The sequence below is a fragment of the Asticcacaulis aquihabitans genome (genome assembly GCF_032490435.1).
In the GTDB taxonomy this organism is placed as follows: Bacteria; Pseudomonadota; Alphaproteobacteria; order Caulobacterales; family Caulobacteraceae; genus Asticcacaulis.
This window is the reverse complement of sequence record NZ_JAVGWM010000002.1, coordinates 865072-922742: the sequence shown is the minus strand read 5'-3', so window position 1 is coordinate 922742 and position 57671 is coordinate 865072. Positions and strand designations below refer to the sequence as shown.

At 58.8% G+C, this 57671-nt stretch carries 39 protein-coding genes (2 of these 39 only partly in view); 16 read left to right on the top strand and 23 right to left on the bottom strand.

Going from position 1 to position 57671, the window contains the following annotated elements; translation table 11 throughout:
- The 7 genes in view from RCJ00_RS10550 to RCJ00_RS10520 are tightly spaced (at most 10 nt apart) and all read left to right on the top strand, a layout consistent with a single transcriptional unit that may run on beyond the window.
- Positions 1 to 460: the final stretch of a beta-mannosidase gene (locus RCJ00_RS10550; RefSeq protein WP_316221838.1), read on the top strand. It extends 2177 nt beyond the left edge of the window; only the last 460 of its 2637 coding nucleotides appear in the window; its start codon lies off the left edge, out of view; the stop codon is at positions 458 to 460.
- On the top strand, positions 460 to 3051 hold the full coding sequence (locus RCJ00_RS10545; RefSeq protein WP_316221836.1) for a glycoside hydrolase family 3 C-terminal domain-containing protein: 2592 nt from the start codon (positions 460 to 462) through the stop codon (positions 3049 to 3051). The genes RCJ00_RS10550 and RCJ00_RS10545 overlap by 1 nt, the downstream gene beginning before the upstream one ends.
- A gap of 10 nt (positions 3052 to 3061) precedes the next feature.
- Entirely contained in the window at positions 3062 to 4924 is a 1863-nt protein-coding gene (locus RCJ00_RS10540) for a glycoside hydrolase family 35 protein (RefSeq protein ID WP_316221835.1), read from the top strand.
- Positions 4925 to 4933: 9 nt separating this feature from the next.
- Entirely contained in the window at positions 4934 to 6364 is a 1431-nt protein-coding gene (locus tag RCJ00_RS10535; protein ID WP_316221834.1) for a glycoside hydrolase family 125 protein, read from the top strand.
- A gap of 9 nt (positions 6365 to 6373) precedes the next feature.
- The gene (locus RCJ00_RS10530; RefSeq protein WP_316221832.1) at positions 6374 to 8665 is read left to right on the top strand and encodes a GH92 family glycosyl hydrolase; all 2292 of its coding nucleotides are present in this window, start codon (positions 6374 to 6376) and stop codon (positions 8663 to 8665) included.
- A 10-nt stretch (positions 8666 to 8675) separates the two neighbouring features.
- Entirely contained in the window at positions 8676 to 9689 is a 1014-nt protein-coding gene (locus RCJ00_RS10525; protein ID WP_316221830.1) for a glycosylasparaginase, read from the top strand.
- The gene (locus RCJ00_RS10520; RefSeq protein WP_316221828.1) at positions 9682 to 11946 is read left to right on the top strand and encodes a hypothetical protein; all 2265 of its coding nucleotides are present in this window, start codon (positions 9682 to 9684) and stop codon (positions 11944 to 11946) included. Before RCJ00_RS10525 ends, RCJ00_RS10520 begins: the two co-directional genes overlap by 8 nt.
- 71 nt (positions 11947 to 12017) lie before the next feature.
- Here RCJ00_RS10520 and RCJ00_RS10515 read toward each other — a convergent pair whose 3' ends face one another.
- From RCJ00_RS10515 to RCJ00_RS10480, 8 genes are all read right to left on the bottom strand, one after another.
- Positions 12018 to 13529, bottom strand: coding sequence for a tryptophan halogenase family protein (locus tag RCJ00_RS10515; protein ID WP_316221827.1), 1512 nt, complete (start codon positions 13527 to 13529; stop codon positions 12018 to 12020).
- Positions 13530 to 13554: 25 nt separating this feature from the next.
- Positions 13555 to 15687 (bottom strand): endo-beta-N-acetylglucosaminidase, encoded by a 2133-nt coding sequence (locus RCJ00_RS10510; RefSeq protein WP_316221826.1) that lies wholly within the window; start codon positions 15685 to 15687, stop codon positions 13555 to 13557.
- A 110-nt stretch (positions 15688 to 15797) separates the two neighbouring features.
- Positions 15798 to 17885 carry an alpha-L-fucosidase gene (locus RCJ00_RS10505; RefSeq protein WP_316221825.1) on the bottom strand — a complete coding sequence of 696 codons (2088 nt, stop codon included), beginning with the start codon at positions 17883 to 17885 and terminating at the stop codon, positions 15798 to 15800.
- Between the two features lie 172 nt (positions 17886 to 18057).
- A complete protein-coding gene (locus RCJ00_RS10500) occupies positions 18058 to 18795 on the bottom strand; it encodes a GntR family transcriptional regulator (protein ID WP_316221899.1) in 738 nt (245 codons plus the stop codon).
- A gap of 231 nt (positions 18796 to 19026) precedes the next feature.
- A complete protein-coding gene (locus RCJ00_RS10495; protein WP_316221824.1) occupies positions 19027 to 19812 on the bottom strand; it encodes a GntR family transcriptional regulator in 786 nt (261 codons plus the stop codon).
- 14 nt (positions 19813 to 19826) lie between these two features.
- Positions 19827 to 20600 carry a copper homeostasis protein CutC gene (locus RCJ00_RS10490; RefSeq protein ID WP_316221823.1) on the bottom strand — a complete coding sequence of 258 codons (774 nt, stop codon included), beginning with the start codon at positions 20598 to 20600 and terminating at the stop codon, positions 19827 to 19829.
- Positions 20597 to 21502, bottom strand: coding sequence for a glucosamine kinase nucleotide-binding domain-containing protein (locus RCJ00_RS10485; protein WP_316221822.1), 906 nt, complete (start codon positions 21500 to 21502; stop codon positions 20597 to 20599). Before RCJ00_RS10485 ends, RCJ00_RS10490 begins: the two co-directional genes overlap by 4 nt.
- A gap of 292 nt (positions 21503 to 21794) precedes the next feature.
- Complete coding sequence (locus RCJ00_RS10480; RefSeq protein ID WP_316221821.1) at positions 21795 to 24125, bottom strand: glycoside hydrolase family 95 protein; 2331 nt, start codon at positions 24123 to 24125, stop codon at positions 21795 to 21797.
- A 273-nt stretch (positions 24126 to 24398) separates the two neighbouring features.
- On the opposite strand from RCJ00_RS10480, the gene RCJ00_RS10475 reads away from it, so the two are divergent.
- The gene (locus RCJ00_RS10475; RefSeq protein ID WP_316221820.1) at positions 24399 to 26081 is read left to right on the top strand and encodes an alkaline phosphatase D family protein; all 1683 of its coding nucleotides are present in this window, start codon (positions 24399 to 24401) and stop codon (positions 26079 to 26081) included.
- Between the two features lie 54 nt (positions 26082 to 26135).
- Here the strand turns inward: RCJ00_RS10475 and kdsA are convergent, their stop codons facing one another.
- From kdsA to RCJ00_RS10450, 5 genes are all read right to left on the bottom strand, one after another.
- The gene (gene kdsA, locus RCJ00_RS10470; RefSeq protein WP_316221819.1) at positions 26136 to 26999 is read right to left on the bottom strand and encodes a 3-deoxy-8-phosphooctulonate synthase; all 864 of its coding nucleotides are present in this window, start codon (positions 26997 to 26999) and stop codon (positions 26136 to 26138) included.
- 109 nt (positions 27000 to 27108) lie between these two features.
- Entirely contained in the window at positions 27109 to 27891 is a 783-nt protein-coding gene (locus RCJ00_RS10465; RefSeq protein ID WP_316221818.1) for a 3-deoxy-manno-octulosonate cytidylyltransferase, read from the bottom strand.
- Positions 27888 to 28874: a KpsF/GutQ family sugar-phosphate isomerase gene (locus RCJ00_RS10460; RefSeq protein WP_316221816.1), complete on the bottom strand. Its 987-nt coding sequence runs from the start codon at positions 28872 to 28874 to the stop codon at positions 27888 to 27890. The genes RCJ00_RS10465 and RCJ00_RS10460 overlap by 4 nt, the downstream gene beginning before the upstream one ends.
- Before the next feature lie 155 nt (positions 28875 to 29029).
- Positions 29030 to 29707, bottom strand: coding sequence for a ligase-associated DNA damage response endonuclease PdeM (gene pdeM, locus RCJ00_RS10455; protein ID WP_316221815.1), 678 nt, complete (start codon positions 29705 to 29707; stop codon positions 29030 to 29032).
- Positions 29691 to 32135 (bottom strand): ligase-associated DNA damage response DEXH box helicase, encoded by a 2445-nt coding sequence (locus tag RCJ00_RS10450; RefSeq protein WP_316221814.1) that lies wholly within the window; start codon positions 32133 to 32135, stop codon positions 29691 to 29693. Before RCJ00_RS10450 ends, pdeM begins: the two co-directional genes overlap by 17 nt.
- Positions 32136 to 32180: 45 nt before the next feature.
- On the opposite strand from RCJ00_RS10450, the gene RCJ00_RS10445 reads away from it, so the two are divergent.
- The 4 genes from RCJ00_RS10445 (at position 32181) to RCJ00_RS10430 (ending at position 37370) form a co-directional block, all read left to right on the top strand.
- Positions 32181 to 33188, top strand: a complete 1008-nt coding sequence (locus tag RCJ00_RS10445; protein WP_316221813.1) for a ligase-associated DNA damage response exonuclease — start codon at positions 32181 to 32183, stop codon at positions 33186 to 33188.
- Positions 33189 to 33352: 164 nt separating this feature from the next.
- Entirely contained in the window at positions 33353 to 34966 is a 1614-nt protein-coding gene (locus RCJ00_RS10440; protein ID WP_316221812.1) for a carboxylesterase/lipase family protein, read from the top strand.
- A gap of 119 nt (positions 34967 to 35085) precedes the next feature.
- The gene (locus RCJ00_RS10435; RefSeq protein WP_316221810.1) at positions 35086 to 36672 is read left to right on the top strand and encodes a cisplatin damage response ATP-dependent DNA ligase; all 1587 of its coding nucleotides are present in this window, start codon (positions 35086 to 35088) and stop codon (positions 36670 to 36672) included.
- 68 nt (positions 36673 to 36740) lie between these two features.
- Complete coding sequence (locus tag RCJ00_RS10430) at positions 36741 to 37370, top strand: peptidylprolyl isomerase (RefSeq protein ID WP_316221809.1); 630 nt, start codon at positions 36741 to 36743, stop codon at positions 37368 to 37370.
- Here the strand turns inward: RCJ00_RS10430 and RCJ00_RS10425 are convergent.
- Positions 37367 to 38479 (bottom strand): M14 family metallopeptidase, encoded by a 1113-nt coding sequence (locus tag RCJ00_RS10425; RefSeq protein WP_316221808.1) that lies wholly within the window; start codon positions 38477 to 38479, stop codon positions 37367 to 37369. The two genes, RCJ00_RS10430 and RCJ00_RS10425, sit on opposite strands and share 4 nt — an antisense overlap.
- A 175-nt stretch (positions 38480 to 38654) precedes the next feature.
- Between RCJ00_RS10425 and glpK the strand changes: the two genes are divergently transcribed.
- Positions 38655 to 40145 (top strand): glycerol kinase GlpK, encoded by a 1491-nt coding sequence (glpK, locus tag RCJ00_RS10420; protein ID WP_316221807.1) that lies wholly within the window; start codon positions 38655 to 38657, stop codon positions 40143 to 40145.
- Entirely contained in the window at positions 40142 to 41689 is a 1548-nt protein-coding gene (locus RCJ00_RS10415) for a glycerol-3-phosphate dehydrogenase/oxidase (protein WP_316221806.1), read from the top strand. The genes glpK and RCJ00_RS10415 overlap by 4 nt, the downstream gene beginning before the upstream one ends.
- Here RCJ00_RS10415 and RCJ00_RS10410 read toward each other — a convergent pair.
- From RCJ00_RS10410 to RCJ00_RS10375, 8 genes are all read right to left on the bottom strand, one after another.
- Positions 41655 to 43067: a rhamnogalacturonidase gene (locus RCJ00_RS10410; RefSeq protein ID WP_316221805.1), complete on the bottom strand. Its 1413-nt coding sequence runs from the start codon at positions 43065 to 43067 to the stop codon at positions 41655 to 41657. The genes RCJ00_RS10415 and RCJ00_RS10410 overlap by 35 nt on opposite strands.
- A gap of 8 nt (positions 43068 to 43075) precedes the next feature.
- Entirely contained in the window at positions 43076 to 43834 is a 759-nt protein-coding gene (gene kduD, locus RCJ00_RS10405; protein WP_316221804.1) for a 2-dehydro-3-deoxy-D-gluconate 5-dehydrogenase KduD, read from the bottom strand.
- A 98-nt stretch (positions 43835 to 43932) separates the two neighbouring features.
- A complete protein-coding gene (kduI, locus tag RCJ00_RS10400; protein ID WP_316221803.1) occupies positions 43933 to 44799 on the bottom strand; it encodes a 5-dehydro-4-deoxy-D-glucuronate isomerase in 867 nt (288 codons plus the stop codon).
- Positions 44800 to 45095: 296 nt separating this feature from the next.
- Positions 45096 to 47198, bottom strand: a complete 2103-nt coding sequence (locus tag RCJ00_RS10395) for a TonB-dependent receptor (RefSeq protein WP_316221802.1) — start codon at positions 47196 to 47198, stop codon at positions 45096 to 45098.
- A 215-nt stretch (positions 47199 to 47413) separates the two neighbouring features.
- A complete protein-coding gene (locus RCJ00_RS10390) occupies positions 47414 to 49081 on the bottom strand; it encodes a GH39 family glycosyl hydrolase (RefSeq protein WP_316221801.1) in 1668 nt (555 codons plus the stop codon).
- Positions 49082 to 49098: 17 nt separating this feature from the next.
- Positions 49099 to 50667: an alpha-N-arabinofuranosidase gene (locus RCJ00_RS10385; RefSeq protein ID WP_316221800.1), complete on the bottom strand. Its 1569-nt coding sequence runs from the start codon at positions 50665 to 50667 to the stop codon at positions 49099 to 49101.
- A gap of 7 nt (positions 50668 to 50674) precedes the next feature.
- Positions 50675 to 53011, bottom strand: coding sequence for a beta-L-arabinofuranosidase domain-containing protein (locus RCJ00_RS10380; RefSeq protein WP_316221799.1), 2337 nt, complete (start codon positions 53009 to 53011; stop codon positions 50675 to 50677).
- Between the two features lie 181 nt (positions 53012 to 53192).
- On the bottom strand, positions 53193 to 54980 hold the full coding sequence (locus RCJ00_RS10375; RefSeq protein ID WP_316221798.1) for a glycoside hydrolase family 15 protein: 1788 nt from the start codon (positions 54978 to 54980) through the stop codon (positions 53193 to 53195).
- Between the two features lie 348 nt (positions 54981 to 55328).
- Between RCJ00_RS10375 and otsB the strand changes: the two genes are divergently transcribed.
- Both otsB and otsA read left to right on the top strand, forming a co-directional pair.
- Positions 55329 to 56102 (top strand): trehalose-phosphatase, encoded by a 774-nt coding sequence (otsB, locus tag RCJ00_RS10370; RefSeq protein ID WP_316221797.1) that lies wholly within the window; start codon positions 55329 to 55331, stop codon positions 56100 to 56102.
- Positions 56099 to 57523 (top strand): alpha,alpha-trehalose-phosphate synthase (UDP-forming), encoded by a 1425-nt coding sequence (otsA, locus tag RCJ00_RS10365; protein ID WP_316221796.1) that lies wholly within the window; start codon positions 56099 to 56101, stop codon positions 57521 to 57523. Before otsB ends, otsA begins: the two co-directional genes overlap by 4 nt.
- A gap of 87 nt (positions 57524 to 57610) precedes the next feature.
- Here otsA and RCJ00_RS10360 read toward each other — a convergent pair whose 3' ends face one another.
- Positions 57611 to 57671, bottom strand: partial view of a hypothetical protein gene (locus RCJ00_RS10360; RefSeq protein WP_316221795.1) — the 3' end only. Its footprint extends 134 nt past the window's final position; the window shows 61 of its 195 coding nt (coding positions 135–195); its start codon lies beyond the right edge, outside the window; its stop codon occupies positions 57611 to 57613.

Sequence of the window (57671 nt, the reverse complement as noted above, 5' to 3'; positions counted from 1 at the left end):
TTTCTCCGGCAAGGTATTGAGCGAGAAGACCGGTTCGACGACGGTTAAGCCGCTCTCCAGCCCGCTTGTCGCCACCTACACCGATGCCGAACTTCTGTCTGGCGGCAACGCCACGACTACCCAGGCCGTCTTTGAACTTCTTGATGGCGACAAGGTGGTGGCGAAGGTGTTCGGCTATAGCGGCGCGACCAAGGCGCTCGACTGGAGCGATCCGAAACTAAAGACCGTCATCAGGCCGGCCCGTGGCGGCTTTGACATCTCTGTAACGTCCCAAGCGGCCGCTCGCGGCGTCTGGCTCGATATCGGTGAGCTTAAGGCGGACCTGTCCGACAACAGCTTCGATATGACGGGCGGCGAGACGGTGACGGTTCACGTTACGACATATGCATCCTTGGCAACTTTGAAGAAAACGCTGAAAGTGCGTTCCTACTACGGCGCCGCCGGTCCGGTGGCGAACTAATGCGTTCGCTCTCCATAGCTCTTATGCTGACGGCGGGTATCCCCGCTGTCGTAGCGGCGAAACCGGCGGCCAAGGCTGGCTTACCGCCGGTGGTCGCGCAAATGACGCTAGACGAAAAAATCAGCCAAACTCAAGCGGCCGCGCCGGCTATTCCACGCCTGGGTGTTACGGCCTATAACTGGTGGAACGAGGGGTTGCACGGCGTGGCCCGCGCCGGCGAGGCGACCGTATTCCCGCAGGCCATCGGGCTGGCGGCGACCTGGGACGTCGATCTGCTGCACAATGTTGGCGATGTGGTTTCTACCGAAGCCCGCGCCAAGTTTAATACCGTGGGTGCTGACAAGGACCATGGCCGCTATCTGGGTCTGACCATCTGGTCACCCAATATCAATATCTTCCGCGACCCGCGCTGGGGCCGGGGACAGGAAACCTATGGTGAAGACCCGCACCTGACCGGCGCGCTCGGCACCGCCTTCGTCCAGGGGCTCCAAGGGCCAGATCCAGTCCATCCCAAGACCATCGCGTCGGTCAAGCACTTCGCTGTCCATTCGGGACCGGAAGCCGGCCGCCATGGCTTCGATGTCGACTCCTCGCCGTATGACCGCGAGGCCACCTATCTGCCGGCTTTCCGGCAGGTCGTAACTGAAGGTAAGGCGCAATCGGTGATGTGCGCCTACAATTCGCTGCACGGCGTGCCCGCCTGTGCGTCGAATGACCTGCTGAACATACGTCTGCGCAAGGACTGGAATTTCAAGGGCTATGTCGTGACGGACTGCGACGCGGTCGAGGACATGTATGCCTTCCATTTTTACCGCGATACGCCGGAAGAAAACGCCGCCGAAGCGCTCAAGGCCGGCACGGATCTCAACTGCGGCACCTATTATAGGCATCTGAAAACCGCCGTTGAGAAGAAGTTGGTCACGCAAGCTCAACTCGACACAACCCTGGCGCGGTTGTGGGATGCGCGCACCAGACTGGGGCTCGATGGCGTTGCCAGTCCATATAGTGGCATTGGCGCAGATCAAATTCACACACCCGCAGCCGCCGGCCTGGCGCTGAAAGCGGCGCGTGAATCCATCGTGCTGCTAAAAAATGACGGTATCTTGCCTCTGAAAGCCAGCGCGAAGATCGTCGTCGTCGGTCCCAATGCCGATACGTTGGAGATCCTTCAAGCCAATTACCACGGTGCCGCCATCGACCCGGTGACACCGCTGAAAGGCCTGCGCACCGCGCTTGGCGACGATCGCGTCGTTTATGCGCAAGGCGCCAACATCGCCGAAGGTGTGGCCATTCCAATTCCGGAGACGGCGCTGTCTACCGGGACGGGTTCAGGCCAAAAATCCGGCCTGACCGGCGAATATTTCGACAATCCCGACTTTACCGGCCAACCGGTGCTGACGCGGATCGACACGACAGTCAATCTCGATCTCTACAATGTCGCGCCAATGAAGGGGCTTGAGAAAAAGGCCTATGGCGTGCGCTGGAGTGGATATCTGACGCCGCCCGCTGCCGGTGACTACCAACTCAAAATCTATACCGAGCGATGCTGGGAATGTAACAACCAGCACGATGTCGTAACCCTGTTTATCGACGGTAAGCCGGTGATCACCGATCAAGGTGACGGTAAGACCTTAAGCGCCGATCTGCGTTTCGACGATACCAAACCGCGTAAGATTAGACTTGAGTTCAAACATACCGGCCAGGACTGGGGCGTACGCCTGCAATGGCAGGCCCCACCTGAGGCACAGGTGGCCGAGGCGGTGAAGGCGGCGCAAAATGCCGATGCCGTTGTGGCCTTCGTCGGCCTGTCACCAGACATCGAAGGCGAAGAATTGTCGATTCTGGTCCCGGGCTTCGATCGGGGTGACCGTACCGACCTGGCCCTGCCGGCGCGTCAGGAGGCGCTCCTGAAAGCCCTGAAAGCCACGGGCAAGCCACTGATCGTTGTCAATCTCTCCGGCGGCGCAGTGGCACTCAACTGGGCGAAGGACAATGCCGACGCCTTGCTGCAAGGCTGGTATCCGGGCGAAGCCGGTGGCACCGCCATCGCGCAAACCCTGCTGGGCCAGAACAATCCGTCGGGCCGCCTGCCAGTTACATTCTACACGTCCGTGCAGGACCTTCCGCCCTTTATCGATTACCGTATGGACGGCCGTACCTATCGCTATTTCAAGGGCGAAGCGCTTTACGGCTTCGGTTACGGCTTAAGCTACACCACGTTTGGCTATAGCGATATCCGCCTGTCGAACGCGTCGGTATCGGCAGGGCAGGGTGTCACGGTTACCGCCACCGTGACTAATACTGGCCAGGTTGAGGGCGACGAGGTGGCCCAGGTCTATCTGACTCCACCTGCCAATGATCAAGGCCTGCAACATAGCCTGGTTGGCTTTACCCGGGTTCATCTGAAGCCGGGCGAAAGCCGTCAGGTGACGTTCGACCTTACCCCGCGTGATCTGAGTATGGTCGATCGACGTGGTAATCGGGCTCAGATGGCCGGCGACTATGGCCTGTTCGTCGGCGGCGGACAGCCGAAGCCGACCGACGCCCAACAGACACTGACCGTGACCGGTCATAAATCCTTACCTAAGTAGAGACTTGCCCATGACCACACGTGCAAATACTACACGCAGAGATTTCCTCGCGGCCATGAGCGCCACTGCGGCTGTGGGAGCCCTGATCCCCGCCGGCGCAGCGTTGGCGGCCAATGCCCGTTTCGGCATCGTCGGCGATGACTTCGTGCTCGATGGCAAGCCGATCCATCTGATGGCCGGCGAGATGCACTATCCGCGCATCCCGCGCGAGCTGTGGCGTGATCGCCTGAAGAAGCTGAAGGCATTAGGCCTCAATACGCTCTGCACCTATATCTTCTGGAATGCCCATGAGCGCCGCAAGGGCGAATACGACTTCTCCGGCAATCTCGACCTTGCGGCCTGGATCAAGACGGCGCAAGAAGAAGGCCTCTGGGTGCTCCTGCGTCCCGGTCCCTATATCTGTGGCGAATGGGACAGCGGCGGTTATCCTGGCTGGGTGCTGAACGACCCCGGCATTCGCCCGCGCTCGCTCGATCCGCGCTATATGCAGCCCTCGGGTGAGTGGCTGAAGCGTGTTGGTCAGGAAATCGCTCACCTTGAAATCGACAAGGGGGGGCCCATCCTGATGACCCAAGTCGAGAACGAATATGGCTCCTACGGCAATGACCTGACCTATATGCGTGCGGTTAAGGATCAGGTGCGCGCTGCCGGTTTCGAAGGCATGCTTTACACGGTCGATGGCGCCGCTGTCATCCAGAACGGCGCCCTGCCGGAGTTGTTCAACGGCATCAATTTCGGCACGCACGATAAGGCGAAAAACGAGTTTGCGGCTTATGACAAGTTCAAGACCGGCGGGCCCCGCATGTGTACCGAACTGTGGGGCGGCTGGTTCGACCATTTTGGCGAGATGCATTCCTCCATGCCCATCCCGCCGCTGATCGAGAGCCTACAATGGATGCTCGACAACAAGATCTCCATCAGCTTCTACATGCTGCACGGCGGGACCTCCTTCGGGTTCGATGCGGGCGCCAACTTCGACAAGGCAACCAAAACCTATCAGCCGGACATTTCGAGCTACGACTATGACGCCATGCTCGACGAGGCCGGCCGACCGACGCCGAAATACGAGGCGGCCAAGGCCTTGTTCCAGAAGTACCTGCCGGCTGAGCGTTTTACCGCGATGCCGGAACCGGAAAAGGCCATCGACATCAAACGGTTCCGACTGACGCAAGCGGCCACCTTAAGCCAGCTTCTTGGCAAGCCGGTGACCGCGTCCCAGCCCCACACGCTGGAACAACTGAACCAGCCGCACGGCATTCTCGTTTACCGCCATAAGGCGGCGGCCGCGCTGAAAGGCGCGCTCAGCTTTGGCGAGGTGCGGGACTACGCGCTCGTATCGGTGGGCGGTGTGCCCGCAGGGACTATGGATCGCCGCTATCACGAGACAAGCGTCGATATCAGCGTCAATAAAGGCGATATCGTCGAGGTTTTGGTCGATACCATGGGCCGCATAAATTACGGCGACCAGATCGGGAAAGACCAGAAGGGCTTGATCGGTACCGCGAAGATCGGCGACACCGCGCTGGCTGGCTGGGCGCATTACAGCTTACCGCTCGATGACCTGAGCGCTTTGAAATTCAGCAAAGCCCACGTCAATGGTCCAGCCTTCTATCGCGGTACGATCGAGTTAACCGAGGTGGGATACACGTTCCTGGATATGCGTGGCTGGGGCAAGGGCTACGTCTGGGTCAACGGCCATAATCTGGGCCGCCACTGGTCGGTGGGGCCGCAACATGCCGTATTCGTACCAGCGCCGTATCTTAAGACTGGGATCAACGAAGTGATCGTGCTTGATTTGCATGAAGGTGCGGAGCGGTCGCTGGCCGGCGGCAAGAACCAGATCTGGGACCGACCGGGCCTCGTCCAACTTTAGGAGTATGTGATGCAGCGTAGGCAATTGATATGGGGCGGCACGGCGTTGGCGGCCCTGATGGCGTCGCGGGCGTTGGCTGAGATACCGGCCATGTCACCGATTGTCGCCGATGGCGTGCGCCCGCCTTTGGCCGTGCGCAAATTCAAGAGCGCTGCCGTCGAGGCCGTGATCAAGACAACGACCAAGCGACTGAAAGACCCCGATCTGGCCAAGCTGTTTACCAACTGCTATCCCAATACGCTCGATACCACGGTCGAAACCGGCGTGATCGACGGCAAGCCGGACAGCTTTGTCATAACGGGCGATATCAAGGCGATGTGGCTGCGGGATTCCTCGGCTCAGGTTTCGCCCTATCTGCCGTTGGCGGCGAACGACAAGAACCTGCGGACGCTGTTTCATGGCCTGATCCAGCGCCAGGCCCGCTGCATCCTGATCGATCCATACGCCAACGCCTATATGCATGATCCGAAGGCGATGACCGATCTGTCCTGGTCCCAGACGGACCAAACCGATATGAAGCCGGGCGTCGCCGAGCGCAAATGGGAGATCGACAGCCTGTGTTACCCAATCCGGCTGGCACACAGCTATCTGACGGTCACAAAGGATACGACGCCGTTCGATGACACCTGGCGGGCCGCCATGCATACTATCCTGAAAACCTTTCGCGACCAGCAACGCAAGGACGGTGACGGCCCCTATAGGTTCAATCGGACCGCTTCCGAGCCAACCGAGACCCTGGCGCGTGGCTATGGCTGGCCGACCCGCGTTACGGGCATGATCCATTCAGGTTTCCGGCCGTCGGACGATGCGTGCACCTATCCATACTTCATTCCTGGCAATGCGTTCGCCGTGGTGTCCTTGCGCCAATTGGCAGAGATATCCGAGACGACGGGGCTGGGTACGGACGTTAAGGCCGGTTGCCTTGCGCTCGCCAGCGAAATAGAGGCCGCCATGCATGCTCATGGCAAGATGAAGGATGCGCAGGGCAACGACATCTGGGCCTATGAGGTCGATGGCTATGGTAACGCCCTTTTCATGGACGATGCCAATGTGCCAAGCCTCCTGAGCCTGCCCTATATCGGTTTCTGCGCCAAGGACGATCCGCTGTACCTGCGCACCCGTGCAGCGGTCCTAAGTGATCGCAATCCCTACTATTATAAGGGCAAGGTGCTCCGGGGCGTCGGTAGTCCGCATTCCGGCCTGAACACCGTCTGGCCGATCTCCTTGATGATGCAGGCGCTGACCAGTACCGATGACAGCGAGATTAAAGCCTGCCTGTCCGAGCTGAAAACGGGGGCGGCGCCACGCGGCTTCATGAACGAGTCGGTCGGTAAGGACGATGCGGCAATCTTCACCCGGTCATGGTTTGCCTGGGCCAACAGTCTGTATGGCGAACTGATCCTCACCCTGCTGGCACAAAAGCCGGCCCTGATAAGCTAAGGACATGACATGATCTCGCGTCGTCAGGTTTTGGCAGGAACAGTCGCTCTCGGGACCCTGCCACAGGTCGGTTTCTCTGCCGGGGAATCAGTTTGCGACCATGTCGATCCGTTTATTGGCACGGGCGGTCACGGACACCTCTATCCCGGCGCCACCTTACCGTTCGGCATGGTGCAGCTGTCGCCCGACACCAGCAATGAAGGCTGGGATTCCTGCTCCGGCTATCATCAGGCCGATGGGTCCATCATGGGGTTTTCCCATACCCACCTGAGCGGGACAGGCTGCCCCGATATGCTCGATATCCTGCTGGTTCCGGCCACGGGTGCGGTAAAGCTGACACCGGGCTCGCTCAGCGATCCGGATGCCGGTTATCGCTCGCGTTATGATCGCAAAACCGAAACGGCGACGCCCGGCTATTACAGCGTCGAGTTGACCGATAGCCGCGTCAAGGCCGAACTGACCGCCACGACGCGCGTGGGTTTGCATCGTTACACCTTCCCAAAAGGCGAGGGCGGTCATGTGCTGCTTGATCTGGCCCACGGCGCGATCAAATGGTGGGGCGACCACGACCTGATCCTCGACAATGTGTCGCTGAAACTGGTCGGTAACGATACGGTTGTCGGTGGCCGTCAGGTATTTCAGTGGGCCAAAGGGCGCTGGATATTCTTCGCCCTGAAACTGTCGCGCCCATTCACCCGTGCCGATCTTTACAGTGACGATCAGCCGGCCACCGGCCCGAACTTAACGGGAAAAAATCTCAAGGCCGCCCTGCATTTTCCGGACGCTGGCGATGCGCCGCTGCTGATAAAGGTCGGGATTTCCTCGGTCGATATCGAAGGCGCTCTGAAAAACCTTGAGGCTGAACTACCTGATTTCGATTTTGAGCGTATCCGCGGCGCGGCCCGCACTGCTTGGGAACACGAACTGAGTAGGGTCCGTGTTGAGATGGCCGGCGAGACCGATAGGAAGATCTTCTACACTGCCCACTATCACACTCTGCTGGCGCCAACGATTTTCCAAGACGTCGACGGCCGTTACCGCGGCATGGACAATGCGGTCCATACGCTGAAAGCCGGTGAGGCCAATTATTCGACCTATAGCCTGTGGGACACCTACCGTTCCGTCCACCCCTTTTTCACGATAACGCAACAGGCGCGTTTGCCGGGAATGATTGGCGGACTGGTGCGGATGGGCGAGCAAAGCCCGGATGGAGTGCCAATATGGCCGTTACAAGGGCGTGAGACCGATACGATGATCGGCTATCATTGTGCCTCGGTACTGGCCGAAGCCGCCGCCAAGGGCATCAAGGGAGTAGATTACAAAGCCGGTTACGCGGTCCTGGCCAAGCGCGCCTTTGTCGATGATGTGCATGGTCTTGGGTTATACCGCCAGTTGGGATATATCCCGGCCGACAAGGTGGACGAGTCCGTCTCGCGCACGCTCGAATTCGCGTACAGCGATTGGTGTACATCGAAACTGGCGGCCCATGTCGGCGAAAGCCAGGCGGCGAAGGCGCTCAGAGCGCGCTCGCAAAATTACCGTAATGTCTTCGACACCTATATCGGCTTTATGCGCGGCAAGCAGGCTGACGGCCAATGGGTGACGCCCTACAATCCTCATTCGCTCGGTCATGATCAGGCTAAGTGGCGCGACTTTACCGAAACCAATGGCTGGCAAGCGACCTTCCTCAACCAGCATGACATCTACACCTACGCAAACCTGTTCGGCGGGCTTAAAGCCTTTGAGGCGAAGCTCGATGGCCTGTTCAACGAAAAGCCGAATGCCGAAGAGAAAAGCCTGGCAGATATCAGCGGGCTGGTTGGTCAGTATGCCCACGGCAATGAACCGAGCCACCATGTCGCCTATCTGTATGCCTACACCGGGGCGCCGTGGAAGACGCAAAGCCGTGTCCGCGAACTGATGAAGGACATGTACCGCGCCCAGTACGACGGCCTGGAGGGTAATGAGGATTGCGGCGCCATGAGCGCCTGGTATCTGATGAGTGCCTTGGGGCTATATGCCGTTGATCCGGTCACGGCGGTCTATGTGTTCGGTTCACCGCTCGTACAGCGTGCCGAGATCGCCATAGGCGGCGGTCGCAAGCTGATCATCGCAGCACCCGGCAACAGTGCGGACAATATTTACGTGCAAAGAGTGCGCTGGAATGGCAAACCCTATAGCAAGAGCTGGATACACCACGCAGACCTGATGCGCGGCGGTGAGCTGATTTTCGAGATGGGCCCCAGACCCAATCCAGCCTTCGGTGCGAATATGGTCGACAGACCCCCCTCCTTTAGCTGAGAGCAAAGCCATGCCCAATCGTCGCGATGTCTTCAAAAATACCCTGGCACTTACCTCGCTCGCTGCCATTTCCGGCGCGGCATCCGCCGCGTCGTCGTCAAAGCCCATTGTCGTCTCCACGTGGGATTTCGGCGTCGCGGCCAATCAAGCGGCCTGGGATTTGCTGAAAGGCGGAGGCTATGCGCTGGATGCGGTCGAGGCGGGGGCGCGTATCCCCGAGGTTGACCTAAAGAACCACAGTGTTGGCAGAGCTGGCTACCCGGACCGTGACGGGCACGTCTCTCTGGATGCCAGCATCATGGATGAAAAGTGGCGCTGCGGTGCCGTGGCAGCTTTGGAACATATCGAACATCCGATTTCGGTTGCCCGGTTGGTCATGGAAAAAACGCCGCACGTCCTGCTGGTCGGGGCAGGCGCTTTGCAGTTCGCCGTAGAGCAAGGATTCAAACCGGAAGAGCTGTTGACGCAGGACTCCGAGGTCGCGTGGAAGAACTGGCTGAAGGAAGCCAAGTACGCACCGGTCGCAAATAGCGAGATGTCGACCTACGGCCATGCCCCGGGCAGTGTTGTACCAGGCGACGTCCATAACCACGACACGCTCGGCATTTTGGCGCTGGATGCGCAAGGCCGCCTATCGGGCGCCTGTACCACCAGCGGCATGGCGTGGAAACTCCGCGGCCGGGTTGGCGATAGCCCCATCATCGGTGCGGGCCTCTATGTTGATGGCGAGATTGGCGCCGCCACCTCGACCGGCGTGGGCGAAGAGGTTATCCGCAATGCCGGCAGCTTCCTGGTCGTCGAGCTGATGCGCCAGGGCCGGTCGCCGCAACAGGCGTGCGAAGAGGCGGTTATGCGTATCGTCAAGCGTCGCCCCGAGGCGGCAAAAACCCTGCAGGTCGGCTTTCTGGCCCTAAATACCAAGGGCGATGTCGGCGCCTTCGCCATTCAGAAGGGCTTTGTCTACGCGCAATGCGATGCGGCTAAAACGGATCTGGTGGTGCCGGCGAAAAGCGTGTTTGGCTAAGCAGATGTGGCGTGGTCTGATCCTGCTTATGTGGCTTCTGGCACAGCCGGCTCTGGCGCACGACAAGGGAGTGATCACCGCGCCGCATGCAACATCGCAGGCTCTCGCGGCGGTGACGCTGCTGGATACGTGTCGCTGTGCACGTTCGGTTGTGGTCGCCCGCCGCGATGAGGTGGCAGGTCTGCTGTCCGGCGCCGATAAGACACTATGGAATACAAGGCTTAAAACCCTTCCGACGCCGAAGCCCGAAGCCTACACGGTCATGCGCGTCGGTGACCGCGTGATCGTGGCCGGCGACGACGATCGCGGCATTCTTTTTGGCGTTGGTTACCTGCTGCGCAAAGGGACTGAGGCGCCGGATATCTATGCCGCGCCGCAAATGGGTTTCAGGGCGCATCAGATCGGCTACCGCTTCAAGAACAACAGCTATGACGCTTTCACGCTCGCCATGTTCGAGCAACACGTGCGCGATCTGGCGGTTTTCGGCGCCAACGGCGTCCAGTGGATCGCACCGATGTCTGACGATGCCGTGGAAAGTCCCCTGTTTACCGCCGCCCCACTCGATATGGCGATTGGTGTGTCGAGGCTGATGGCGAAATACGGGCTCGATTTCGACCTATATTATCCCCAGATGGGCGATGACTACACGAAACCGGCCACCCGCGCGGCTGAACTGACGCGCTTTGAAGACCTGGTGAAGCGTCTGCCCAAGGTGGATGCGCTTTATATTCCCGGCGGCGATCCCGGCCATACGCAACCGGACGTGCTGTTCCCCCTGGTCGCGGCAGAAGTGGCCATTCTCCACCGCTATCACCCCAAAGCGACGGTCTGGCTCTCGGCGCAAGGGTTTGATAAGGCGCAGTATGAGCGGTTTTACGCGCTGCTCGCCAAGGAACCGGACTGGCTAACCGGCGTCTTTTTTGGACCGCAATCGCGCGATCCCCTGCCACTACAGAGGGCGCGCATACCGGCGCGTTACAAGCTTATCTTCTACCCCGACATTGCTCATACGATGCACGCCCAGTTTCCGGTGCCGCACTGGGACCCGGCTTTCGCCCTGACCGAAGGTCGTGAACCGATCAATCCGCAGCCGCGCGCGCAGAGCCATATTGTTCGCCATTTCGCCGGTGATGTTGACGGCTTCGTCACCTATTCCGAAGGGGTGAATGATGACGTCAACAAGATGCTGTGGTCGCAACTGGGCTGGAACATAAATACCGACACCGATGCCATCCTCGCCGACTATGGCCGCTATTTTGTCGGCGATCTGGGGTTTGCCGACGGGCTGACGGCGCTGGAGCGAAACTGGGACGGGCCGGCGGCCGGGAATGCCGGCATCGAACAGACCTTGGCGTTTTTCGACCGCATGGCGCCATCGCACCCAGACAACTGGCGGTTTGAGATGGCTTGGTATCGCGCCACCTATGACGCCTATATCCGCCGCCGCGTCATCGCGGAGCGGATGCGCGAGACTCAGGCCTATGCGGCCCTCAAAACGGGCGACATATCGGCGGCGCGTCTGGCGCTGGCGGCGGCCGATACGGCCGACATTAGCGCCTTACGGACCCAGGTTTTTGATCTTGCAGGCAAGCTCTACAGCCATATCGGCCTGCAACTCAGCGTCAAACTCTATGGTGCCTCGGCGATCGAACGGGGAGCCAATTTGGATCGGGTCGATTTATCGCTGAATGACCGTGTTTGGCTGACGCGGCAGATGGATGAGATCGAGGCGTTGACTGACACCTTGCAACGGGCAGCGCGTCTCAAAGACCTGGCAAACGGTGATGCCCCGCCACCGGGCGGTTTTTACGACGATCTAGGCGATCCGGCCCATGAACCGCATCTGGTGCGCGGGCCCGGTTTTGCCACCGATCCGGAAATGTATGCAAGCGCCATCGACGGCATAGCCGATATGACACCCGATGACGGCTGGCGCATGGCCTGGGTGACCTACGCCGAAACCCTTTATGAAGTCCCGATCACCCTGCGCTATGACTGGCTCGACCCTGAAACCGCCTACCGTTTGAAAATCGTTTATGCCGGCGAAGGCTATGCCTTGCCGATCCGTCTTACGGCGAATGGCGTAGTCTTGCGCGATTTCAGCGAACGCACCTCCAATCCGATGACCGTCGAACTGGACGTGCCGCAAGCCCTGACACGCCATGGCAGGCTGACCCTGGAATGGACCCGGCCCGACGGTCTTGGGGGCAGCGGACGCGGACATCAGGTGGCGCAGGTCTGGCTCTTGCCCCGTTAAGGTGCCATCGTCAGAACGAACGTCAATCTGATCGAGGGACGCTCCAGAACGGTTTCCTGACCCTGGGGGCTCTAGCGCAAGGCATCCAGAAAGGCCTGATGCGACGGCATGGACTGGACAGCGCGACTGATAACCCCGCGCATCCGGCTGAATTGTGCGGCGACCCGCTCCATCTCGACGACGTTGGCGAGCGGGTCATAGCCTAGAGGGTCTATATTCTGGCCGAGCATGACGGCCAGCCAGCTATTCGGCTGAAACAATTCCCCGGGCGTCAACACGATCCGCGCCGACGAACGGAAGTGGTCAATACGATAGCTTAAGGAATCCGGTACTGGCATGTCGCGGCAGTACTTCCAGAACGCAGAGTCATCCCGCTGTGATGCCTTGTAATGCAGGATGATGAAATCACGGATCGATTCATATTGAGTGGCCATGGCGCGATTATACTGTTCGGCCAACAAGGGGGCGAACCTCTCACCAGGCCAATAGTCGAGCAGCTTGACCAGACCGGATTGAATAAGGTGGATGCTGGTCGATTCCAGCGGCTCCAGGAAGCCGCCGGACAGACCGATGGCGACCACATTGCGGTTCCAGCTCAGTCTCCGTCGCCCGGTCTTGAAGCGTACGAATTTCGGGTCGGCGAGGGCCTTGCCGTCGAGATTACTAACCAGGGTTTGGGCGGCCTCATCATCCGTAATGAAGTCTGAGCAGAACACATGGCCGTTACCCGTTCGGTGTTGGAGCGGAATCCGCCACTGCCAGCCGGCCGTATGGGCGGTCGAGCGCGTATACGGTGTGATGTCCCCCGCTTTTTCACTCGGCACAAAGGCCGCACTGTTGCACGGGAGCAGGGCGCTCCAGTCGTCAAAACCGCTATGTAGGGTCTTTTCGATCAGCAGGCCCGACAGACCTGAACAGTCGATAAAGAAATCCCCCTCAACGGTCTGGCCGTTTTCCAGGTTCAGGCTTTCGATAAAGCCCGTATCGGCAGCCTGACCGACATGCCGGATCTTGCCTTCCACGCGTTTCACGCCGTTGGCTTCGGCATGGCGGCGCAAATAGGCGGCATAGAGGCTGGCATCGAAATGGTAGGCGTAGCTCAACTGGGACAGAGGCGAGTCATCGCGTGGCGGCGTTGTAAAACGATTTTGCCGGGCGGCCGTGGCGTTCAGCGAATAGTCCTCAAACGATTCCACTTCGCCAGCCAGCCGTCGTCGCGTCAGGAACTGATGAAAGGCAGCGCGTCCGATCGGATCGCCGATTGCGCCGAAGGGGTGAAAATAACGCGTGCCGACCTGACCCCAATTGACGAATTCTATACCCAGTTTGAAGCTGGCCTGGGTCTGGCGGACGAAATCCAGTTCGTGGAGTTCCAGCAGGCGGTTGAAGCGCTTGATAGCCGGAATGGTCGCCTCACCAACCCCAATGGTGCCGATCTCCTCAGATTCTACCAGGGTTATGTCACCCAACTTGCCCTGAGTGATCTTGGCCAACAGGGCAGCCGACATCCATCCCGCGGTTCCACCGCCTACGATCACGATCTGGCGGCGATGAGCCGTCGTCATAGTGTCAGCCGAATTCATTTCCGCCTCCCCGGCAGCCGAATGGTCAGGCCCAGTTGAACTTTGTAGCGACCGGCTCACCCGTTTGGCCATCACGGCCATATGGCACGAGTTGCAGGGCGGTCGAGGCGCCATCATGCTTCAAACCATTGACATAGTATTTATCACTGGCGATACGGCCAAGCCAGGTGCGCGTTTTACCGGTCGTGGTGAACAGGTCGTAATAGGCGACGCTCGCATCGAAGGTCCACGCCAGGCGCAGATCCGCCGTCTGTCCATCTGAGTGGCTCTGGGTAGCGGTGATGGCAAGGCTCTTTGGCGCCTGTACGGGCTTGTTGGCGGCCGCAGTCAGGGCAATCTGGCCGATATTGACGGCATAGGGACTTGGCTTCGCAGAGCGGGCCACCCCCAGCGACAGAGCGGCCAGGGTACGCCCCTGATAGGCCTTCAAGCCTTTACGCCATTGCCGCCAACCGCCTTTAAGGGCTGTGCCTTTCGTGACCGGCAGCCATTCGGTGACATTCGGAGCGTCCTCAAATACCAGGCCGACCTTGAGATCGCCCGGGGTTTCGGGCTTGTAGATCAGGCCGAGAGTGGTCGCGGCATCGACGGCAATGTGCGTCTTGTAGAGCCGGATGTCCGTCCCGCTGTTCTTGTCACCGGAAATGCGAATAGAAGCGCCGCCGTCATAGGCATCGGTGAAATCATAGTCGACGTCGAGCAGTGCATCGGCGTCACCGCCCTGCATCGGTTGTTTCCACCACGTCCAGGTTGGCAAGATATCCTGGATGCCCAGGTTATACCACGGCGTTTCAGCCACCTTGACCCCGCCTGCGAAGAAACGATCGCCATCGCCGGTATTGAAATGGCTTACGAACGGCAAGGCTCCGATAACGGAACGCTCGGCGATGAAGTTGGCGACCCCGTAGGTAATGGGCAAACGAATCTGATCCGTCTCTTTTCCAGGCGCCTGGTAGTCCGTGTACAGTTTGCGTGCGGCGGCGGGACCATAAATGGCCTGTTCGGCGGCAGTGGGGGTGTTGTCCATGGCGGGATTGCCCGATTTGCCGGACCAGAACTTGCGATGAAGATCGTACCAGGCCGGTCGCCGCGTGGCGACATTGGTCAGGTGGTCTATCTCCGCCCGCGTGCTGTCGGTCGGCGCGGCGGCGCGTAACGCATCCAATCTGGCGCGGCGCATTTTACGCAGCCCATCCTCAACGCTGTAGATTTGCAACCCACCCAACGCTTTACCGCCGTTCGGCTCGATAACCGTCGGCCCAATCAGTCCCAGATATCCGGGACCGGGGTACAGTTGCAGGCCATAATAGACATCGAAGGGGTTGTAGTTCTGACCAAGCTCGGTCGGTGTTGGCAGGTTTGCCAGCGGCGGCCCCGAACAGCATCCGCGGGTCATGGCGTAATTGCTCCACCCCTGATCGATCATCATCGAGTTGGCGCGGTCCTCGGACGCCCCGCGCGGTGTACCATCTGGATGAGGAAAGCCCGGCCACACGTCGCGTGCATCGGTATATCCGTTGTAAAACTGGATATGAAAATCGACCAATCCGGCCTGTCTGGCCGCTTTTTGCATATCAGCTATCAGGTCCTGAACCGCTGAGGCATCCTTTTCCGTATAGCCTTCGAAATTCACGAAATAGCCATCGAAGCCAAAGTATTTCGCCAAATCAACCAGCTTGCCGGCGACAACCGACCGGGACAGTTCGGCCTCGTTGAAGAACCGCGGATCGGGCTGGAACATGGTCCCCAGGCATCGGGCGCCATTGCGATGCGCGACATCGGTCAGAGACGGATTGGGAACAAGACCGGTTGTATTCCATCCGACAACGACGTCCTGAAACTGCCAGAAGCGCTCGACATGGACCCAGTGCGGGCTGCCAACGGCGTAGCGCGTCCGGTTCAGATCAATATCGGTATCGCTGAGGGTCAGGTAGGCGGCAAGCAGCGTGGCGCCGGACACAGCGGCATCCAGACGAGGGTGCGCCTGAGTGGCTGAAAAAGGCCCTATACGCTTTGCCCTCGCGACATGTGAACGAAAATGCGGTGCGTCAGGATCGCTGACCGGGTCGTAGACCTTGAACGCCTCCCAGTGGTCTTTCGGACCGGAGAAGGGGTATTGGGGCGCCAAATCGCGCGGCGCCTGAGCAACCGCAGCCACATGTGGCGCCAAAGCCAACAACGAGACGGAAGCGGTCAGAGCAAAAAAATTTCGGCGGCTGTGCATGATAAAACAGTCTGCTAAGAATTCAAAAGATGAGGGCGGCGGGCCTACCGGGTGATGATCCCCAGACCGCCAATGACGATCGTGGACTTGTTCTGTACGGCATGCGCGAACCGCAGACGCAGGAACTTGGCTTGATAGGGCTTATGAAACCGAATTCTTTGTTCCGCACGGCTGGCTGCGATGTTTGAAAACTCGCCGGTCGCAACTGCCTCGCCCCAATTTTGGCCGTCAGCGCTGACCCAAGCCTCATATCCGGCGGGCGGACCAATTCGAGCTATGACATCAACACCTAGCGAGATGTTTTGGCCAGCGGGCTTTAGGGTGAACCCCTGCAAGTTGTAGGAGCGGCCCAGATCAATAGTTACGTCTACCGGTTCTCCACTGTGCCCGGTAAACAGACCGTTGCCGAAAAGCGCTTCGGACGGTTCCCCATTTGTTGAGATGAGTTTCCAGTCAGCAGGTGACACATCGAACTCGCGCGTCGTCACGCTGCTGGACACGTTGGTGTCGGCATTTCGCGCTATCGCCTTGACGACGCCGCCATCCAGGAGCGGGAAGGGGGCCGTGTACAGTCTTGCCTTGGCATTTGGTGTAGAACCGTCGAGCGTGTACCTGATCTCTAGCCCCTTTTCCGGCGGGCTCAGAGATACCATGCCTTTCGCATCTCGACCAATGCCAGGCTCTTCCAGGATATCCGCCAGGCGGAACAGTCCAAATCCGTTAAGAATAGGGGAGGCGGCGGCCGTCAATATCCGCAGACGCACCCGTTGCGTTGTAACAGGCGCTTCCAGACGGATCAGTCTTTGGTGCCCGATAGACGTATGATGGGACACCTCTCGCCACTTATTGCCTTGCCAGACATCGACGGCATAATCATCAACGCGAACCCCTCGTGTGATGTCTTCCGAGACGGCGATGACATTGAAGGTTTTTGGCCCTTTCAATGCAACCTCAACCCATGCGCCAGCCCGATCGGTCTCTTTCGCGGCCCAAAAAGTCGATGGGGACAAAAGATTTTGAGCGCTATACGCAGTATTGAAGACGCTGCTCGCGCGGACCGTGGCACCTGTCGCCAAATTGGTTTTGAAACCGGCGTCGAGTATGCCTTTCCAGGCCTTCAGGGCGGCGACATCCTCTGCGGGCACTTGGCCACGCCGATCAGGGGCCAGATTTAGAAGAAGCGTGGTGCCGCGGCCGACAGATTCAAAATAGATCCGTGTCAGATTGGCTGGCGAACGCGGCTTTTCATCGCTATGCCAGAACCAGCCCGGGCGGATGGAGACATTGGTTTCCGCCGGATTCCAGATTGGTCCGCCGCGCACGCCGCGATTGCCCTTTTCCTGAGTATAGGGCGTGGCATCGACGGTTGGCCAACACGGATCGCCGGCGACACCTTCCTCGTTGCCCACCCAACGGATATCCATGTCTGCATCGGCGAACATGACGGCATCCGGCTGGTTCTTGCGCACGATCGCGCGTACCGTATCCCATTGATAATAGGTATGACCGTCGATGCGGCGGGTTTCGCGGGCGCCGCCATAATAGCCATCACCGCCATTGGCGCCATCGAACCAGACTTCGAACAACGGACCGTACTGGGTGGTCAATTCCTCAAGCTGGTTATGGTAATAGGTCACGTAAGCGGGGCGGCCATATTCAGCGTGATTGCGATCCCACGGCGACAGATAGACCCCAAAACTCAGCCCCTGACGCCGGCACGCGTCCGCCATCTCCCGGACAATATCGCCCTTGCCGTTTTTGTAGGGGGAGTTCTTAATTGAATGCTCAGTGTAAGCGCTTGGCCACAGGCAAAAACCGTCATGATGTTTGGCGGTCAGAATCAAACCCGTCAAACCGCCCGCTTTGGCTGCCCCGACAATCTGATCGGCATTGAAATCGGATGGATTAAACAAGGATTCCGGTTCATCGCCATAGCCCCATTCCCGGTCGGTGAAGGTATTTATAGTGAAGTGCATAAAGGCATAGGCGCGCCGGTTATGCCATTTAAGCTGACGCGGCGATGGCGTTGCGCCAAAAGAAGAGGGACCGGATTTGGCCGTCGCTGAGGTGCTGGCCGCAGTCAGGGCGGCCATCGCCACGCCCGATGAAATAAGATATCGCCGGTTGATCATCTTCGCGTCATTTCCTTCTGCAGCTTGTCATCTGGACCTGGTAGATTGGATTGAATGGGCCGCAGACAGGGGCGCGACACAAACGAAACCAAACTACGAGACAGTTGTTATGACAACTCTATATCCGCAACTCGGATTGGCAACGATAAAAATGATTTTCCTGGTAAAAATTTCAGGAATTGTGAGTAAGTTCGGACATTAGGTCGTACGCGTCGCCGCGATAATATGACTGTGTAAACTCTGCGGGCCGTCCGTCGGCAAGAAACCCGCGCCGCTCAATCAGCAATCCGGGCGCCCCGACGGCGATGTCCAGAAGCTTAGCCTGTTCGGCATTGAAAGCCACGGCTCTCAGCCGTTGCAGCGCACGTACCGGGCGCGTACCATTTTGTTCGAGGGCTTCATACAGGGAGTCATTGACCGCATCCAAAGATGGCAGGCAATCCGCCGGAACAGTGGCATAGTCAAGACCCATGGAAAAGCCGTCTGCAAAGCGCATGCGGTTAAATCGATAAACCAGCGTTCCCGGCGAGAGGCCCATCGATAAGGCCTCTTCCGGATTTACAGTCCCTGAGGTCTTTGACAACCATTTGCTACTGGGAACGCGACCTCGCGAGATCATGTCTTCGGTGAAGGAAGACATTTTGGAATAACTCTTTTCCACACGGGTGGCTACGAATGTCCCCGCCCCTTGGCGCCGGGTGAGCAGACCTTCGTAGACGAGTCCATCAACAGCTTTGCGAACCGTAATGCGTGAGACGTTGAACTTTTCAGCCAGCTCTCGTTCGGTGGGAATAGCATCGTCGGGGGCCAACTCGCGCTCATTGATGGCGTTACGAAGCCACTTTTGCAACTGTAGGTAAAGAACAGTCGACTTGGTTCCCTCCGGGGAAACTTCTTTGCTCACCGCCATATAATGCGCATCCCACCCATAAGCAATAAAACGTAATAACAACCCTTGGCTTGATCCGTTTTCATATATGACATTGGTCTTGCGCGTCAAATCCAATTGTCTGATGCGGACACCTGTTCAGCGACACGGACTAATTTCCGATTGAGGATCGCTTTCGACAGAAACCGATATAATTATATGCTTTAATTAGATTTTTTATCCGAAAGGCGCGTAAGCATTTCGGAAAGCGCTTTAAACGGCGATAGCAAACGAAATATCGGTCCCTGGATGATTGGGTCGCATTGGCTCTTGCACAGAGACCTCAGCGATCAAGTCTGCAGCGTCACCACGAAACCATGCATGTGTTACCTCCGCGGTTCGGCCGTCGGCGAGAAAGCCCCTGCGCTCCATAAACAGGCCGGCACTTTGGGGCGCCACGTCAAGCATGTGTGCGTCATTTCCCTGAAGCAGGACGGCCCGTATGCGTTGTAGCGCACGAACGGGGCCATTACCCGATTTGTGCATGGCGGCATAAATCGATCCCTCGACGGCCGCCTCGGTCGTCAGACAGGACAGCAAAAGCACTGAATGTTCAATAGCTACGGGCCGCGTCTCTTTAAAGCGCAGGCGGCGGAACCGATACACCTGTGTTCCGGGCGCTACGCCCAAGGTCATGCTTTCATCGGGCGTCACTCTGTCTATACCTCGTTCCAGCCATACGCTGTGGGTACCTTGACCGCTTGTGACCAGATCTTCCTGAAATGCAGACAGATTGCCTTCAACTCGAGGCTTCGCCGAAACGAAGGTCCCGCATCCCCGTCGCCGCGTCAGAAGCCCCTCGCTTTGGAGATCGGACAGGGCCTTACGTACTGTTAAGCGAGAGACGCCGTACTGTTCAGCCATATCGCGTTCGGGGGGCAGGGCATCGCTATCGCTCAATCGTCCGTCAAGAATCGCGCTGCGCAGAATGCGCTCAAGCTGGACGTATAAAGGGCCAGAACTTGCCTGAAAGGGTGGGACGATATTGAAGAAGGACATTATGGTTCCGCCAGTCAATCCAGCATTACGGCTTCGCGTGTCAGGCGTCCCAGAACGTCGCGGAGTTGGTCGATCGCTCCCGCATCCGTACGACGGTGACTAGGTAGGCTATATCCGAGGCGTGCAGCATCCGATGAGTCAATTGAGCGGGGCATACTGCAGGACCCATGCAGCCAAAGAACGCCTGAACGGGTTACAATTTCCGGCGCGGTAATCGCGCTCACACCCACGCCAGCCATCAATTCGATGCCAGGGTTTGTAGGGGATGCGGCGGCCAATTCAACAAGGCCGCGAATGGCATCGACACCCTGAAGGGCATTAAGAGCGCCGCCCGAGGTCAGGATGCTGTCGATGCCCATGGACTGGGCCGTCGTCAATGCGGCTGACAAATCCGGAACCACATCAAAAGCGCGATGGAGGGTAGTCTGAAGTCCAGCCAACTTTGCGTGTTTAATAAGTTTGCCAAGGACGCGTTCATCCAGCTCGCCCGTCTCTGTATTCGCGCCTAACACCACCCCATTGAGGCCCGTTGCGGCGACCGCGTCGATGTCATGCATCATCAATGTGACTTCGACGTCGTCATAAACGAAATTTCCCTGACGCGGCCGCACCATGACGCGCGTAGGGCAGGGGGACTGCGCCGCCAGGCGCATCATCCCCACACTGGGGGTGAGTCCACCGACGCCGAGGCTGGCGCAAAGCTCTATCCGGTCCACGCCGTGCTTTGTCGCGATATCAAGCCCTTCGGCCGTATCTACGCAAACTTCCAGGCGAATGGTGCGCGTCATGCGTCCACCGTCTGTGCGGCTTGCACATGATCAAGCTGCTGCGCCAAGTGCAAGGCGCCCGAGAGCGCGTCCCCCTTGGGTTCGGTCAGGCAGTCAATCGCCGTCTGCGGCAGCCATGGCCGGATCTGCAATGCCAAGCCGCCCATAAAACAAACTTTAGGCGCGCCCATGTGTACCAATTGTTGAATGAAACGTCCGCAATCAGCAGCCAAATGCCTCAACAACGACGTTGCAACCGGATCCCTCAGTTTTGCGTAGCGGAAAACCAAGGGGGACAGCGCGCCATAGTCCATCGGCAAGGCGGTTTCCGACCAGTCGACTATCGCGGCCGGATCGCCAAAATGGGCGATTACAGCCTTGGTGAAAGGCGTCTGCGTGACCAGCCCGTCCGAGGCTTCGAGTGCCGTCCGAATGGCGTCCCGCCCCAAAGCCGCCGCGGATCCCTTCTCGCTGAGAGAAAACCCCCACCCCCCCAGCGTATATCCCTTACCTTCAATAACAGCATATCCCGAGCTACCCGTACCCGCAATTTGCACGCCCCCGTCGGCGCCTTCAAAGGCGCCAACAGCGGCAATGTGATAATCGGGCCATATCGCGACGGTGTTGAATATGTTCGCTCGCGCCTTGACCCTGATCACGTCGTCCTCTGTGACAATGCCCGCGAGGCCGAAGACGGCAACCGTCCTGGATAAGACGCTCCTGTCCAGCCCAGCCGCCGTGAGCGCGACATCTATAGCCGCCAGGATGTTGTTCCATGCCAGGTCAAGCCCGAGGCGGATATTGGCCGGCCCACCCTGACCTTCACCCAGTATTTTACCGTCTGAGGCCTGAAGCCTGGCACGTGACCGGGTACCGCCGCCGTCTACGCCAAGATAAAGGAAATCGGGAATGTGTTGCGTCATGCCAATGTCTATTGTCAGGGTTTATCAGGACAACTCGGCGGGCATCTATGCTTGAAACAGAAAACGCATTAATGCTGACCAATTTAATATGTTGTCATATCAAATAATTCAACCTCAGGCGATTTGTCCATGAAAAACTTATCGAGTGTAAAAATAACGTCGGTCATGGCGTAAGATCTGCGGTCTACACCAGAGGTTTAGTCTTTTAGGCGGGACTGTAAAGCCGTTTACGGCGTAGGTTTAGCTCACGCCAAACGTGCTCCTATGAAAATGCTAAGCTCTCGCTTCGGTTTCAGGCGAAGCGAAGTGCAAACGAACGGCCGGCCGAGAGTTTTATTTTTATGTCCCAAACCGTCTCGTTTGAGGACGCTAAAAGAGATTGCGCAGGAGGGGCGAAAATGTGGCACTGCACGTCCTTATCGGAGGTCAAAGACGCCGCTACGGCTTTGCCATCCCGCCATGCCACATCGACTTTTATACCGCCTCTGGCCCGTAGTCCGCGTACCTTGCCATTCGACCAGGCCTTCGGCAGCGCGGGTAAAAGGCGCAGACGCCCATTGTGGCTTTGCATGAGCATCTCGGCCATGGCGGCAGTTGCGCCGAGGTTGCCATCTATCTGGAAAATGGGACCGTTATACATAGGGTGCGTGTCAAAATAGTTCGGTGCCGTCGACTCCCGAAACAATTTTTCCAGCATTTCGTTGGCTGCGTCGCCTTCGCCCAGCCTGGCCCTGTACATCACCAGCCAGGCTGCGCTCCACCCCGTTTGCCCACCTCCGTGTAAAAGCCGTGCGGACAAGGTTTTGCGAGCCGCGTCGGCCAGTTGCGGGGTGTCAAGTATGTCGATTTCAGACCCTGGGAACAATCCGAACAAATGCGAAATATGGCGATGTCCAGGCTCTACCTCTTCAAACGGTTGCGCCCATTCCATGATCCGCCCGTCCGCGCCAATCTTCATGCGCTCCAGGTTTGCCGCCGCCGCTTCGGCGGCCGATACAAAATCCGCGTCTACCGACAATTCCCGAGCCGCCTGAGCGGCATTTTGCAGGACACTGAAGGCAATGGATTGGGACATGGTGGGCCCCATGCTTATAAAGCCTGACGTGCCGTCGGGAAGACGATACGCGTTCTCAGGCGATGTCGCAGGGCCGGATACCAATTTGCCTGTCGCGGGATTGGTAACCAGATAATCGAGACTAAATTGGGCACAAGCCTTGAGGATCGGGTAGGCGCGACTCTTCAAGAACGTGCGGTCTTGGGATTGCAGGAAATGTTCCCAAAAATGCAGACTTAACCAGGCGAGCCCGTCGGGCCAAAGCCCCCATTCTGTCGATCCATCAAGCGCGGTGTGACCCCAGGGATTTGTCGTGTAGTGCGCCACGGCACCGCTACAACCATAAGCCACCTCTGCTGTTCGCCGGGCATGAGGCAACAATCGCTCGACATAATCAAACAGGGGATCTGTTAACTCACCCAGGCCGCAAACCTCCGCTGGCCAAAAGTTCATCTGGAGATTTATATTGATATGGTAATCAGCGCTCCAGGGCGGGTTGAAGCCATCCGCCCATAGCCCCTGAAGGTTGGGCGGAAGTGAACCGCTACGCGACGACGAAATGAAGAGGTAGCGGCCGAGATTAAAATAGGCCTCCGCCATTAACGGCATGCCTATTCCTGAACCCGCTTCCGAAAGTCGCGAATTTGCCAAGGGTTGAGACACGTCATCGCCAAGTTGCAGGTCAACCGCTTTAAACAGACGGTTATAGTCCTTGGCGTGGTCGGCGAGAACGGCTTTCCAAGTCTTGCCTTGCACTGCCGTCATGCGACTGCGGCATTGGCCGTCCGGGTCGGACGTCAACAGATCTGTCGCAGCGGTCAATATCAGCGTCGCCGACTTCGCGCCCACGACGGTGTAACCGTCCGCTGTCGTCGAGCATTTGCCTTGCTGAACCTTGCAGGTGAGATATGAAGCGAAGGTCGCACCGCCTTGGGCGGGCGTGCCACGCAACACGACCTTACCGCCTTCGGACGTCGTCGCGCTATCTTGATCGCGACGTAAAGACACCGAAAACGAAAGGCCTTCCGGCGCTGATGTTTCCAAATGCACGAGAAGGGCTTGATCCGGGTAAGATGCGAGAATGGTGCGTTTATAGCTATGTCCACCGGATAGGTAAGAGACTTTGACGGCGGCTTCACCCAAATCAAGTTCGCGGCTATAGCCGCTGATCGCCCCCTTGTGGTCGAATTCAAAAAGCAAGTCGGCCAGCATTTGGTAACTGCCGTAGGTGTCGGTGTTCATGGGGATCATCATCTGATCTGTCGCCAGCTTGTTGGCTTCGGCGAACCGACCTTCGAACAACAGCTTTCTGACTTCAGGCAAAGCTTTTCGTGAGGCTTCGCGATCATCGTCGGCCGGTCGTCCAGACCACAGTTCAACGTGGTTGAGTTGAATTCGCTCCTTATGCGTTCCGCCGAATATCATCCCACCAATCCGGCCGTTCCCAACGGGTAAAGCCTCCAGCCATTTCGATGCCGGCATATTATAAATAAGGCGATGCGTTGATCGGCCAAACGACTTGCCATGGGCCTGGCTTGAGACCGTCGCGGTTGACAGCAAACTCGCCATGCTAATTCCGCCTAAGACACTGCGCCGATCGATCATAGCGACTTTCCACCTGTAAATAACATTTTATCTATGGAGTATGAAGGCTGTTTTAGGGGCGGTCAAGCGCCAAGACGGTACTCACCGGCATGGCGGGCTCCGCTTTGCTTACGGGACGCACAAGGACCCGCCGCTCACGGCAATTAAGATTTTCGTTCAAGAACCGTCATGTATCTGTAAAGCCCCTGTCACCAAATCCCCTTATCGCGCTGCATGACAGGCAAAGAGGGGCTGCCCATGCGCATTACGAGACGTCGTACGCTGCTGGCCATGACGACGCTAACAGCGGCAACCGGCCTTGGGGCAACTACGCCGCCCCCCGCGCCGAAGGGACCTGGTTTCGAGCACGGCGTCGCATCGGGAGATCCGCTGACCGATCGCGTCATTCTGTGGACCCGGCTGAGCGGTGTCGATACATCCTGCGACGTGCAATGGCAGGTCGCACGGGATGACGCCTTTACCCAGATCGTTGCGCAAGGGCATTTCGGCACGGATGCGGGCCGCGACTATACTGTAAAGGTTGATGTCGCCGGACTGGCGCCCGCTACCGCCTATGTCTACCGCTTTCTTTATGGTCAGGTGGTGTCGCCCACGGGGCGTACACGCACCCTGGCCTTACAGACGGACAAGGTTGTTCTGGCCGCTGTGTCATGCTCGCTCCATTCAAACGGATATTTTAATGCCTATCGGGCTATAGCGGATCTTGACCATGTCGACGCCGTCGTCCACCTCGGGGACTACATATACGAATATGGCGCCGGCCTGACTGATTACGGCATGGGAAATGGCCGTCTTCTTGGCCGCATCCCCGAGCCGCCGCACGAAATCGTCTCGCTGAGCGATTACCGCACCCGCCACGCCCAATACAAACGCGATGAAGACCTCCAGGCCGCCCATGCCCGCGCGCCGTGGATATGCGTGTTCGATGACCATGAAATCTGCAACAACCCGTGGAAGGATGGCGCAGAGAACCATACGCCGCCATCCAAGGATGGACCGGGCGAGGGGGAGTGGTCCGTCCGCAAGGCTGTGGCGCTGAAGGCCTATCGCGAATGGATGCCGATCCGCGATCCGGCACCGGGTAAGCTGTCCGAAGCCATCTATCGGAGCTTCCGCTTTGGAAATCTCGCTGAACTGATCATGATCGAGACGCGGCTGCTGGCCAGAAGCAAACAACTCGACTTCTCCGACCTGAAGATGGTCGACGGTCGCCCGGACTTCGATACCTTCCGCACGGCGCTCAATGATCCGCAACGTGAATTGTTCGGGGCTGAGCAACGCCTCTGGCTGAACAATACGCTCCAGAGCTCCGTGCGCGACGGCGTGCGCTGGCAAGTCCTGGGCAATCAGGTCATCATGGCCAAGATCGCAGGCCCCGACCTGATTAAACGCTTCGGCCCTGAAACGGTTGCCAGCCTGATGGCCAGTTTACCCGATAGCCCACGTTCTCAACTACAGACGATGATCGGGCTGTTTAGCCGCCCAGATCCGTTCCCGCTCAATCTGGATGCCTGGGACGGCTACCCCGCCGAACGCGAACGCTTCTACGCCATGACGAAAGCGGCGGGCGCACGCACGATCGTCCTGTCCGGCGATAGTCACACCGCTTGGGCGAACGAACTTCATGATGCCGCCGGCAATCAAGTGGCCGTGGAACTTGGCGTCACCGCCATCACCAGCCCGACCCGCTGGCTTGAGTTGCCCGGTCTTGATCTGGCCCAAACCCTAGCCGATCAGAATGAGGAGGTCGTGGCGGCGGACGATACCAACAACGGCTTTGTGCTCGTCACTCTGACGCCCGACGAAATGATCGGGGAGTGGAAATCCGTAGACACCATTACCTCACGCCAATTTACTTGTACGACGCAGCAGCGTTTCGTTGTTAAGGCAAGTGAAGGCGGCATGACAGGATTTGTGTAGATTATTCTTATATATCAATTCAGTATACTAAAGTATTGATATGCTAATTTTGCCCTACTTACCCTTGGCCAGATCATCGAAGGCGCGCAAGGTGCCGATCAGATCCTTCATCTTATCGATATAGATCATGTTCGGGCCATCGGACGGCGCACGATCCGGATCCTGATGGGTTTCGATGAACACCGCCGAAACGCCGACGGCGCAAGCAGCGCGCGCCAGTACAGGCGCGAATTCACGCTGTCCGCCCGACGTAGTCCCCTGGCCGCCCGGTTGCTGAACGCTGTGGGTCGCGTCGAAGACGACCGGATAGCCGGTCTGGGCCATAATCGGCAGTCCGCGGAAATCCGTCACCAGGGTATTGTATCCGAAGCTGGTGCCACGATCGCACAACATGATCCGTTCATTGCCTGTAGAGGCGATCTTGTTGGCCACGTTCTTCATGTCCCATGGTGCCAGAAATTGGCCCTTCTTGACATTGATGGCACGCCCCGTGGCGCCGGCGGCCAGCAATAGGTCCGTCTGGCGGCACAGGAAGGCTGGAATCTGAATGACGTCAACCGCCTGACCGACCGGCACGCATTGACCAGCATCGTGAACGTCCGTCAGGACGGGGCATCCGAAGCGGTCGCGCACAGCAGAGAGGATATCCAGACCTTCCTCAATGCCTATGCCGCGAGCGGTACCGATGGACGAGCGGTTCGCCTTGTCGTAGCTTGATTTATAGATGAACTTCGTGCCCGTAGGCGCGCAGGCTTCCGCGATCTTCTCGGCCATCATCAGGGCATGGTCGAGACTCTCGATCTGGCAGGGCCCGGCTATCAGAGCGAACGGCTCATCGCCGCCGATGCGGATCTTGGTGGCGTTGAAGTCACCGACCTCGATGACCTTTGTCTGGACGTGCTGCGGGGCGATCGACATAGGGTATTCCTTAGAGCGTTTTCAGTTAAAAAGTGACCGTCACTTCTTAACTGAAAACGAGATAAAACAAAAAATTCAGTATCTTATCGACAAATGATCAATAAGAAGGTTAAATGACAGACTCGATGCGCGCAACATCGACGGGATTGTTCAGCTCCCAGAACACACGCCCGCGGCCATCGACCTCAACGCAGCGTATGGGCATGCCGTTCTCAAGAAACCGCAATTGCTCCAAACCTTCCCAGGTTTCGAGCGGGCCGACCGGCCAGCTCGAATAGCTTTTGAGGGCCGTCGCGCGATACCCATAGACGCCGACATGATGAAAGACCGGAATGGTGTCGCCCTCGGCAAAGCGCTTGCCGGTATATGGGATGACTTCCTTGGAAAAATAGAGGGCGTTCATGTGGGCATCGAACACCGCCGTGGTCCCGCCGACCCGGCCGTGCAACCGGTCTTCGACAAAATTGGCATGGGTCTGGGCGTCGCATCGCAGGACCGGGGTGGCCATCTGGACCTCGGGGTTGGCCTTCATCTCGCGGATCAGGTCCTCGACGAACCAGGCGGGGGTAAGCGGCGCATCGCCCTGGAGATTGACATAGAGGTCGGCCTCTTCGGTCAGGTGCTGCAAAGCGTCCGCACAGCGTTCGGTTCCGTTGGCGCAAGATTCCGCCGTCATGATGACCTGGGCGCCAAACGCTTCTGCCGCTGCCTTGATACGTTCATCGTCGGTACAGACATAGACACTCGCTACATCAGCGACGCTCTTGGCAGCCTCCCACGAGCGTTGAATCAGCGATTTCGGCACGCCATCGCGGCCGGTCAACATGACAAGGGGCTTGCCTGGGTATCGGCTGGAGGCGTAACGGGCGGGGATAAGGATAATCGTTTTCATGCGACACCGGCTCTCAGGCAGTCGTGGATATGAATCAGGCCGACCGGCGTATGCGCCTCATCGACGACGAACAGACAGGTGATCTTTCGCTCGTTCATAATGCCCAAGGCTTCGGCGGCGAGGGCGTCGGGACGGATCGTCAGAGGGCTGGCATGCATGACATTTGCCGCCGTCTTGTCCATCAATCCAACCATGTTACGACGCAGATCGCCATCGGTGATAATGCCTGCTAGGTGCCCCTCGGCGTCGGTGATGCCAACAACGCCGAAGCTCTTGGCCGTCATGACCAGTAGTGTATCGCCCATCGGCGCCTGCGCGCCAGTCAGCGGCAAAGCCTCTCCGGAATGCATCAGCGCTTCGACGCGCAGAAGCTGCGCCCCGAGCTTTCCGCCGGGATGAAAGACGCGAAAATCGGTTGGCTTAAAGCCGCGCTTTTCCATTATGGCGACGGCAAGCGCATCGCCAAGCGCCAGTGTCATGGTCGTCGAGGTCGTTGGCGCCATGCCGATGGCGCAGGCTTCCGGCGCTGGCGGGAGGACCAGAGCAATGTCCGCCGACTGAAGCAGGGTCGATTGCGGGCGCGACGCGACGCCGATCAAGGGAATGGAAAACCGTCGTGTATGGGCAATGATATCCGACAATTCCGAGGTCTCGCCGGAATTACTCAGCATCACCACAACGTCGTCCGGCGTAATCATGCCCAGGTCGCCATGGCTGGCTTCGGCCGGATGCACGAACTGCGACGGCGTGCCGGTGGAGGCCAGCGTGGCGGCGATCTTCGCGGCAACGTGGCCGGATTTTCCCATGCCGGACATGATAACGCGGCCCTTGGCCGCATACATGGTGTCTACGGCCTTGACGAAGCTATCGGAGAGCGAGGCGGCAAACAACAACAGGGCTTCGCCTTCGGTGCGCATAACGCGCGCGCCAATTGCGAGGATATCTGCGTGGGAATCGACTTGGGATGCAGGGGCTGTGGTCATGAACCTACCATATAAAGGCCGCGCGCGTCATAGCAAGGGCTGTCCGCTGCGACAATTCAAAACGCGAGCAACTGTAATTTGCAAAATTATCTTTAAAAAGATGATTTATATCAATATTTTATATAAATATATTATTGTTTCAGTAGCGGGCGACTTTATAAATCGTTACGCGGAATGCCCGCCACGGTGTCCTTATATGCCATGTAGGCTCGGAACGGATTATTGCCAGCCAGCTGAATAAAGGCCTCATGACCTAAATCAAGACCTCCGGTAAATGTACCAAAAGCTGGCATAATCAATAGCTTATTATTCACTGCAAATACTTTACCGCTCAGTCTGTGCCCGCGAAGGGATGTCCTTAGCTTCGGATGAAAATGGCCAACAATTTGCGGGAGATCGGTAGAATGAGGCTCGTGCCGGAACGCAATGCCAGAGATTTCAACGTCGGCCGTAAAATTGAGATTTCCGCTTCCCAGGAGACCGAGATCGTGATTGCCTTCGACCAGGTGGCAAGTGTCCACCGCGCCGCATATAGCCAATAACTGATGTCGCGCTGCCTCTTCCAGGCGCGTCCAAGCTTTGCGGTCATGAAAGCTGTCCCCGAGAAGAATGAGGGATTTCGGCCGATAGGTGGCCACAAGCTTTTCGAGACGCAAAAGGGTATCCAACGTATCGTAGGGCGCGACGGCCGAGCCGAACTGAGCCAGAAAGCTGGCTTTTTCGAGGTGGAGATCTGAAACAACCAAGGCCTCCTGAGCCGGCCAGTATAGTCCAAGTCCCGCATCGAGCACAAAGCGTTGACCGGCGAAATCGATCTCACACCGCGAGGGCATCTTCGACCTCATGCATCAGGGTTTCGGCCGTTTCCGCCAGGCTTTGCTGCGCAAGCAGCGCCTCCATGCCGCCGCCGGGCAGGCGTTCAGTCCGGACATCCAGGATAACTGGCAGGGACAGCGGCGAGGGACGGGGCAGGGCGCGGAATTCGATGTGGTGCTGGAATTTCAATATCATGTCGGTCAGGCGTTCGAGATCGAGCAGTTCGCGTTCGGCATCCGACCGCGCCAGGGCCAAGAGCACGTGGTCCGGTTCGTACTTGCGCAGGACATCGTAGATCAGGTCGGTTGAGAACGTCACCTGTTTCAAGGTCTTGCGGGCGGAATTGTTGTTCTGTTCGACAATGCCCGCGATCGTGGCGACACGGCGAAAAGACCGCTTCAGCATCGGCGATTCCGCCAACCATTCTTCCAATTCGTCGGCCAGTATGTCTGGTGACAGGAGGTCGTAGACGGTTTCCTCGGTGATGGGCTCCAGGCTATTTACGGCCAGGCCATAGTCGGTCACGGTAAAGCTGAGGGGATGCGCACCCAAGCGCTCCATCCGTCGCGAGACCAGCATGCCCAGGGTCTGATTGGCGCGCCGGCCTTCAAAGGTGTAGAGAATGACGCAGTGCAGTTTACCGCGCGGGAAGCTTTCGACCAGAAGGCTCTTGCGATCAGGCAGTTGCGAAAAGCGGGCCTGAAGGCTCAACCAGTTGCGCACCACACGCGGCAACGTGTCCATGGCGGTTTCGTCCTGAAGAAACGCCCGAACGCCTTCGGCCAAAAAGGTCGATAGCGGCATCTGGCCGCCGGCATAGGTGGGTATCATAGGCTCCTTGGCGGCGCTGGCGCGTGCCTCAAGCGTCATATCGACAATGCGTTCGAAAGCCAGGATTTCCCCGGCGAAGTAAAAGGTGTCGCCGGGGCGCAGGCTTTGGCCAAACGATTCTTCGATTTCACCGAGATATTTGCCGCCGCGGCCGTGCCGTCGTTTTACTTTCAACTTGCCGGCTTCGATGATGACGCCGATATTCTGGCGGTGTCGCTGAATCACCGCCTTATTGGCTGGTACCCAGGTGCCATCAGCCTGTTTGACCATGCGTTGCCATCGCTCATAGTTGCGCAGGACATAGCCGCCATCGATAACGAACTGGAATAGTGTTTCGAACTGTTCGTAGGTCACGTCGCGATAGGACCAGGACTGAACAACAAGCGCATGCAAGTCGTGCGGCGTGACCGGCGCGGAACAGGCCGCGTTCAGGATGAATTGAATGGCCACGTCCTGAGAACCGGGCAGGGGGTGATCGCCGTCCAGGTGCCGCGCCTTGATAGCGGCCATGGCGGCTTCGCATTCAAGCACCTCAAAGCGGTTGGCGGGCACCAGAAACGCCTTGGATGGCATGTCGACCTGGTGGTTCGACCGCCCGATCCGCTGAAGCAGGCGCGATACCCCCTTGGGGGCGCCGACCTGGATGACGACGTCGACATCGCCCCAGTCGATACCGAGTTCGATGGCGGAGGTGGCGACCAATCCGCGCAGCTTGCCTTCGGCCATCATCTTCATCGTCTTGGCGCGCAACTCGCGGGTCAAGGAGGCATGGAAGATGGCGATAGGCAGCGCGTCTTCGTTGGCCTCCCATAGGAACTGAAATAGCAGTTCGGCCTGAAACCGCGTATTGACGAAGACGATGGTGGAGCCGGCACGGGCAATTTCCGCGATGATCTCCGGCACGGCATATTGCGCCACGAAGCCGGTAAAGGGCACGACCTCCTTCGTTTTCAGGATGGACACCTGCGGCGGCTTTCCGGTGGACGGACTGTTGAAATGGGTAACAGGTGCGCCCGTCTTGCCGAGCCAAAGACAGAACAGATCCGGCTCCGCCACCGTGGCCGACAGGCCGATACGGCGAAAACCGGGGCGATAGGCCTCGATCTGCGCCAGGGCCAGGGTGATCAAATCTCCGCGTTTCGAAGCCGCGACCTGATGGATTTCGTCTATAATGACCGCCTCTACCGCGCCGAACATGTCGCGCGCTTCGGGGTAGCTGAGCAGCAGCATCAGCGATTCCGGGGTGGTCATGAGAATATTCGGCGGCTTGGCGCGCTGACGTTTGCGGCGATAGGCCGAGGTGTCGCCCGTCCGGCTTTCGACTCGGATTGGTAGGCTCAAGGCCTCAATGATCGCAGTGACATTACGTTCAATATCGTAATTTAATGCCTTCAAAGGCGATATGTATAGGGTGTGAAGGCCTTTGGGCTGCGTCTGGGTTATATCGATCAGCGAGCCGAGAAAGCCCGCCAGGGTTTTGCCCGTTCCAGTCGGTGCGGTCAGAAGCGTTGACTGCCCCGCTTGATAGCGCGAAATCATTTCGCGCTGGTGCGGTAGAATTGCCCAGCCCTGCTGGTCGAACCACTGCCGGAACTGGGTTGGAATCTTCGCCATGATCAATATGTATCGTGGTCACAAATAAAGACGAAAGGTGGAAGTTTGCACCCGCGCGACTGGATAGAGGTGAGGCCGGAAGGCGTATATTGCAAGGCGGGCGACGTCTATATTGATCCGACGCAGCCCGTGAACAAGGCGATCATCACCCATGGTCATGCCGACCACGCACGATCAGGTCATGGACATCTCTACGCCACTGAAGAAACCCTCGCCATCATGCGGGCGCGTTATGGCGAAACCCATTATATCATGAGCGAAAATCCGCTGGCTTACGGCCAACGCGTTACGATTGGCGATGTCGCGCTCAGCCTTCATCCGGCCGGGCACATTCTGGGCTCGGCCCAGGCGCGCCTGGAGCACGCCGGCGCCAGCATCGTCTTTTCCGGGGATTATAAGCGAAGGCCCGATCCGACCTGTGTCCCCTTTGAACCGGTGGCCTGCGATGTCTTCGTCACCGAGGCGACATTTGCCCTGCCGGTCTTCAGGCACCCGCCGCTGGAAGAGGAAATTGCCAAATTACTCGGGTCGTTGGCGCAGTTTCCCGAGCGCTGCCACTTGGTCGGTGTATACGCCCTTGGCAAATGCCAACGCGTTATCTGTGCCCTGCGCGCAGCCGGTTATGAAGAAACGATCTATCTGCACGGCGCCATGTTACGCCTATGCGAGTTGTACCAGGGTTTCGGTATAGATCTGGGGCGGACGGAGATGGTTACGCCCGAAAACGCGCGGTCCCTGGCTGGAAAAATCGTGCTTTGCCCACCGTCCGCCCTCCAGGATCGCTGGTCGCGTAAACTGCCTGACGTCCTGACAGCAGCTGCGTCCGGCTGGATGCGTATTCGCGCCCGGGCTAAGCAAAAGGGGGTTGAATTACCCTTGGTGGTGTCCGACCACGCCGACTGGGAGGAACTCACCCAGACGCTGAGCGACGTCGGTGCGCCCGAGGTATGGGTCACGCATGGCCGCGACGATGCGCTTGTCTATTACGCGCAACAACAGGGTTTCAAAGCGCAGGCCCTGCATCTATTGGGGTATGAGGACGATTCCGAATAGTCATCGGACCACTCCATACTGCACTTGCCGACCGTCAGGCGATAACTCCAACAATCTGAGTAAGAAAGCCTCAGCACAAACGCCCAATTGACACCGGTATCATTTCGCGTTTCAGTCTTGCGCACAAAAAAGACCAGAGCGCCAAGCACAGGGAGAGGTCAAAAATGAACCGCCGCAGCAGTTTGAAACTCTTAGGCAGCGCCATGCTCGTGGCCGCAACGCCAATCGCGTTGCCAGGAACGACAGAGGCTAAGCCCGCAAAGGCCCCACGCGTCGAAACCCGGGCGGGGCCAGTCATCGGACGAATCCACAACGGTGTCTCCGTGTTTCTGGGCTTGCGCTATGGCCAGGATACAGCTGCCGCTCGGTTTCAGCCGCCGGTCAAACCTAAGCCGTGGCGAAGCCCCTATAAGGCCGACACCTACGGGGCCGCGTCACCGCAGAGCGGGACCGCCGATGCCTATGGTCAGAGCGAGGACTGCTTGTTTCTCAATGTCTGGACGCCGGCAGCCGACGGCAAGCGCCGCCCGGTCATGGTATATATTCACGGCGGCGCCTATAATGGTGGTTCGGGCAGCAGTCCACTTTATGACGGCACAGGCCTGGCGACACGCGGTGATGTCGTTGTGGTTACCGTGAATCATCGCCTGAATGTCTTTGGCTACCTCTATCTGGCGCGTCTGGAAAAACAGGTCACCGGTAAAGTCGGGCCGCTGGCCTGGTCCGGAAATTGCGGGCAACTGGACCTGCATTTGGCGCTGGAATGGGTGCGCGACAATATCGCCGCGTTCGGTGGCGACCCCGACTGCGTGATGGTTTTCGGCCAGTCGGGCGGCGGCGCCAAGATCGCCACCATGATGGCTACGCCTGCGGCAAAGGGGCTGTTTCAACGCGCCGCGACGATGAGCGGCCAGCAGGTAACGGCATCGGGACCGGGCAACGCCACCTTGCGCGCCGTTACCTTTCTGGGAAAGCTGGGTCTTAAGCCTGACGCCGACGGACTAGCGGCGGTGCAAACCCTTCCCACGAGTACGCTTGTCGCTGGTTTGAAAGCGGTAGACCCCGTCATCGGTTCGGGCGGCGTTTATATGGGCCCTGTCCTCGACGAAACCGTTCTGTTCCGCCATCCCTTCTGGCCCGACGCACCGGCCCAATCGCACGATATCCCCATGATGATCGGAAACACGCATGATGAAACCCGGGCTTTCTTGGGCGGCGATCCGCATAATTTTGAACTGACCTGGGAAGACCTGCCTGCAAAGTTGCCGAAAGAGTATCGCGTCGATATAGACCCTTATCTCGTCATCGAGACCTATCGGAAACTGTACCCCGCCATGTCGCCGTCTGACGTTTTCTTCGCTGCTACCACGGCAGGACGATCCTGGCGTGGCGCCATAGAGGAAGCCGAAGTGCGGACGCGGTCAGGCGCCACAACCTACACCTATCAGGTCGACTGGAAATCCCCGCGGGACGGGGGAAGACGCGGCGCCCCTCATACCATAGACATTCCCCTGGTCTTTCGCACAACGGCAACCCCGGACAGCATTACCGGCGATACGCCAGACGCACGCAGAATGGCCGACCTGTTTTCCGACGCGTTCATCGCCTTCGCCCGTACTGGATCGCCACAAACGGCAGCCTTGCCGCAATGGACACCCTATAGTCTTGCCAAGCGTGAGACGATGGTGATGGACCTTAAGCCACAACTGGTCGACGATCCGCGCGGGGCTGAGCGCGAACTGTTTTCAAAGGTGCCTTTCATTCAGCAAGGCATTTAAGGCGGCGAGGGGTGACAATTGACGCCAACAACCATATTTCAATCATATTTTTTGCCATGCTAATGACGCGTTTAACGCTGGGAATCGTTTGCCCATAAGGCCAAATGAAAGATTGCAATATGAAAGCTTTTTCACAACTTCTTGAGCGCCTCTATTTCGAACCGGCGACCTCAAGCAAGGAAAAGCTCCTGCGCGACTACTTCGCAACGACGCCGGATCCGGATCGCGGCTATGCGGTGGCGATCATCGGAAATGCGTTAAGCCTACCCAATTTCAAGCGTGGCATGGTGCTTGACCTGATCAAGGCGCGGACCGACCCGCAGCTTCTGGCCATGAGTTACGACTATGTCGGTGAATTGTCGGAAACGGTGGCGCACCTGTGGCCAGCCCCGGCTGTCGTGCCTAACGACCCCGATTTGCCCGCCTTGCATGAGGTCGTAGACGCGCTGCGGCATATGCCCAAGGCGCAACTGCCGGATTATGTCGCTGGGCTGTTGGATCGCATGACGTCGCCCGAACGGTGGGCTCTCCTCAAGATTGGTTCGGGATCCCTGCGGATAGGCGTTTCGGCGCGATTGCTGAAGCAGGTGCTCGCCCGCTATGGTGGACAACCTATCGAGCGCGTGGAAACCCTATGGCACGGCATCGATCCGCCCTATGAGGATTTGTTCGCCTGGCTGGAGGGCACGGCGGACGCCCCCGCTGTGGAAGAACGCCTGACCTTCACGCCGGTCATGCTGGCCCATCCTTTAGAGGCGAAGGATCACGGCCTGATCATGCCAGACGCCTATGCCGCCGAATGGAAATATGACGGCATACGCGTCCAGTGCGTTCACAGCGCTGTCGGCCGGGCCCTGTTCACGCGCACAGGCGATGAGATCAGCAACAGCTTTCCCGATGCCGTCCAACATCTCAATTTCCATGCGGTTCTGGACGGAGAATTGGTCGTGCAGCGTGGCGCCGAGTTGGGCTCTTTCAATGACCTGCAACAACGGCTGGGCCGTAAAAACCCTTCGACCAAGTTGCAGGACAGCCATCCCGCCGCCATGATCGTCTATGACGCGCTGATGCTGGAAGGCGAAGATATCCGTCCCTTGCCATATGAACAGCGGCGGGCCTTGCTTCAGGCCGCCTTGGAAGTATACCGTCCGGTCGGGATCAGCCTGTCGCCCCAAATCCCGTGGCATGACTTCGATCAATTGGAGGCCGCGCGCGCCAGTGTCGATAACCTGTCCGTGATCGAAGGCCTTATGTTGAAACGCAAGGATTCGGCCTATATCGCCGGACGACCGACCGGACCGTGGTATAAGTGGAAAATCAACCCAAAACGGGCCGACGCTGTCCTGATGTACGCCCAACGCGGGTCGGGCAAGCGATCCAGCTTCTATTCGGATTTCACCTTCGGGCTTTGGCGCAACGAAGAATTGCTGCCCATTGGCAAGGCCTATTTCGGATTCACGGATGCGGAACTGGTGGAACTCGACAAGTGGGTGCGCCACAACACTGTTAAAACCTTCGGGCCGGTCCGCGAAGTCAAGAAGGCGCTTGTCTTCGAAGTGGCTTTCGACGCCGTCCATCGCTCCAGTCGCCACAAGTCTGGCTACGCCCTACGCTTTCCGCGCATCAGTCGCATCCGGTGGGATAAGCCGGCAGACGAGGCCGATCAGATGACCCTGCTGGAAAGCCTGCTGACCGGGGACGCCTAGCCGCTACGGGCGGGATTTGCGTGTGAGTTTCTGTGGACAGACGCCGCGTAAATTCAGATAGTACCGCCATGATCAGACGATATCTTCTTATGGCCGGAGCGGCCTTGACCGTCGCAGCCTGCTCGCGACCCGTGGAAAAAAAGTCGGCGCCTGTAGCAGCGGCGCTATCGCCCCCCTTGCCAGACACCGTAACGGTTCGCTTGCAGACCAGCGAGGGCGACATCGTGCTGCGGCTCGAACGCAAGAAGGCGCCGATCACGACCGCCAACTTCTTGCACTATGTCGATACGGGCAAACTGGATGGGGCGCATTTCTGGCGTGCGCTGAAGGTTGGCACAAAACAGGGCTTTATCCAGGGGGCGATAAGCACGCCGCCCTATGCCCCGATCGCGCACGAACCGACCACCCAGACCGGCCTGTCGCATACCGATGGCGCGATTTCGTTGTCACGGTTCGCACCGGGGACTGCGACTATAGATTTCACCATATCGGTTGGCGACATGACCTATCTTGACGCCGGCGGCACGGGCTCCGCGGACAAGCTGGGCTACGCCGCCTTCGGCCATGTCGTCGAGGGCATGGAGGTGGTTAAGCGCATCCTCCATGATCCCGTCGACCGCAAACGCGACGAGGATGGCCTGGAAGGCCAAATCCTCAAGGCTCCGGTGACGATCATCAAGGCCAGTCGGGTAATCTAGGCCAGATCCGTGATCATGCCGTTCAGTGCCGCAACGCAGGCCCGCCCGAGGGCCTGAGACCGTTCAGGCGACCAGCCACGCACGGGATCGGGCTGATCGAAGTGATCCTTGAACGGCATTTCCAACGTCATGGCGACCGCCCCGAAACGCTCAGCCACCGCATTTGTCGAAATGGTCATATTGGCCGTGCCCGGCGCGTTGACGGCATAACCGTGCTTGGTCTGGAAGTAGGGCGTTTCCGCCGCCAATGACACGAGGTACTGGTTATAGAGGGCGAATGATTTGTCGTTGAATGACGGAATGCCCTCGAACCCAGCCATGAAGACGTGAGGGATGGCCTCATCGCCATGGACGTCCAGCGCGAAGGCAACGCCCGTCTGCGTCATCTTGTTGAGGACATGATAGACTTCCGGGCTGCGTTCGAGCGTCGGCGTCTCCCATTCGCGGTTCAGGTTCACACCAACGGCATTGGTACGCAGGTGGCCGCGCGCGCTGCCGTCCGGGTTCATGTTCGGCACGACATATATGGTCGCGGCTTCGAGCAAGGCACTGGCATTGCCGTCCGTCAAGGCTTCAAGCGCGCCTTCCATCCACCATTCCGCCATGCTTTCCCCCGGGTGCTGGCGGGCATACATCCACACGGGGATGGGGCCCGTACCAAGCGTGAGCAGATCCAGAGGACGACCATCAAGGGTTTGCCCGAGCACTGTGTGGGCGATGTCCGGCTTGGCGGCGTATTGCGCGATCAAAGCTTGGTGGCGTTCGGTAGAATAGGGGGCGAAATAGGCAAACCAGACCGTGTCGGTTACCGGCGTATGCGTAATCGTCAGCACGCCATCGGCATAGTCGGTCCGCGCCTGCGTCCAGTCGGCATTGTCGGTACTGACACGCGCCTGGTACTCCGGCCAGCCGTCAGGGTAGGCCGAGTTACCGGCATTGAGGATACGCAGGCTCAGCTCGGTATTGGCCGCGCCATCGACACGGAAGTAGAACCATTGATAAAAATCGGAACCCGTATCGTGGCGAATTTCAAGATCGCAACGGCCGCCGTCTTGCGCCAGGACGATGATATTGCCGGCGTCGAAGTCGGCGGAAAGGGTAATAGTCATGCGGGCCTCACTACTAAAAATCGTTGCCGATGTGATTATCCTCGCACTGCCGGCTATGCAACTCACGCTTTGACACAAATTTGCGCCTTCAGATTACGCCCCTGGGATCCGGCAAATCCCCAGGGTCAGCATTAAAGCGCTTGTCACCCGACGCCAAAGGCGCGAACCTCTTGGCATGACACGCTTTATTCTGGCCCTCGATCAGGGCACAACGTCCAGCCGCGCCATCGTCTTCGATCGGGAAGGCCATTGCCTGAAGGTGGCGCAAAAGGAATTTCGTCAAATCTTTCCGCAGCCTGGCTGGGTGGAACACGACGCTCGCGAAATCTGGTCCACCCAAATCGGCGTGGCGAACGAAGCCATAGCGGGCGCCGGCCTGCGTGCGAGCGACATCGCCGCCATCGGCATCACCAATCAACGCGAAACGACCGTTATCTGGGATCGCAAGACCGGCCGCCCGATCCACAACGCCATCGTCTGGCAGGATCGGCGCACCGCGCACATCTGCGACGACCTGAAGGCGGCCGGACATGAAGCGGTTTTCCAACAAAAGACCGGGCTCCTGCTCGACGCCTATTTCAGCGGCACGAAGATCCGATGGCTGCTCGACACTGTGCCGGACGCGCGGGAGCGGGCGCAGCGCGGCGAACTGGCCTTCGGGACAATAGACAGCTGGCTGGTCTGGAACCTGAGCGGCGGTGCCTTACACATCACCGACGCCAGCAATGCTAGCCGCACGCTCCTCTACAATATTCACACCGGCGCCTGGGATGACGACCTTCTGTCCATATTGCAAATCCCCCGCAGCCTGTTGCCTGAGGTGCGCGGCAATAGTGAGGTCTACGGAGAGACGGCGTCGGGCATACTGGGGGCACGCCTGCCAATTGCCGGCATGGCGGGCGACCAGCAGGCAGCGACCTTCGGCCAGGCCTGCCTGGAACGGGGCATGGCGAAAAATACCTATGGAACCGGCTGCTTCATGTTGATGAATACGGCGGCAGAGGCGGTCCCCAGCCAGAACAAGCTATTGTCGACCATCGCCTGGCAATTGGGTGGGCAGACCACCTACGCCCTTGAAGGCTCGGTATTCGTGGCCGGCGCCCTGGTGCAATGGCTGCGTGACGGTCTCGGCCTTATTCGAAGCTCCGAGGAGATCGAAAGTCTGGCAGCGTCGGTGCCCGACAGCGGCGATGTTTTTTTGGTTCCGGCCTTTGTCGGTCTTGGTGCGCCACACTGGGATGCCTATGCGCGCGGCATGATGATTGGGCTGACGCGCGGGACGACCAAGGCCCATATCGCTCGCGCCGCATTGGAAGCGATCGCCTTTCAATCCGCAGACGTGCTGGAAGCCATGCAACGCGATTCCGGCGTCACTCTCAAGGAACTGCGGGTCGATGGGGGCGCCAGCCGCAACAACCTCATGATGCAGTTTCAGGCCGATATCCTGGGCGTGCCCGTGGTCCGGCCCAAGGTCACAGAAACCACGGCCCTGGGTGCCGCCTATCTGGCCGGTCTGGCAGTCGGCTACTGGTCCTCACCAGAGGAGGTGGCCGCGCAATGGCAGATGGACCGCACCTTCTCTCCGGCCATGTCCGCCGACGAACGCACAGAGCGCCTGGTACGCTGGCGCGCGGCAGTGGCGCGCAGCGGCGGATGGGCGCTATGAGCGACCCACGCCCGGCATTAATCCAGGCTATTACAGACACGATCGACTGGGACGTCATCATTATCGGCGGCGGCGCGTCCGGTCTGGGCGCGGCGGTCGAGGCGGTAACGCGGGGATACCGCACGCTGTTGCTGGAGGCACACGATTACGGCAAGGGCACCTCAAGCCGCTCTACCAAGCTGATCCATGGCGGAGTTCGGTATCTGGCCCAAGGCCATATCCATCTGGTCAGGGAATCCTTGCACGAGCGGGGCCTGCTGAAAAAGAACGCGCCGCATCTGGTGCACGATCTGGGCTTCCTGATCGCCACCTACCGGTTCTGGCGTCTCCCGTTTTACGGCATCGGCCTGAAACTTTATGACTGGCTGGCGGGACGACTAAACCTGCGACCCAGCCGGGCCTTGGGCCGCCAGGGCGCGCTGGACCGTATCCCAACCCTGAAACCAAAAGGGCTCAAAGGCGGCATTCTCTATTTTGACGGCCAGTTCGACGACAGCCGTTTGGCGATCACCCTGCTACGTACCTTCGAAGCCCATGGCGGCGTGGCATTGAATGCTGCACCCGTCACTGGTATTTTAAAAGTATCTGGTCGAACTGCCGGCGTTACGTTTCACGATGACGAAACGGGGAAGGTGCACACCGCGCGCGCCAAGGCCGTTATCAACGCCACCGGTATATTCGTTGACGCCATCCGGCAGCTCGACACCGCCGACGCCGCCCCCATGCTGACGCCCAGTCAGGGCGTTCATATCGTTGTTGGGCCGCAGTTCCTGGCCGGGTCCACCGCTTTGATGGTGCCGAAAACCTCCGACGGTCGCGTCCTGTTCGCGGTGCCTTGGCATGGCCGGACCCTTATCGGGACCACAGATACGCCCATGCCGGCCGTCGCGCTGGAACCCCGTCCACTCGAGACCGAGATCGACTTCATACTGGCCACGGCCGGCGCCTATATGACGCCGGCACCGACACGCAGCGATATATTGAGCGTTTTTGCCGGCCTGCGGCCACTGGTCAAGGCGCGGGCCGTGAACGACACCAAGAAACTGTCGCGCGAACATACCCTCCTGACGTCGGACAGCGGCTTGATAACCCTGACGGGCGGCAAATGGACCACCTACCGCCGGATGGGACTGGACATCATCGACCTTGCGGCAAACGAAGCTGGATTGCCATCGGCGCCAAGCCGGACCGAAAGTTTGCGCCTGCACGGCTGGTCCGAGTCCGTTCCGGCGGACCATTGGCGCGTTTATGGCAGTGACCTGCGCGAGGTCCTGGCATTAGATGGGGCTCAGACCGCGTTACATCCGTCGCTACCCTATTCCGAAGCGGAAATCAGATGGGCCGTCCGTTGCGAACAGGCACGGACGGTTGAAGATGTGCTCGCCCGGCGTTTGCGGGCGCTGCTGCTTGACGCCCGCGCCAGCATGGCCACAGCACCGCGGGTGGCGGAGATAATGGCCGAGGAACTGGGCAGGGACGACGTATGGCAGGTCCGCCAGGTCGAGGCGTTCAGGCGCCTTGCAGACGGGTATCTTCCAAAATGATATTGGGCCGCGCGTCCGGCCCATCTGTTGCCAGATTGACATGGGTAAGGCTCAGGCCCCGCACATGCCGTGCCCACAGCCCATAGGCAGGGGTCGGACCAAACATGCTGGGCTCCGGATAGGCGTCCGCCAATTCATCGGACGTGCCCGGACTGCCGGTGAAACCGCCGCGATAGGTGAACGATACAGTGTCCAGGGTCACGTCTTCGATCGGATGGTTGGGAAGCCCTACGAGCAAAGCGCTGTAATCGGGCAAAACATCCGTAGCTGTCATATTGCGAATAATGATCCGTCTGATCGCACCGGGTTTGGCGCCGTCGGGCCCACGCAGGCGCGCGCCCAGCCGTAAAAAGAGCGGCGCGGTCGTGACGTCAGACAAGGTGAGGTCTTCCACCGTGACGTCTTCGATAATCCCGCCATCCACCGTTTCCAGCGCCAGGCCGCGTGACCGCTCGAACCGGCAATTACGAATATGGATGCGACGAAAATCGCCATAGGATTCGGTGCCGATTTTGATGCGGCCCGTAACCCGATCCTGATCCGGCGATAGCTGTTGCGCCCGGCCAAACGTGCCGTCAAGCAGGGTGCCCGGGTCGAAGCCGCTCACGTGGCAATCGACAATATCGACGTCTTCCGTCGAACGCCGCTCACCCAATGCGAACGAGCTTTTGAGGACAATGGCGTCATCATTGGGGGTGTTGACCCGACAGCCCTGAATGCGCACGCGGCGACACCCGTCTATATCAAGCCCATCCCGATTGGTGTCGATGGTCAGGTTCGAAATGTCGAGATCGTCGCACCCGGTGGCCAGGACGGCAAAATGCCCACCGCGCGCCAGGCTGAAGTCACGCAAGACGACATGGCGGCAATTTTTTAGAGCAATGGCCTTGTTGCCTAGGCCCTGCATGGTGGACGCCTCCGGCGATAATTCCGCCATGACCTTAGCCGAAAGCCCCCGCATGCTGAGTGGAAACTCACCCGACTGACGTTTCCACATAGATCCCGGGCCTTCGCGCGTCAGGCCCGCGCCATCGATGTGGCCCGGCCCGCAAATCGTCACGTGCTCAAGGTTTTCACCCCAGATGAGACTGTTATGCCAATGGCTATGGCCAAAATCCTGGTACAGGTCGTGGGGGTTGTCTTCCGGCAGATCGTAAATCCCACCATGACGGGCTGGATCGGCAGCTTCCAGCACCGCGCCCGCGTCAAGGCGCAGGGTTATGCCGCTCAGCAGACGGATAGAGAAGCTGAGAAATCGCCCCTCCGGAATGACAATCGTCGCGCCCGATTGGGTTGCGCGCGCAATAGCGGCGTTAATGGCGGCGGTGTCGTGATGCACACCGTCGCCCGTCGCGCCGAAATCGCGGATATCCAGCATCGGTGCGCTTAGCGCGCCAGCCAGCCGCCATCGACCGGGATAATGGCGCCGTTGACATAGTCCGATGCCCGTGAGGCCAGGAATACGGCCGTACCGCCCAAATCCGCCGGATCGCCCCAACGGTTGGCCGGAATGCGGTCGAGGATGGCCTTTTCACGGACTTCATCGGCGCGGATCTGCGCCGTGTTGTCAGTCGCCATATAGCCCGGCGCGATGGCGTTGGTATTGATGCCCTTTGAGGCCCACTCATTGGCGAGCAAGCGGGTAATGCCGGCAATGCCCGATTTCGAAGCCGTGTAGGACGGCACACGGATGCCACCCTGGAAGGACAACATGGAGGCAATATTGATGATCTTGCCGTAGCCCTGGGTAATAAAGTGACGGCCGGCGGCCTGGGCCATGAAGAAGGCGGACTTGATATTGACGTTCATCACGTCGTCCCAATCCTTTTCCGAGAAATCGACCGCGTCGGCGCGGCGGATCAGACCGGCATTGTTAACCAGGATGTCCAGGCGGCCAAGGCCAGCCAGGGACTCCGCCAAAATGCGATCGACCGGCTCAACCGACATCAGGTTCGCTTCGATATTGATGAAACGACGACCGAGCGCCGTCACCTTCTCGCCGGTTTCAGTGGCAGGCACGATACCGGCGGCGGCGATGTCGGCGCCGGCTTCGGCCAGAGCCAGAGCGATGCCCTGGCCCAGCCCGGTATTGGCTCCGGTCACGAGGGCGACCTTTCCGGTCAGATCAAACATGGAGTTGGACATAGAATTTTCCCCGTTTCTTGAGGATCGGTACAACCCGATCCGAAACTTTTCTTGTGAATGAACGGTTCCGTCTCAAATCAGACGGATACCCAGGCCAGCTAGGCCAATTGGCAGATATCGAGCACCTTCATGTCGGTATAGTCGAGGTTTTCCCCGCCCATGGCCCAAATGAAGGCATAGTTGCTGGTGCCCGCGCCCATATGGATCGACCACGGCGGGGAGACGACCGCTTCGTTGTTCTGCATGACGATATGGCGCGCATTGTCAGGCTCGCCCATAAAATGGAAAACACGATCGTTTTCACCCAAATCGAAGTAGAAATAGACTTCGGAGCGACGGTCATGGAGGTGCGGCGGCATGGTGTTCCATACCGAACCCGGCGCCAGAATGGTAAGACCGAGCAGAAGTTGGCAGGATTTGGCGGTCGTCGGTACGATGTACTGATAGATGACGCGCTGATTGGAGGTCTCCAGCGCGCCGCGTTCCAGCGGCACGGCCTGATCGATAGAAATCTTTACCGTTTCATAGCGCGCATGCGCCGGCGTCGAGGTCAGATAGAAGAGGGCGGGGTTGGCGGCGTCATCGGATGCAAACAGCACCTCGGCCGTGCCCATGGGAATATAGAGCCCATCCTTTTGCGCCAGGCTGTAATCGACACCATCAACCTTTACCGTGCCGGCACCGCCACCGACATTGATGACGCCAAGCTCACGACGCTCCAGGAACGGATGGCCTGCGGCGGACGCCGGCTCGGTCTGATCCGGCAGCTTGATTGTCATATTGACCGGCGCGACGCCACCGATAACGAAGCGCTCGAAGTGCGTATAGTGCAGCACCACAGCGTCCGGCGTAAACAGGCCGGTCATCAGATACTTATCGCGCAAAGCCTGATTATCGGCGCCCGCCATCATGTCCGGATGCGTGGCGTGCAAGGTCTTGGCGAAAATGGAGTGGGTGTTACACATGGTGGTTTCCAAGCTGTGAAGTCAGATTTGTCCCATGTGTAGCAATCTATGACACCGGTATCAATAGCAAATTGTATTTGCCGGAGATTAGTCCTAACTATATGAAAATATGGGTTTAATATCAATTTCTGACAATCAGAGCCGGAACTTGCCGCAAAAAGTCCTGATTGAGGCTTGTCGCGCCTTTTCGGGTGAGAACAGGCGAGATGGACACTTCCGCTTATTCACTTGCTTTTTGCAATGAGGTGTATTGAGGCGGCTCGGCCTGTTGCATCTGCAGACCCCACGTCGTCTCGCTATTGCCCGGTATTGCCGAAGCTGCGGGCAATGCCGATCATGATCGCTGGCCGCTCCTTGCGACTAACCGTGCGGGAGTCACCTTCCGGGGTGACGAAAATATCTGTCTGTTTCGACGTGTTTAACAGGTCGAAGGCCCGCACCGACGCCGTCCATTTTGCCGTCAGCTTATGACGGTAGGTCATGTCGAGCCGGTAGTAGCCAGTCTTGTAGCCTTGCAATGCCACGCCGCGCCCTTCGCCACTGAGAGTCAACTGGATCCAATCCTTTGGTCGCGGCTTGTAGTCGATGATGGCATTTCCGGAGTAGGTCACATTTTGTCGGCGCAAGGTCTCTCCGCCGACCATACCGGCCACTTCGCTGTCAAACAGGTTCAGGTTAAGTGAGTAATCCAGCTTTTTCATAAGCTTGCCCTTGGCCGTAAGCTCCAGTCCGGCGGCGCGCGACTGGTCCGCATTGACGACCGTCTGGATGACAACCTGGTCCGCCGTCACCCGGCGCGTATCGGTCTGCGGGTTTTTATTCACCCGGTAGTATAGGCTGCCATTCGAGCTGAACCCCTTGTCGGCAAACTCATAGCCGATTTCATAGGAATCCGTATCCTGGGAGACCAGGTTGGGGTTGCCCTCGTACGCGTACAGGCGTGACCAGTATATGCGTCGTGGATTGAGCTGGAAGACATCCGGGCGCTGTGTGCGGTGGCTGTAACTGGCGACCAGCTTGGTCGTATCCGACAGGTCGCGGTTCATGTTGAGCGATGGCAGAAAACGCAGATCGTTACGTTTGACGGCGCCGGCGTCCCACGTATCGGCCTCGATCCTCAGGCCAGGCATGACAACCCAGCGGCCAAGCGGCGTCTGCCAGGTGACATAGCCGGCCAAGTTCTGGCGGCTGTATGAGAAGGCGGTATCGATATCGGCTTCGCCCGGAACGATGGCTGCGATATTTTCGGAACGGCTGCGTGCATCACTGCCGTTTTGCTCAGCCTGAAAACCGGCCGTCAGGCGCGAGGTGCCGAACGGGCGCTCATAGTCGCCCTTAATGGTCAGGCTGCTATCGCGCCCGTTATTCAGGTAGGTGTAGGCTTGATCGGCCTGCGACGGTACGGTGTGGCTCAACCTGTGCGTTGAGCTTTCCTGGGATTGGCTGCTGCCATAGGTGATGTCGAGGTCGAAGTGCTCGTCTTTGATCGCGCCCGTATGCGTGTAATGGGCCGTAATCTCGCCGCCCTCGCCGCGATCTGGGTTGACTGTGGATTCGGCGTGATCGTCCAGCACACCGGACAGGTCGGTGATCAAAACAGTTCCCGCATCCTTCGATAAGGCTCGCGGCCTATAATGGTTGCCACTGAGTTGCAGACGGTCCTTTGGGCTTAGATCGTAAGCGATGGACGCACTTTCATAGGACGATCGGGGCGACGTCGTTGACCGGCCCGCGCCTGTGGTGGTTTCCAGCCCAGATGTGGTCTGCCAGTGTTGCCTTCCGTCGGTTCTGGTGACCGTCAGCTCGCGGTTGACGCCTACGGACGCATTGGCTGTCCAGCGCCCGGTTTTGTAACTGACATTGGCATTGGCGCTGTAACGACCGTCATCATCGCCACGCACGCTCCAAATGCCGTTCAGGCCGTCCTTGCGTTTCTTTTTAAGAACAAGGTTGATGATGCCGCCGCTGCCGTCCGAGGAAAACTGGGCCGACGGGTTGGTCATGACCTCGATATGGTCGATGTCTGAGGCCTGAAGATTGTTCAACACACCCGGGCGAGCTTCGACGCCATCAACCAGAACCTTGACCTGGCTGTTGCCACGCAGAGCGATGCGGCCGCGCGGATCGACCGTCACAGACGGGATGCGCGCCAAGACGTCATTTGCCGAGCTGAAGGCCGCGTCCGGGCGGGCGGCGACATCATAAACCCGGCGGTCGATTTTGTTTGTTACAGAGGATTTACGCGCGGTGACAACAATAACCGGGGTCTCGTCAGTGGCCTTATCCGTCTTGGTTGAGGGCGCCTGCACCGGCGTTGCGGCCGGCGGCTCCGTCGCCTGGACAAGGACCGCCGCAGGACTGGCGGCAAGCACCGGCACAAAGACAGACAGTACACTCACCCCTATTGCCCCCACAGCTGTTAATCGTCGCACTAAGCGCACCCGGTGGGCACCTACGCCCCAGAGCCCACATGTACGCGCCGCCACCCAAGGCTGTATGCCTTCACCAGATGTGAAGCCCTGTCAAGATTGGCGACCGACTTCACCCAAGATGTGAACGACACCCAAGCTTGGCATAGAAAATAAATAGGAGGCTGGAATCTTTGTGTTCTGGATTATTTTTGCGGCGTCACAACGATCAGGGCCACACCTTGGCGTGGCAAGTCCAGATCAAGGGTTATTACGCCTTTTTGGATCCGGGCGGGCGCGAGAGGGATGCCAACCAACTCACTTGCCTTCTGCAATTCAGCGTATTGGGCATTGGTGGGCGCGAGCGGTTCTCCCATGGCCTTCCAGGCGGTGAAGCTGTTGCTGTGATGGCTGTCCACGCGATATTGCGTCACCACTGCACCCTTCGCGAAGGCCTTGGGCAGGCCCGCCAAATCTATGTGAATATCGGCATCCGGACCTGCCAGATCGTCATCATGATAGTGCCAGACCAGAATGCTGATCTGACGACCGTCGAAACTGGCGATAGACCCAATGTCAGGGGCGCCCCTCACGCCCGATGTCAAAACCGCATCGAGCGGCGCCTGATGATCGGAAACGTCCAGAATTTGGTCGCCATCCATCATGGCGAACATCTTGAAAACATTGGCAACAGGCAGGTTTAGTCCATTGCTGGCCAATTGTCGGAAACCGGCGAAATAGCGCTGATCCTCGAACTCGAACGCCCAGGTTAGGGCGCCTTCCAAGTGCGCGCCGCGCCGTTTAGCCAGAGCCATCAAGCGGGGAAAGCTGGCCGCCGTGTAGCTGGAATACATGGTCCCGTTACGGTAGGCGTTGGCCGGCCCCTGGCAGGCGGCGCAGCCTTCCGGATCGGACTCGCCGATTACGATCGGTTTCGATTTGAAAGTAGAATTGGCGGCGATGGTGGCGAACCCTTGGTCCGCCGTCTGCAAATGCACATTCAGCCCCATCTGGACGTGTCCGCCATTGGCATCGTCTATGAATTTCGGCGCGCCCTTGGCATGGAAGGAGATAAAGTCGGCCGGCGTACCGGCTTGCGTGACGTGATCCATGAAGGCGTTCAACCACTGTGGATTTGAGCCTGCCATATCAGGGCCGCCGACACGCGCATTGGGCAGGGCGCGGCGAATGGACCGCACCGTGGTATCGTGCAACCTGAAGAATTCCTCACGCGTGCCGCCCCAGTAGAAATCGAGATTGGGCTCGTTCCAGGTTTCCCAGTACCAGGTCTCGACCTCCGCCTGACCGTAGCGGTCTACGCAGTGCCTGACCCATTGATACATAAGCTCTTCCCACTTGCCATAATCCTTGGGCGGATAGGCAACGCCACTCTTGATCCCCGCATAATCGAGGCCTGGCCGCCATTCGTGACGATAGGGTTGCGGATGACTGGACAGGGCCTCAGGCATGAAGCCGGCCTGGACGTAGGGGCGCACGCCGCGGGCCAGGTAAGTGTCGAAAATATGATCGACAATCGTCCAGCTATAGACGGGATTGCCGTTGGCATCTTCGGTGTAGATGTTGGTGGAGCCCCATTTCAGCGCGGGCGTGCCGTCTCCCGTGGTCAGCAGGTTATGAGTGCGGAAATAGACCTGCCGGGGCTTCAAGGCGCCCAATGTCGTCAGCAGGCGCTGGCCATCCTTCATGGTGGCATAATTGGGCTCATCGGCGCCGAAGAAACGCCAGATCGGGTCAAGCCGGCCTTCAGTCTTGCTGGCGTCAACCTGGATATGGACCGGAAAAGTCTCGGCCAGGGCAGGGGAGGCGATAAGCGCTACCGCGCATGCCAGCCCCGCAAAATAACGAACTGACATGCGCGATATCCTTTGCCTTAGTCGAGCGACACGACGACAACGGACTTGGCCGGAATGTCGAGAGTCAGTTGATTGCCTTTGATCTTGCCACCCGTATAGGCGACCGGCGCGACGACGGCCTTGCCGCCGATTGGATTGGCGGCATCCATCTTCTCAGCCGTCAGGACCTGACCGGTGACATTTTTGACTTTCAGGCCGCCGATATCGACCGTCAGAACCAACGAGTCGTTCGGATCCATGTTGGAAATACCGATATAGGTCTTTCCGTCCTTACCCTTGGCCGCCGAAGCGTTGAAGGCAGGTAAGGTCTTGTCACCGATCGTATAGGTCGGGGCCGTCACGTCAAAGGGCAGGGCTGTCGCGTCCTGGAACGGCACGTACATCTTGTAGGCATAGTAGGTCGGCGTCAGGGCGATCTTGTCGCCTTGGGTCAGGATCATGGCCTGCAGGACGTTGATCGTCTGGGCGATAGCGGTAAGGCGCACGCGGTCGGCATGATGATGGAAGATATTGAAATTGGCGGCGGCAAGCACACCGTCACGCAAGGTATTCAATTGGTAGAGGTGGCCCGGATTGGTGCCGGCTTCGACATCATACCAGGTGCCCCACTCGTCGACATAAAGGCCAATTTTCTTTTGTGGGTCGGCGGCGTCCATGACGGCGATATGCTTTTGCAGCAGATCTTCCATCCGCAGGGTTTGGTCGAACGTGTTGGCCCAGTCCTGTTGCGAGAAGCCGGTCGCCGCGCCCTTCTTGTCCCAATTGCCGGTCGGCAGGGTGTAGTAATGGAGGGAAATCGCATCCATCCGGTTGCCAATGTTCTTCATCAGCACCTCTGTCCACTTTGTGTCGAAGGCATTGGCCCCCGAGGCGACACGTATCGCGCTATTGTCGCTGTTCTTGTGGAAGAACTCCTGGAAGCGGCGATATTCGTTGGAATAATATTCCGGCGTCATCGCACCGCCGCAGCCCCAGCTTTCATTGCCGATGCCGATTACCGGCACCTTGAACGGCTTGTCGCGACCGTTCTTGCGGCGCTCCTGGGCCAGGGTGTCGTCACCCGGCGAGGTCATATATTCGATCCACTCACGCATCTCGGTGGGATTGGAAGATCCGACATTGACCGATACATAAGGATCGGCGCCAACCTGTTCGGCGAAGTCCATGAACTCATGCGTGCCGAAGGCGTTGCTTTCCGGCGATCCACCCCACCAGTTGTTTTTCCGTGACGGGCGATCCTTGCGGGGGCCGACGCCGTCCCGCCAGTGATATTCATCAGCAAAGCAGCCGCCGGGCCAGCGAATGACAGGCACGTGGATATCCTTCAGCGCCGTGACCACATCGGTGCGGATGCCGCGCACATTGGGGATCGCTGATCCTTCGCCGACCCAGACACCGTCATAGATGCCGCGGCCGAGATGTTCGGAAAACTGGCCGTAAATGTAGCGGCTGATTTGCGGACCGGGTTGGTCGGCCTTCAGGGTCGCGGTGGCGGTCAATGTCTTGGCGTCGATGGCGGGCGCAAACAACAGGGTTGTCGCGGCAGCGATGACGGCCAAGACGCTGGAGGCAGTGTGTTTCAACATATAGTCCTCAGACGGTTTGGGTGGCGGATTTTAGGAGGCGGCACTCGTAGACGGTTGCCCACTGGAACTGGGGCGCGGCGAAGCGCACAGTGATATGGCTTTTACCGCGTGTAAGCGCGTCGGGCAGGGCGTAGGATTTTACTTGAACCTGCGAGGACGGCTCGCCCGGAAGCGTTTCGGTGACCAGCGGTTGCCCGTCGATCAGAATAGGGATGCTGCGTTTGTGGTCGGCGCCATTATAGGTAACCATCAGGGTCAGCGGTCCCGGCGCGGCACGCATATCGAACTGGAACGCGCCATTGACCATGCGGCCGCGCATATTGATATGGGTGATCACGGCTGTCGACTCGTCACCCTTGAAGTTGTGATCGGTTTCGGGCTGCTGTTCGCCCAGTCGGATGACGTCGACCGTGCGCGCCTCGATATCTGCCTTGGTCTGGGCCTCAGCCTTGTAGGCAGCCTCGGCGGCTGGCCATTCTGCGGCGGTAAAGCGGCGGAAATACACCGCCGTGCGGTTATGATGCTGATCGAAATAGGGGCGCAGAACCAACGGCTTCGGATAGCTTCTGTCGGCGGCCGTGAAGGTCTGCATGCCATTCAGCGCAGGAGCGAGGATATCGCGATCACTGTCGGCAATGATGACGGGATCGATACCGGCCCACGGCGCGTTCGTCGGGCCAAGGTCCGCCGCCAGAACCAAAGGACCGTTCAGGAAGGCTATAAGACGCGGATCGTCCGGCATGGCCTCGACGTGGACCGCCATAGGCAAGCGCAGGGTCAAGACGTCGCCCGGCTTGGCCTTGACGATCAGGTAACCGTCCTTGGGCGGCGCGCTCTCCAGCTTGCCATTTATCTTCAATTCCGGCGCCGCGCACCATGAAGGCACACGCAGGCCAAGCTCCACCGGTTTGCCCGTCACGCGAAGGATGACGCTGTCCTGGTAAGGAAAGCCCGTCTCCATATCGATCCGAACGCCTTTCTCAGTCCAGTCAAGCGACGAGGCGTAGAAGAGGTTGACGAGCACGCGGTCGCCTGACGGCCCGGAGGCCCGCCAGTAGATACTTTCACCATGCTTGGCATGGCTTTCCATGCCCGAACCGACGCAGCACCAAAAATCGTTTTCCGGGGTCGAATGCTTGCGTCCGAAGCCGGAAGCCAGAGGCGAAAAATAGGAGACCATGCCGGTGGCCGGGTCCTGTTGCGACATAATGTGGTTGAGGTGGGCGCGCTCGAAATAATCGAAGTAACGCGCGTCTCCGCTCCAGCCATAGAGGTGCCGGGTGAGGCGCAGCATATTATAGGTGTTGCAGGCTTCACAGGTTTGCTGGCCCAGGCGGTTGGCCAGCTTGCGCGGTTCGCCGAAATGCTCGAAATTGGAGTTACCACCGATGACATAGGAATGGTCCTGGGTGACCGTCTCCCAGAAGAAAAGCGCCGCCTTGGCGTGCTTGGGATCGCCGGTCAGTTCGTAAAGGCGCGCCAGCCCAATAACCTTGGGTATCTGGGTGTTGGCGTGCTTGCCGGCCAGTTCGTCGCGGCCCTCGGTAATCGGATCAAGCACCGCCTTGTGGCGAATGCGCTGCGCCAAGGTCAGCCAGCGCGGATTTTGCGTACGGGCATAAAGCTCGGCGTAGGATTCGTTCAGACCGCCATGCTCTGCCATCAGGATCTTCTGAACCTGATCGTCGGAAAGGCCTTCGAGGATTTTACCCAGATAGTCGCCCAGCCCGATCGCCACCGTCAGGGCGTCGGCATTGCCGGTCAAGGCGTGGGTATCGAGAACCCCGGCGAAGACCTTATGATAGGTGTAAAGGGGCACCCAACCGCCATTCAGATCGAAGCCGGAGGTGCGGATGTCGCCCTTGCGCAGTTCTTCGTAAATGATCTTGCCGTCCACCGTCTTGCCATCACGATCGACCGTTGTGCCGCCGGCATAGCCATCGCCATGCGCCGCCTGTATGACCTGGAGTTCCTTGACGATATAGGCCGTGCGCGCCCGGCAGGCGTCATTGCCGGTTTGCGCGAACATCAAGGAACAGGCGCTGAGATAATGCCCGAGACTATGACCGGCGATGCCACGCGCTTCCCAACCGCCATAAACTTCGCCCTTAGGCGGCAAGCCTGCGGATACGTGGAAATTGTGCAGGAACCGGTCAGGCGACAACGCCAGGAGATAGTCCTGATTGGCCATGACGGCCGTATCGAAGATCGATGCTTTCAGGCGAACGGCGCTGAGTGGAAAAGCCGATATACGAGACGCCGCAGGTGCTGCCTGCGCGCATGTGGCGGTGACGCCGAGCGCAGAAGCGGCGGCAAGCGCCTGACGTCGTGACAAGCTGAGCATTATTCCACCCTGGAGAATTGCCGACCTTTGGTGCCGGACATTATTGTAAGACAATATACACAGTCAAGGGATGGGTCAAGGGGCATTTGTCGGACAATATGCACAGTTAGTGGGCAGCCGAAAGGTATTTGTCCGACAAATATTGCAGCGACTCACTCTGTAGCGAATTAAGCTTCGCAGTTTAGCGTATGGCGGTCCAGGATCGGCTGAGCAAAGCCGCACAGGTGATCAGACCGACAAGCGAATAGGTTTGTGGAAAATTGCCCCACAACTCGCCAGTGTCGACCTTCACATCTTCCGACAGCAGGCCAGACGCGGTGCGCCGCTTCAGCATGGCTTCGAACAGATCGCGCGCCTCGTCGGTACGCCCCATGAGGTGAAGCGCCTCGATGTACCAAAAGGTGCAGAAGTTGAACGCCGTTTCGGGTTCACCAAAATCGTCGGGCTCAATATAGCGGTAGAGATTGTCACCCTTGCGCAATTGCCGCTCAACCTCGGCGAAGGTCGCCACGCAGCGCGGATCGTCGGGCGGCAAAAAGCCGAGCTCGAACAGTTGCAGCAGGCTGGCGTCGACTTCCTCGCCTTCAAACGAGCCGGCGAAATACCCGCCCTTTTCATTCCAGGCCCGGGTTTCGATGCTGTGGCGGATGATCCGAGCGCGGTCGGTCCAGAAAACGCTGCGGTCCGGGAGGTCCAGGGCAGCCGCGGCATTACCCAGACGGTCGCACGCCGCCCAGCACAACAGGGCGGAGTAGGTGTGCACGCGCGCCTTGGTACGGAATTCCCACAGGCCGGCGTCGGGCTGGTCATGCATGGCGAACGCCCGCTCCCCGACCCGCTCCATGGCATGAAAATCCTCGATCGTGCCGGGACGCAGGAAGCGCTGGTCGAAAAAAGACTGCGTCAACGGCAGGATCATCTGGCCGTAAACGTCGTGCTGGAAATGTTCATAGGCCTGGTTGCCGACACGGACTGGCCCCATGCCGCGATAGCCGTGCATGTCGGGCGCGATCCATTCGGTCAAGGCCGCGTCCATGGAGACACTATATAGCGGTTGGACATGGCCACCCGCCGACATGTCTGTCAGGTTACGCAGATAGACCAGATAGCTTTCCAGCATATCGGCCGCGCCCAGCCGGTTCAGGGCGCGCACGACATAATAGGCATCGCGTATCCAGCAATAGCGATAGTCCCAGTTGCGCTGGCTGCCTGGGGCCTCGGGGATCGAGGTCGTCATGGCCGCAACAATGGCGCCCGTTTCCTCGTAAGCACACAGTTTCAGCGTAATGGCGGCCCGGATAACCGCCTCCTGCCATTCGAGCGGCAGATAGAGGGTGCGCACCCACTTTTGCCAATAGGCCGTCGTGGCCCGTAACATATGCTCACAATCGGCCAAGACATCGTTTGGGTAGGGCTCGTCTGGGCCGAGATGAAAGCCCAAGGTGCCTTCCAAACGGAAACTGCGACCGTTTCGAACGTAGGTGAGGGGCGCATTGGTCGTCAAACGCATCGTTTCGGCGCCGCAGTCATACCGGATATGGCTGGAGCCTGAGGTGGCCGTCGCATGGTCACGGCCCCAGTTTCCAGTCGGTGTCAGCCGGATCTTCACACGCGGTGCACCACTCAGCGGTCGAATGATGCGGTAAAAAGCCCAGGGGCGGAAGGTGCGATTGAGGTGATGCATGCGCGGCGCGAAGTCGATGACTTCAAGTGCGTTGCCGTGCCGGTCGCGCATGACGGTGCGCAGAATCGGCGTGTTACGGATATAGGCCTGCTCTATCGTCGCCTCGTCTTCTATATCGACGGACCACAGGCCTGCGTCTTCGCCGGCGGCGGGTGTGAGCAGGGCGGAAAAGACGGGCTCCCCGTCAACGCGTGGGCAGCAGGCCCAGACATAGCGGCCGCGCTGATCGATGAGGGCGGTTGCGGCGCAATTGCCAATAGGGGACAGGTCGAGCGAAGCAGTCATGGGGAAATCTCCGACAATAACGCATGAACATAGGGAACTGTTCACGAAATTCGCTAAAATCGATCACAGAAACGCGAGGCGGATTGAAAATAGAATATTGCAGGTGCTAAGTTGATATCTGGATGTCAAATTAACCTCAATATTGAAATATGATCTTTATTGATTTTTTATTTTTATACGTAGCCTGATAAATCTCAATAGATATTGGCAATTTGTCATAAATAGGGCTGCGGGATACTCATGACAATCTGTGTTCAGTGATCTGTTCACTGCGTTAGACCCGATGTGAAGTGGAGTGGTGAGAATGACTTGTGTTGCATTGCGATGTAATATGGCTGGTCAGAACGCATGACGGTGGACAGCTTGGCCTCACGCGACGTCGTGCTGGAACTGGATAACCTATCCCTGTTTCTCGATCTCGACGGCACCCTGGCACCGATCGCACCGCTACCCGAAGGCGTTGGGCCGGACCCGGTGCGCAATAGGGTGCTGACCCGCCTGTCGAATCGACTCGAAGGCCGGTTGGCGGTCGTGTCCGGTCGCTCCATCGCCGACGTCGATCGCATCCTGGAAGGCGCCGTCGCCTGCGTGGCGGGTAGCCACGGTCTGCAGCGCCGCAACGCCAGGGGAGACGTCTCGGCGGTTCCGCCGCATCCGGCCTTGATGACTGCCGTTGCAGACATCCAGGCCCTGAGCGTAGAGAACCCCAATCTTAGGGTCGAACTGAAACCGCTCAGCGTCGCCTTGCACTACCGCGGCGATCCACGGGCTGAAGCGGATGTGCAGGCCGCCGCCCTCGATATCGCCCGCCGAACGGGGCTCAAGCTACAATTGGGCCAAATGGTTGTCGAACTCTGCACCCTGGGCGCGGACAAGGGACATGCGGTCGACGCTTTCCTCTCCGAAACCCCTTTCCATGGCGCCATTCCCGTTTTTGTCGGGGATGACCTGACGGACGAGGATGGCTTTCGCGCCGCCGACGCGGCCGCCGGATACGGGGTTCTGGTCGGTCGCCCCCGGTCCAGCCGCGCACGCTTTCGCCTTGATGATACCGACGCCGTCCTGGCCTGGCTGGACCGCGGCCTTGAAACCGGCCACCTTATTCTGGAGTATCCCCTTTGAGCCGTCTGATCGTCGTTTCCAATCGTGTCAATCCGCCCGCCGACTCTGGCGTTGGCACGGCCGGTGGCCTGGCCATGGCCCTGGCCGCCGCCCTGCGGGAAGACAAGGGGCTGTGGTTCGGATGGAGCGGCCAGACGGTCGAACAATACACCGGTCAGATGTCGATGCAGAAGGTCGGCGGCGTCACCGTCGCTCTGCTCGATCTCGAAGAGCAGGACCAGCAGGAATATTACAACGGCTACGCCAACCGCACCCTGTGGCCGCTGTTTCATTACCGGCCGGACCTGGTCAGTTACGAACGCAGTTTCGATGAGGGCTATGAACGGGTCAATACCCGCTTTGCCGAGACCTTGCTGCCTTTGATCGGCCCGGACGACCTGATCTGGGTACAGGACTATCACCTCATTCCATTGGCGCGGGAGTTGCGCAAGCGCGGCGTAAAAAACCGTATCGGCTTCTTCCTGCATATTCCGTGGCCGGCCCGCCGTATCCTATCGACCCTGCCGCGTCACGCCGAGTTGGTCGAGGCCATGTTCAGCTATGATCTGATCGGTTTTCAGACCGAGGACGACGTGGAAGCGTTCACCGACTACGCCGTCCACGACGCTCAGGCCGTCCTGTCGAAAGACGGGGTGGTCCATGCCTGGGGGCAGGCGGCCCACGTCAAGGCGTTCCCCATAGGGATTGACGCCGACGACTTCGCGGAAACGCTGAAAAGTGAACGGGCCGAGCTCTTTCATCGCACCATGCTGAAAAGTCAGGGCGGGCGAAAAATGCTCTTGGGCGTCGACCGGCTCGACTATTCCAAGGGGCTGGAGGAGCGCTTCACCGCCTATGAAACCCTTCTGGCTAATAATCCCGGCATGCATGGACACCTGTTCCTGCTACAGATCGCGACGCGGTCACGCGACGAGGTCGATGCCTATCAGGATCTGCGTGCGCGTCTTGATAATCTGTCGGGTAAGATCAACGGCGCCTATGCCACGATCGACTGGGTGCCACTGCGCTACGTCAACCGCCCCTACCGACGTGACGAATTGGCAGGTATCTATCGTGCCGCCGACATCGGCCTGGTCACGCCTTTGCGCGACGGCATGAATCTGGTCGCAAAGGAATATGTCGCCGCCCAAGACCCGAGCAATCCGGGCGTGCTCGTGCTGTCACAGTTCGCCGGCGCTGCGGAAACGATGAAGGACGCCCTGATCGTCAATCCGCTGAGCCGCGAAGACGTGTCGGAAGCCATTCATCGCGGACTGACCATGCCCTTGGCGGAACGAAAACGTCGTTGGGAATCCCTGTTCCACAATGTGCAGACGAATGATGTCGGACGGTGGCGTGACGATTTTGTTGCCTGCCTTAAGGCGGCGGATTTGCACCCGACCGAAGACACTGACCTGACGCCATTGGCCGTTGGCGAGTAGAGTAGGGGGCTTTCAAGCCGCGAGTTGGCCTTTAGGCGCGCGCGTTAAATTCAGCGCATCGATCTGATCACGGGTTAAATTTTAATTCTAACCCAGCGCCGCCGGGACATATTTGGCAGCCAGCGCCGGCAGCAGATAGGCACATTCG

Coding starts and splice junctions, on each gene's coding strand:
- RCJ00_RS10425 (WP_316221808.1), bottom strand. CDS start 38,479: ATGACTATTACCCTTTCCGCCGACTTCGACGCCGGCAATATCATCGTC.
- RCJ00_RS10485 (WP_316221822.1), bottom strand. CDS start 21,502: ATGACGCAACACATTCCCGATTTCCTTTATCTTGGCGTAGACGGCGGC.
- RCJ00_RS10390 (WP_316221801.1), bottom strand. CDS start 49,081: ATGTCAGTTCGTTATTTTGCGGGGCTGGCATGCGCGGTAGCGCTTATC.
- RCJ00_RS10495 (WP_316221824.1), bottom strand. CDS start 19,812: ATGTCCTTCTTCAATATCGTCCCACCCTTTCAGGCAAGTTCTGGCCCT.
- kduD (WP_316221804.1), bottom strand. CDS start 43,834: ATGTCCAACTCCATGTTTGATCTGACCGGAAAGGTCGCCCTCGTGACC.
- RCJ00_RS10435 (WP_316221810.1), top strand. CDS start 35,086: ATGAAAGCTTTTTCACAACTTCTTGAGCGCCTCTATTTCGAACCGGCG.
- RCJ00_RS10525 (WP_316221830.1), top strand. CDS start 8,676: ATGCCCAATCGTCGCGATGTCTTCAAAAATACCCTGGCACTTACCTCG.
- RCJ00_RS10465 (WP_316221818.1), bottom strand. CDS start 27,891: ATGAAAACGATTATCCTTATCCCCGCCCGTTACGCCTCCAGCCGATAC.
- RCJ00_RS10410 (WP_316221805.1), bottom strand. CDS start 43,067: ATGCTGGATATCCGCGATTTCGGCGCGACGGGCGACGGTGTGCATCAC.
- RCJ00_RS10430 (WP_316221809.1), top strand. CDS start 36,741: ATGATCAGACGATATCTTCTTATGGCCGGAGCGGCCTTGACCGTCGCA.
- RCJ00_RS10500 (WP_316221899.1), bottom strand. CDS start 18,795: ATGGCGGTGAGCAAAGAAGTTTCCCCGGAGGGAACCAAGTCGACTGTT.
- RCJ00_RS10450 (WP_316221814.1), bottom strand. CDS start 32,135: ATGGCGAAGATTCCAACCCAGTTCCGGCAGTGGTTCGACCAGCAGGGC.
- pdeM (WP_316221815.1), bottom strand. CDS start 29,707: ATGCCCTCGCGGTGTGAGATCGATTTCGCCGGTCAACGCTTTGTGCTC.
- kdsA (WP_316221819.1), bottom strand. CDS start 26,999: ATGTCGATCGCCCCGCAGCACGTCCAGACAAAGGTCATCGAGGTCGGT.
- RCJ00_RS10535 (WP_316221834.1), top strand. CDS start 4,934: ATGCAGCGTAGGCAATTGATATGGGGCGGCACGGCGTTGGCGGCCCTG.
- kduI (WP_316221803.1), bottom strand. CDS start 44,799: ATGTGTAACACCCACTCCATTTTCGCCAAGACCTTGCACGCCACGCAT.
- RCJ00_RS10475 (WP_316221820.1), top strand. CDS start 24,399: ATGCGCATTACGAGACGTCGTACGCTGCTGGCCATGACGACGCTAACA.
- glpK (WP_316221807.1), top strand. CDS start 38,655: ATGACACGCTTTATTCTGGCCCTCGATCAGGGCACAACGTCCAGCCGC.
- RCJ00_RS10530 (WP_316221832.1), top strand. CDS start 6,374: ATGATCTCGCGTCGTCAGGTTTTGGCAGGAACAGTCGCTCTCGGGACC.
- RCJ00_RS10545 (WP_316221836.1), top strand. CDS start 460: ATGCGTTCGCTCTCCATAGCTCTTATGCTGACGGCGGGTATCCCCGCT.
- RCJ00_RS10415 (WP_316221806.1), top strand. CDS start 40,142: ATGAGCGACCCACGCCCGGCATTAATCCAGGCTATTACAGACACGATC.
- RCJ00_RS10490 (WP_316221823.1), bottom strand. CDS start 20,600: ATGACGCGCACCATTCGCCTGGAAGTTTGCGTAGATACGGCCGAAGGG.
- RCJ00_RS10380 (WP_316221799.1), bottom strand. CDS start 53,011: ATGCTCAGCTTGTCACGACGTCAGGCGCTTGCCGCCGCTTCTGCGCTC.
- RCJ00_RS10460 (WP_316221816.1), bottom strand. CDS start 28,874: ATGACCACAGCCCCTGCATCCCAAGTCGATTCCCACGCAGATATCCTC.
- RCJ00_RS10385 (WP_316221800.1), bottom strand. CDS start 50,667: ATGTTGAAACACACTGCCTCCAGCGTCTTGGCCGTCATCGCTGCCGCG.
- RCJ00_RS10505 (WP_316221825.1), bottom strand. CDS start 17,885: ATGATCAACCGGCGATATCTTATTTCATCGGGCGTGGCGATGGCCGCC.
- RCJ00_RS10375 (WP_316221798.1), bottom strand. CDS start 54,980: ATGACTGCTTCGCTCGACCTGTCCCCTATTGGCAATTGCGCCGCAACC.
- RCJ00_RS10440 (WP_316221812.1), top strand. CDS start 33,353: ATGAACCGCCGCAGCAGTTTGAAACTCTTAGGCAGCGCCATGCTCGTG.
- RCJ00_RS10540 (WP_316221835.1), top strand. CDS start 3,062: ATGACCACACGTGCAAATACTACACGCAGAGATTTCCTCGCGGCCATG.
- otsB (WP_316221797.1), top strand. CDS start 55,329: ATGACGGTGGACAGCTTGGCCTCACGCGACGTCGTGCTGGAACTGGAT.
- RCJ00_RS10480 (WP_316221821.1), bottom strand. CDS start 24,125: ATGGCGAGTTTGCTGTCAACCGCGACGGTCTCAAGCCAGGCCCATGGC.
- RCJ00_RS10515 (WP_316221827.1), bottom strand. CDS start 13,529: ATGAATTCGGCTGACACTATGACGACGGCTCATCGCCGCCAGATCGTG.